This is a genomic window from Chitinophaga sp. CC14 (assembly GCF_048957795.1).
GTDB classification, from domain to species: Bacteria; Bacteroidota; Bacteroidia; order Chitinophagales; family Chitinophagaceae; genus Chitinophaga; species Chitinophaga ginsengisegetis.
The window spans coordinates 1268771-1326441 of sequence record NZ_JARBFY010000003.1 but is presented as its reverse complement, the minus strand read 5'-3'; the positions used below and the strand labels follow the sequence as shown (position 1 = coordinate 1326441).

The following is a 57671-nucleotide window of genomic DNA, read 5'->3' as shown; positions in this document are numbered from 1 at the left end:
ACAAAGAAGACGACATCCGCCTGATCAGGAACATCGGGGCAAAGTTTATAGGCCGCGCCATATACCGCTGGGGCGGTGAATCGGTACTCAACAACAAAGATTTTCTTAGTCGTGCCAAACAGCTGGTACAGGAAGTGCATAAAAATGATCCGGAAGTAATTTTCCAGGCTGCCCTGTTTGAGCAGATCAGTGAACAGGTAAACACGATTCCTGTTCCGGCGTGGGCATTCAAAGCATTGGGACTACCGGCGGAAGACCGGCATTTCCGGTACACCAGCATGCTCAACACAAAAGGTAAACTGGTAGATCACTGGAGTAAAGGCAACAGCGTACCGGACATTACGCGCGTGGAAACGCAGCTGTGGTTTATGTTCCTGGCGGGCACCTACATGGAAGTGGGCTGCGAAGCGTTGCACCTCGGACAAATTGCCCTGATAGGCATGGAAGATCCACAGCTGACAGAATGGGCCGCCTTCCTGGAAAAATTACGGATCTATGCAAAAGATCATACCCGCCATCACTGGGTATTGCTCGATGCACATACGCCATCGGGTGGTATGGTAGTCAATGGTAAAAGCTTACTGGACTTTAACTCGTTCCCGCTGCGGATAAAATCCGTGCCGGCGCATCCGCAGGAAGGTGTTTTAGAAGTAGGGTTTTCGGATGCCCTTTTCGGGAGAAGCAAAGGCGGTATTACACCCAGTGGCTGGAAAGCCGCGTCAATGCCTTACCTGGTGGAGTTGGATAATTTTGGTATCAGCGATCATCCGGGTGTGCCAGATACTGCTACCATTTATCCGTGGGGCTTTGATGAAATCAGCTGGTTTTATCAGCAACCGGAACAATACCGGAACAACTGGCTGCGATATGCGCACCAATGGGTAGCAGGTCATGACGCCAGTGGTCATTTGCAGATGCCAGTTACCCGTGTAGTTACTTTGGGCCGGAAAAAACCAAGACTGAAATACCGGGCCAATACCCGCTCTGCGCAATGTCCAGATGGGATGAACGATGAGGCAACGATCAAATCCATCTGGCAGGCGGCTGATGCCAGGAAGAAGTAGGGACTATCACCGGTTATCTTTCTTCCAAAAGATAACCGGTAACTCTTTTATTTCTGTTTCACCAGTTTCATCACTTCAAAGCCGGTTACAACAGCGGAAGATTCTACCTGGTTAAGATTTAGTGTCAGCAACAGCGTATCTGCACTCCAGGAAATTTTTCCACCCGCAGCCTGTACTTCAACGGTACCACCGCCATAGGAAGGGGTTTCCATTACACCCGCGCTGAAATAAATAGAATCTGCTCCTACCAGTTTATAGGGGTTGGAAGCATTATACGGATCCATCGCCATCTGGAAAGGCATTTGCAGATCAGTGATCAGCTCTCCGTTCATGTACAGCACATTCCTGATAACCGCATCAATAGAATAGCTCATGCCTGTTATCTTGAAAGTACTTCCATCAATTACCACTACGCCTTTGTTATTGAAGGTGGTATAGTCGCTGTAAACAATGGCTTTGGCGCCTGATTCCGATATGCTGCTAACGCTGTTTACCCGAACGCCTGCAAAGTTCCAGGTGCCTTCAATTTTATTATTGCCTGTTACAGGTGGTGTGGTGGGCGGTGGTGTGGTAGGGGTAACGTTATCCGGGCCGGCCATTTCAAGGCTTCCGCAGGCAACGAGTGTTGTGGCAAAAACTGCCAGCAGCATCAGGGATCTGTAGGTATTCATCTTCATAAGTTTAAAACACAGGGATAATGGGCGTAAAGTTACCATCAATTGACGAACGAGTTTCATCAATCTTTCATCAAATTATCATGAAACGGGTTGCCGCATTCTCATTTCTTCAAAGAAAGGGGTACGTCTTTCTTCCACGCATTTCGCTGCATACAGGTACAGTGCGGCGCTCCAGGTTTGCCACTCCTGCCCTTTTGCTGTACCATCCTGTGCTTTCAGCCATTCATTGAAACCGTAATCCACTGTTCCGCTGTTGGAAATAGTAATTATCCTGGTGAGTTCCAGCAGTTTCTCTTCTGCCAGCCGGTACTTCTTTGCGGCCACCAATGCAGCTACATAAAAGCCGCAGATGAAAGGCCAGATGCCACCGTTATGGTATTCTCCGGGGAGATTAAAAAAAGTGTAACGTTCGTGCCAGTCGTTGTCGCCCGGTTTCGTATAGGGGAAGAAGTTAGGCGGCAGTTCTACGGCCAGCTGGTTGTTTTTTATCAGCTCTGCACATTCATCTTCAATCCATGATACCATTTCCGCGGCCCTGGTGGGCGCTGCAATGCCGGAGAGTATAGCCAGGCTGTTGCCCAGCAGATCAAACCGTTCGCTGCTCAGCACTTTGTAGGACCACATGGCATAGTAGGGTTTGTGTTTCACTACCAATCCTTCGTGCACATGCCGGTGTTGTACGCCGCCGGTAATGGTGAATCTTCCCATTGCCTGCCGTACTTTCTCCGCGCGTTCATGATGCCCGAGAATACGGAGATAACTATACACGAGCGTGTTTACAAACAATCCATACCCGAGCACCCATTGTTCATCACGCCAATCGCTGGTAGGCTGTTGCGCCACCAGGTAACGGTCCGAGGGACTTTGATATTCCATCCACTGCAGCGATTTGTTAACCGCTTCTTCGAGGAACTGCTCATTTCCCGACAGCTTGCGATACATACCTGTCACGAGCAGGAAGAGCGGCGTGCTGTCGCTGGCGCCCAGGTCTTGTTTGTCGTGTACGAGAGAAGAAATATGTCCATGTGGGGTTTGATTTTTCGCCAGTGTTTCCAGTACTTTCCTGATGCTGTTGATCAGCACCTGGTTGCCGGTTACGCCCACGCCAAAAAACGACAGGAGAAGATCTCTTGTGTATGGCTCAGGGTATCCCCATCCCGCAGTGCGGGGAAGGCCGTGAAAGGGACCATTTACATTATGCAGCAAAACCTTCAGGGCGGCGTCCCTGGCTGCATTGATGGTTAACCAGGAGGAAGCTTCCATGTTTAACGGATATTAAGTTTTTCATGCATCAGCTGCACAAACTGCCTTGCTATAACCCGGTAATCAAAATTTGCTACTACTCTTTTCCTTGCAGCTTTTCCTAACTGTTCCCTGTAGGTGGCATCTGTCATTAACCGTTGCAAATGCCGCCTGATATCATTTATATCTGCGCGGTAGTCGACCGTACGGGGCGTGGAAAACACCACTTTGTGATCTGCTTCAAAACCCGACTCTTTGCCCAGCACTACTTCGTTCACCACAATTTTTTCTGCCACACCGGCCAGCAGTGCAGTTTCTCCGTCTACCAGCGTATCCAGCATTCCCATTGCGCGGATACCGATTACCGGTTTTTCGCAGGCGCCTGCTTCTACCTGCGGCATTCCGAAACCCTCCAGCCGCGAAGGGGCCACATAAATATCGCAGGCATTGATGAGATAAGGCATCTCCTCTCTTGATACAATGCTGGTGATATATTGTACCCTGCCGTTCAGCCCGAGTTCTTCCGCCAGCTCCTGGTCCGCTTTGTTTTGTATGCTGGTGCGCGGCTGCGGCCATACTTTGCAGATATATTTCCAGTTGTCCGGCACTTCGCCGCTTAACTGCGACAACGCCTGCATCACTTCCCTGGCGCCTTTTGAGCAGGCGTCACCACCTATGGTGAGGAGCATCAGCTCATCTGGCGCTACACCCATTGACTCCCGTATGGCTTTCACCCGCGGATGATCTTTTGGCAGCGGCATAAACCTGTCGGTATTGCAGCCAACCGGCAGCACGGCTATTTTATCACCGTTGATGCCATCGCGTATATACATTTCCTTTACCCACTGCGAGGTAACGAGGATCAGCGGCAGCTCATTCAGCACTTCCTGGTAGTTGGCGATATATCCATCGGCCACCAGCCAGGGAACCGGCTGCACACCAAACCGCTGCGGATGCAGGACCAGCTGGGGGCAATATCCCCAATAGCCCACGCCCACCACCACATCCGGCTTAAACGAACTGTAATACCATTCCTTTTCCAGCGGTGAGTCGTAATGTACCGCCAGCGCATTTACACCTATTTCCAGCAAACCGTGGTACAATAAATTTCCTTGTGTTGCCAGTCCCCCGGGAGCCGGCGGATAATCAAATAACAAAAGTACTTTCATAATTCAAACGGTAAACTGTTGAGCCACTGATGGGCTTCCCCGCTGTTATTAAAACACCAGAACGATTCCGCCAAAGGCGTGGTGGCTGCTTCCCAGCTATCGACCTTAAATCCATACGTTTGCGTGATCACCTCATATTTCCGTTGCCAGATATCTTTATCCAGCACATGATAAATAGTTGCTTCAGGAATAGCTTCCGGGAAATAGGACTTTAATCCATCTTCATAAGCAAAGGCCCAGAGCTCATCGGCGGTGATCCGGCCTTGTTGCCATAGCCGGATCACCGCGCCGCTTACTTCTTCGTGGCGGAGATGCCGGGTATATTCCCCGCGCGGGTGATGGGTGATAACCAGATCGTAATGCTGTACCGGCAGCAGGGCAAGCACCTGGTTTTCCACCACCTCTTCCGGAAGTGGCGTTTGTTCCGGGCCATCGTCCATATCTCCCATCACACCCTGTGCCCCGTACAATTGTAGTGCCTTAAAAAATTTAGGGGCCCTGTCTGTGTCACCGGCGCGGCACAGGCTGATGATAGTCCAGTTCCACTGCGGATGAAACAGGATAGTACCTCCGGCCCACAGCGTTTCATCATCGGGATGGGCTACAATAACGGCAACGGACTTTCTTTTTGTTACTTGAGGGTTTTCTTCGTTCATATTCATAACATTTAACGGGCAGGTTAAGAGGGTTCTTAAAGTTAACAAATCCAAAGCAGCTACCCATCACTAAAAATTATCCATTCCGGAGAATATTTATCATCTTACATAAAACTTTTACGGAAACATCATGAAAAAACTGGTAGCATTATCCGCTTTCATAGCGATGAGTATGGGATTAAAAGCACAAACTATGCAATGGTATAACACTCCTCAGAAATGGTCCGCAGATCATAACAAGATAAACGTGACCGTTGACCCCGGTACCGACTACTGGCAGGTAACGCACTACGGCTTCATCCGCGATAATGGCCCTTTCTATTTCCAGGAACAAGAAGGCGATTTTACTGCTACAGTAAAAATCACCGGTCATTATAAAGAGCTGTTCCATCAGGCTGGTCTGATGATCCGCAAGGATGCCAAAAACTGGATTAAAACCGGTATCGAATATGTAGACGGCGTACAAAACGTAAGCGCCGTAGTAACCCGTGAAGTATCCGACTGGTCCGTAGTTCCGCGTCACGACAGCCCCAAAAGCATGTGGCTGAAATTACTGCGTAAAGGAGATTATGTACAGATTGAATATTCTTTTGATAATAAGAAATTTGATATGCTGCGACTGGCGTATTTTCCTCCCGGCGGTAAAGTGCAGATAGGACCTGTGGCCGCAGCACCGGGGAAGTTGCCGTTTGATGTGATGTTTGAAGAGTTTAAAGTGGTGGCGGAGAAGTGATTTTTTTGAGATGCGGCCGCTGAGGGCGGCCGTTATTTTATTTTGTCTATTAAGTCCTGTAGTACTTTTGTTACCTGGTGATCATTCCATTTTCCCTCTTCCAGATACTTTGTAGCTATTTCAATAAATCTGCGCCGGTCCGGCCATTGGGAGAGATGTTTCTTATCCATCTTCATAAAATTAAACTGGTGCAGTGGTTCGTCGGCGTCAGAAGTAAAGATCCCGAAGGAGATATAACTACGCGTATCCGTTATCGTTTCACCGGTGATATTGCAGGGAGTGCAGGGAAGTTAAAATCCTCTCCCAGCAGGGGCTGGCAAGACAAATGAGGACTTCTTATACTGTCGTTGGTAAATATGAACGTGATGAGATCCTCCCTTCTATTGAAGTCGCTAAAACCTTAGCCCGACTCCTGGACACAACCGTGGGTTACTTACTGGGCGAAGCCGCCAACAGTAATACGTTTAAAGATCCTGTTATGTTGCAGCGACTTAATGAGATCAGCTCATTACCTGAAGAAGATAAACATTGCATTTTATATACTATCGATAGCCTTCTTTGTTCTGTTCAGTATATTCAAAATAAAATTATCCTAAATTACCTACCAATACTGGTCATCTTAAATTTATCTTTAGGCAATCTAATTTCCAGTCTATCCCCTGTACTAATTGTATTATCACTTTTATTAGCCTCAATAATACAGTCTGTAGCTATACGTAAACACAAACAGTCATATTCATCTATACTTTCCACCAATGCAACGATAAGAGTGCCGTTATCTTCACAATAAAAACCTGCTTTCTTATTTGTACCAATCTTTGTATTCTCGTTCGTATTAAGATCGGACAATATATCAAATTCAACACTATGAGTGCTTCCTGACTCTAATTGCGGGCTAGAGGTATATGCAATACCTTCTCCATGATTACTATTAAACGAAACATATGGATACTCCACTTTAGTAATAACTACATTCATTGCTTTATTTTTATATTTATTTTTGTACTCTTCTAAGAACGTTTTCAACTCTATCAGGATACCAAGTCTCTTCATGAAAATGCTGCAACCCTGAACTATTTGGAGTTCCTTCGTGATCACCAAATCTAATACTTCTTCTACCATCAACAGACCAAATCCTATCCGGATCAACCAATCCATCTCTTGGGTCAATATTCGTTTGATTAGGACCTAAAAATTCATTCCATCTGGCCAACACACCCTTCTGTTTAATTGCAATCCCTGACTTCGTCTCAATTTCCGGACGGTCATAAAACCGACAGCTGGTGCTTGTTGTTGTGATGAGTTTTGTTGTTGCTGTTGTTGCCCACTTGCCGAATTTGCAAAAACAGTAGTCGCAATTTTAACCTCAACACTCGTTACTGATTTAAGAGCAACACCTCCACTGCCAGACAGAGCACCTTTAGGTGAAAAGCCTCCACCACCTTCCATAGGCAGCAATGGCGCATTCTGAGTAAAATCGCTAGCTTTTTGGAAATAAGCAGCTTGGTCAGCATTTAAGTTATAATCCCCAGGTGATTTAGAATATATTCCAAATGTCAACTGCTTTAGCGCACCATTAGTAGACCCCCAAAAAGACCAATAAGCATTTCCAGCACCAACTTTTGCATCAGATTTTATTTCGCTCCAACTTTTCAGGTGTGCATTAGCCAAACCATGCATCGTTATGTCAAAAGATTCTGCTGCATTATCAGGGTGTGCCCTACCTGTCCACCACATAAAATTAACATAGGCGCTTTTTAGCCCCTTATACCAACCTGGCGGATCTTCTGGCTTATTTCCCAATACATCACTAAAAAGTATCGGACTATTATAAAATACCGAATAATCACTGACCCCGGTAGTTGGCTTGGGATCTAAATTCCATCTCCTGCCTATCCTCGGATCATATTCCCAGAACTGAGCGGTATAACTATTCCCCTCTCCCTTAATCTCATCCGATTTCTCTTGCCCATTAAACCCATAACGATATACCTCCCCGCACTCCATCTTCCTTCCCTCCAACCGCATCCAAAACGGCGCATAATCAAAGAACTACTATAAGTATATCTTTCTATTCATCTATTTTTTTCAGCTGAAAGAAAAAATATAGGGGTGTAAAATGCAGATAACGTCCTCGTAGATAGATGATGCGTTAATACTAGTAACACCTATGTTCTTTATTGCCTACCCGGACGGAAGCATGATCGTAAGATACTGATGCCCATCTTCGTATAATTTCCCTATAGCGTATCCATCGGTTTGAGGTGACTACCTCTAACGAATACACACATAATCAGATCATTTTATAAGAGCGACGCTGCCTCTCGTCTCCCTCTTTCCCGTGGCCGACGGGGGTGAGAAAACTGACGGTCGCAAAAGGATAACCTCTGCAATCGAACTCTCCCACCTTCAAACTTTTCACAGCCTAAGCGGGGATAAAGTGAGCATTTTTTATCCCTGGATTGTAAGATACGAGACTAAAGGAATAGTCTATCTACTTAAAAAGATTAACACAATAATTGTAAACAAAAAAATTGCATTCTTTCAACTTATATCAAAACTTCTACATTACTAGATATAAATTGTATACCTAAATCTTTTTTATCCATGAAAAGGTTTCTAAACCTGGAAGTAACGTACAAATCCGTTCCAATTTCAGGAAATCCGAATAAATCATACTTTTCCAATAGCTCCCTTCTTACCGCAAGTCTGACGGGAGTAAACAAAGAAACTCCTCTCCTATAGGCATTATTTCTTTTCTCTAAATAATCATTGTAACTATTAACATTTATCGGTTCCCCCTTTGTTGTGAAATTATTCTCACAAAATAATGATTTATCAAATTGTAGGAATTCGTTAAAATCATGCTTAAATAGATTCAGAATATAATTTTTTTCCTCCGCTGGCCCCTTAATTTTTACACCGTTCACTGATCCCGTTGGTAGGTTCAATTGTTCAAAAGCACCTTCTAGACATCTGTCATATAAAATCCCCATGTGATGCTATGATCAATAACGTAAAGTTCAAAGCTATTCAATAAACAGGATCTATCCTACATCGTACTTATGATAGCTGTCTTTATCAGAGATGGCAAAATTCAACAAACGTATACTCATTAATAAACAAGGATGGCCAAAATGCTTGACCATCCTTGCCGATTCTACTTCAACAACGCATTATTTAAAATTAATTCCTCAATATTCTGAGAATTATATTTTTTCAGGGTCGAAACAATCTTTCCATCTCTTACCCAATATGTTTCACCCCAACCATCAGAACGTAATTCATTTTTATCAAAATAACGTAGCGAATCTGGATTATCTATATCAAAAAAATATAGAGGTATGCTAATAGCGCCTAAAGACTGTATTAAATTTCTCAATTGCACGATAGCGTGGCTCCAATTAGCGTACAAAAATATTATCCCTTTTTCAATAGATACTATGTCATCTGAATAATTATTTATTCTAACATCGGGATGCTTGGCTAGTAGTAATTCTAATTCTGAGCTCATTTACTTCATTTTATATTGAACCGTTTTCTGAACAAATTCATCTGCCGTACCAGGTAACATTGTCTGAGATTTCTCTGACACCAACTGAGCTTTGTCCTTTAAAAAATTGGATAATTTTGAGAAAAACGGACTATCAGCAGCAGAGTAAGTAACTGTTGTACCTGAACGAGACAACCTGCCTATTTCAGACAATTCTTGCTCAAATAAAGGTGAATTATTTATTATTATTTGCTCAGCAGAACCATTTGCAAACGTTGATGACAATGCCCTACCATTTGCAAATCTAGGATTAACAGCTATATCAGCAAATCCCGCTGCCTCACCTTCACCATAAATATTTACCCTAAGTCTACTTCCGCCCTTCATGTTTCCTAATCCTCCAGCTGGCAATGCTGCATTCTCTGGCCCTATTGCGGCATTATACTTAGCCACAGTAATACCCAACATATCCGCCAAAGATCTATGTCCCTTACCGCTCGAAAGGTCTTCCAAAGAGTTGTAGAACGTTCTTACATCAAAATCCTTCCATTCTTGCGGCTGATCCATATTAAGACCACCATTCTTATCTATCGGTTCTCTATACGTAGTATGTACAGTATATGATTGCCGCTGATTTACTTGGGTTTGATAAACAGGTGTAGGCGTATCATAAAATAAACCATGAACAAATTTATACCCAACGAAAACACGCTCTTTAATATCCTCTTTACCTAAATAATGAAGAGACATGTTACCATCCTTATCTTTTATATAAGTAAAATGATATTCCTCTGCACCATCCAGATCTATAGCTTGTATGGGCGTATTTCCGGCGAACTGATATGGTGTATAATGGGGATACTGTTTTGATAATGGATCTGTAGAAAGGAATTTCCCTATACGCGGATCATAAATACGCATTCCATAATCAATCTGATTCCCCTCTCCCTTCACCTCATTATCATGTTCCTTCCCATTAAACCCATACCTATACCTCCCCGCATCAAACCCTCTGCCATCCAATCCCATTCCAAACGGCGCATAATCCTGCGCACTCGCCACATCAGCCTCATAGTGATCCACGATATTTCCATCCACAGATACCGCTTTCTTGGCATCCGTAACGGTCGCCAACACATTCCCCAGATGATTGCTTAACTCAAAGAACTTATTACCTCTCGTAAAGGTAGCAAAAGTACCGAAACCTAATCCCTGCAATCTAACCAAATCAGGCGTTTCTTCATTCTGCACCTGTATGGCCTGGTTGTTTATACCCAATCTGCTGCTGCCATATAAATGCGTCTCCGTTTGACTAAGTAAGCTGCTATTAATAGCAGGATCGCCGCTTACATACACGCTCATTACGTTGCCACTGGCATCACGGATGTAGCGCGTCTCTATTCCTTTGGCAATCTTACTGATGCGATTTCCAGCCACATCATAAGTATAAACAATAGTCGAATCGTCTTTCTTCTTTATCTGCTTGATCTTACCATATACATTCCATTCTATATCAATTCCAGCCTGTTCGTCATGTACCAGATTACCGATGTTATCATATAAATAGTTATTATCTGTCTGACTATCTATGTCATTAGGGTAATTTGTTGCTGATATGCTGTCGCTGATATCTTTTAATTGATTTCTGCCTGGCAAATAGTGGTACCGTAAACTATCCATCAACAACGGCTTACCCGCCCAGGTCTGATTACCATTGCGGTTATATGCCAGTATATTTCCATTCGGGTCATAGCTGATAGTTTCTCCGAAGTCCTGCACGGCAATCGGCGCCCATGTGTTGGTGGCCGCATTCAGATTATGCGAGGCCTTCATGTCAACCAATCTGTTCAATGCATCATAAGAATAAGCATACATTAGCGGAGTACCCACTTTGGGTATGTTTACACTCATGGCGCCAATATTCCCATTATACAACGGCTTCAATATGCCTCCTGCAGAAGCAAACGGATGAACATTGGTATTAGCCGGTTTATAATCTTCATCACCGGAATAATGCAAGGCAAATCCAAAGGCATCCCTGGCAGTAATACCACCTGCGACTCCGTCTTTACCTATATCAAATGTACTGGTAGCAGTTGTGCTGTTAACTCCTTTGAGCCATCCCTGCAGCGTATAGGCATAGTCCAGCCCTTGCACCTGTTGCTGTCCGAGTACAGTTCTTGCCAGCGGACCGTGCTTATAGTACTGATAGTAAGCATCATTCTCCCAATAAATACTGTCTTTGCTGGTTTCTACATTCGTAAGCCTGTTTTCTGCGTCATAATTATACCGATGATAGAAGGCATCACGCTGTCCGGGTTGATAACTAACCGTATTCACCTTGCCACTGATTAGGTCGTATGTATAAGCAATCTTCTTAAACCTGTTTCCCTCGTTTGGCGCGGCTGCATTGTACTCCTGCAATAACGTACGTACGTTACCGTGAATATCATAACTATAGTACGATGCTGAAGTTTGGCTACCCGGAATGGTATCAGCTATATTATTATAAACGGCACTCCACGCTACCCGGTTACGAAGATTTTTCGCTTCCCAGATATTTCCTTCGGGGAAGATGTATGGAAGATCATATCTCGTTCTGGTAATCTGTTGCCGGCTGCCTCCTGCTGTATTAAACCATTGTGACAAAGTCAAGGCATCACGGCTGATTTCCTGTGTCATACCTGTACTACTGGAAATTTCTCCCACTTCGGTAATACGTCCCAGGTAATCGTAAAGCGTATAGCTGTATGCGTTATTAAGTAATTGTTTGGCATTCTGCGAAACGGCCAGTCTACCTAAACGATCATACCAGAAATGACTGGTTCCTCCATCCGGAGAGTTCTGCGCTACCACCTGGTTCAATGTATTATAACGGTAGTTAGTCGCCATAGTATGCGCGGGCACCAGCTGTTGTCCGGCTGCCCTTGCAGCGGCTACACGGTTCGTCCACTCACGCGAACGATCCTTTACTACACCGGCAGGAGGTATTGTTTTCACTAAATTTCCCGCCTGATCGTAATAATATAAAGTATAATGGTATTCAATACTGGAATGCGTTACTGCAAATTGTTCCAGGTTAATAGCCGTTAAAGATGACCGGAGATATGTTTTATCAAAATCATTGACTAACGAATCCCTGTAAACATTATACAGCTCACGGCCCTTTGCATCTGCGAAAATAGAGCTATCGGAACAGTTATTTATTTCAGGCAGAGCAACCTCCGGGAATGCAGCCGTAGTGTTGCCGCACAACAATGGACCATCATAAAAACAGCTATCAATACCGGTACAATTTTCTGTGGTAAATGCAGGCGTACACACCTTTTCTCCCACTACTACGGTGCTGATGTTATTGGTGCCAAGTGTAATAATACTCTGAGTTGCCAGTGCTCTCCTGATGGAGGTGCCTGTAATATCTATGGTAGCCAGGGTTTCAGCAATATCGCTACACCCTGTTTTGCCTTGCGCATTTGCCAGCATGAGCATGGCCCTGTTGTTATGCAATCCCGCTCCGGCATAACCACCATCCCGTGTTTGCACTAAACGAATTAAGCGTTCACTGGCAGTAATATTCACGCGGCTCGCCCATTGGGTGTTGTTAACAGCATCCAGCTTATACCAGTAAGCATCGGCTGTAGACTGGGAAGCAATTACACCGCCGTCCGCAGTACCGGATACAATCCAGGAAACAGATGCAGCCTGCGGATCTACGGACGCAGGACTTACCATTTTCTTCGCAGCCACAATTTCACCTTCCGCATTAAGATCCATTAATACACCATTCACTACGGTATTAGTGGCGTCCTTCAGATTGGCAATAGCCACCTTATAACCTGTAGGGGTTACTAAGATGTTGTTGCTTATATTTCCCCTTCCTTCCAGGTCGTATTGGCCGGTAGTCAGGATATTACCTGTTTGCTTGTCTATTTTCAGGAATACCGCGTCAAAGGTAGTGCCCTGTCCTATGGAAGAAGCTGCTACTAACGCATTATCCTTTTCAGCTAAAGTAATAACATCGCGGTTCACGGCTGAACCGGTTTGCTTCATCCAGGTAAGTTCACCTGTGGCGGTAAGCATCCCTGTTACCCAATCCGTATTAACGCCGGCAGTAACGCGCAGGCCTGAAAAGGCAAAGCTCCCATCAGCAGTGGCAATGATATCATTTCCACGTCCCCCATTCGTTGGGCCGAAGTCAATAACTTTATTCCAGCTTAGATTACCTGCACTGTCCAGTTTCACAATGAGTATGGCGCCGGCATCATAACAGTAAGAATAGGTAGTTCCAATAGCAATATAGCCACCATCATTGGCAGGCACCAGCTTTGTAAAGATATCATCGGCCACATCCCCAAAAGTTTTAGCCCATAACAGATCGCCCTTCTTATTGGTTTTGATTACATAGCCATCCTTTGCTCCGTTGCTACAACCAGTAGTATAACCGGCCATGATATAACCATCATCTGTGGTGGTGTGGATATCGGAAATCAAATCTGTACCTCCGTTCGAATAGATATTGATCAGTCGTTTGCTATCCGCATTGCCCTGCACACAAACAGTATGACCGGCTCCAGACGGACTCTTGCTGCAACTGTCTATAAACTTCAAATAGTCATGTGCCAGGTAACTGTACCCCAGCCTGTTATTCATATACGAAGCAAATAAACTGTTCCTCGCATCCTGTACAGAATCGTTTTCACTTAATGCCGGTAACGCCGTTGGATATGCGAGCTTATAGGCCGCCAGCAAACTATCGGTAACGCGGCATGGTACACAGGCCGGTGCTGCATTACAATCCAGTAATGCTGGAATATTAATAGGTTTTTGGAGATAGTTACAGCCTGCCGTAGCATTGGTACAGGCATCGATCAACGCATTCAGATCAGCCTGGGTTATTTTCACGCCACGCGTCCGTTGCAGATATGCCGACAAATCAATATCGGCAGGTTGTTTCAACAGGGCATATTCATCCCTTAAAGATATAAGTCTGTCACACTGGCAATCTGCAGGTTTTGTAAAACTGGCAGTATTACCCTGCGCTCCCTGTTTACCGTAGTAAGCGGGTTGGGTGATCAGTTCTGCATTACAAACGTATGGATTTCTTCCCGGTTGGTGATGTGCATTATAATCCGCAATCACTTCTTCAAAGTTATTGAACTGTCCGGGTACAGGCGTCTTCCGGGAACGCGCGCCATATGGATGTTCCTGGTCTGCGCCACCTTTACACACCGCTACCAGTTTATCGGTAATTTCATAAAGCGCCGCCGAATCATAATTGCAGGGTGCTAACTGTTGCATCCATATTTTCACATAGGCTTTACAGTTATCCGTATACATCTGCTCCATTGCACTGGCTACGGCAGCTTTATCTCCATCCGAATTTGCACCGTTACCAGGCAACCCGCCCATTTGTACCATATCAGCACCGGATGTAAAACGTGGATCCTTTCCTATACTCATGAGATAAGAACTTCTCATACTGGAAGCCTCATTCAGCAGTTCATTGACCGCATCATTCCTGATCTGCTTATATAAATTACGGAACGAACGCCAGGCCATGTCCAGATCGCCCTGACACATAGTAGCTTCGTTAAAACTGGCCGAAACTGAAGCATAATTGTTCGCACACGCCGATGTTTTATCGATGCACATAACAGAGATGGTGGCCAGGCTCCATAGCGAATAACCTTTACTTCGGTAGTTCTCCAAAGCAGTATTCAACAGGCTCCACTTCTTGGTAGACAGCGGGTCTCTGTTCCCTGCACCTGCAAACCGGCTCTGTGTACCAATAGGGTCCAGGTAACCCTTTTGCTTCGCCGCGAAGTAAGTTTCAGTTGCCTCAAAATCCTTACCCCACAGCTGCACATCTTTCAAATTCTGATAGACCTGTAATTTAGCATACTCCGGATGAAGTGGCAATAACGCGTTTGCCCAGGATGGCCTGAATGAATTGATAAAATCTATTGGTGCCAGGTTCTGTGGTAACACATTCTGCTTCTTCACAGGGTCCATCACAGAATCTATCACGCCCTGTTCATTATAATACTTAATATCACTTCTGGAATAAGGGGCTGGTGCATTATCCGCACCCTGTTTGAAAATCGAATACTGGTTACCGGCATCATCTATATTAGCATACTGACCAGAGGAGGGCGTCATATCCAGCAACATAGCAGTGAGAATGTCGTCTCCGTCGGTATGCAAACTATCACAGCTGCCACATGCGGGAGAACAGGTGTTCTTTTGTGCTTCCCTTAGCTGTTCTTCAACTAACTTTTCTATTGTAGTGCAGACATTTGATTTCAGGAAAATACTGTCACGATAATAATCCATCGCCTGCTTACTGATTTCCAACGTCTTTGTAATCTCATAAGATCCTTTGTAAAGCATCCTGCTGAAGGCTACTTTGATGGTATCCGGCAACTCCGGTTGATGCCCTGCGGTAATAGCAGCAGGATCATAATTTCTGAAAACAACTTCTACCGGCTGTCCACCCAAACGCTGATTCCGGACATCATCTGTAATACGGATACGCAAGTCATACAAACCAGTGTAATAGGTGATTTCATTGTCGCATCCTGTTTTTTTTAATACAGGCGGCGCCAGCAGATAGTTAAAACTGCAAAGACTGCTATCTTCCGTAATCAGTAATGAGTACTGGCTATTAATACTTCTTTCATTAATTGTATTCTTATCTGCACCTGAAAGAGAATCTGTTACCATTAATGCTACCTTCGATGGAAGATCCGCCAGGTTCTTGTTTTCTGTTTCTCCGGCCAATGCGGTAGCAATAGTACGGCCATGCATATCCACATAGCTCACAGAAACCTGACCGTTTGGATCAACAACCGCATTCTTAAAATAATGCGTGCTGATCCCTACTTCAGTGCCAAACAACGCATCCAGTTCCTCCTGTACAGGACTGTTATAATAATACCTGGTTTCATGTTTACTTCCCAGCCTGTAGGTGGGTCCTACCCCACCTTGACGACTGATCCGGCCTGTATTGTCACCAGTATATTCCGTTTCGGTAAAAGCCCTTCCTTCCGCATCTGGTATATATTGCTGGATACCTTTATCAACATCAGGGGTAGACGGAGAATAATACTTATTGGTACCGGAAGTGGTACTCATAGGCTTAGCACTGGCAGTTGTCAGCTCTTCAGGTGTTGCAATGTAGTCGTAATTGTCTTTATCATATTCCGGACCATTCAATGGTAAATTGAGACCGGGTGTATACTTCATTACTTTATCGAGCGTAGGAGCCGGTAAAACCTGTATAACCGGACGTCCCTGATAATCATAATACGACTCGGTTACAATGGTGTTATGGGTGATGTTATCTTTGGTGACAGTTTGACGACCACGCAAACTACCATCAAAATACTGCACGACCACTTTCCGTTTTCCTTCTTCAGCAAAAGATACGGTCGACTGCCAGTTTAAACTACGCTGGTGTCCATCAAAACTATATTCTCCCAATCCACTGGCAAAATCAGAGCTCCATGCTGTTTCTATACGGTTATCATCATTCTTCTCCTGCACCGCCCGCACCCGGAAATATAATGCCCCCACCTTATCGTACATCAAAGGAATAGTATAGCTATTTCCCGAAATAGTGACCCGTGTGGAGTTATTGACAAAAATATGTTGTGCATCCGGCGCCACTCCGCCATTGGTTTCAATAGCGCTGGAATCCAGGTAAGCCCATTCAAGATCGTATACATCCGCACCGGCAACAGCAGGCCAGTTAACTGCCAGCTCATCCGCAGAATCCCTGTCCGCAGGCTCTGCAAAGGAAATCAAAGTGATGGCGTCCGCTGTACAGGATAATTTGTATACTGGCCGTATTTCCATTTCATTCTCCAGCATCAAGGCTGCCGAAACATCCTTACCGGCATTGGTGGTGATACTCAATATTTTTGCAGTCGCCTGATGCGCATTATTAAAAACAAAACTATTCCTCAACGTATAGGTATGCGCAGTATCATAATTGATATTGAGCGTTACAGTAGTAGAGTCTGATGTAAGATCAGGTTTAACATAGTAAATACGAACCTCTGCTGATGCAGTGAATGGTACTCCAAGGTAAAGATTGGAGTACTCATTCAACTTAAATGTAATCACATTCCTTAAAAAATAAGGCGTATCCAGTTTAGCCCTGGTCACAGGATCAAAGTAAATACTATCCTTCAATGTGATGGAAGAATCCTTTACCAGCTGCCCCTTACCGCCGTCCAGCGTTTTCCGCAGCAGGATACTTCTGCCACTCTGAGCGTGAACATTATTTATCAGCAACAGGAGCAACAACAACCAACAGCACCGGGTGATTACTTTCAGCAAAATAGGTTTCATATATTCTAATAGGTTCGGGAATGCTTTTTTAATAAATTGTTCAATACAGTTGTTACTCTGTCGCGTCCTTCAGCAAGGCATTCCTGCTTTCTTTAATTGTTTTAATCCCCCTTTCCGTTTCCTTCTTCACACGGATCAACGTACCATCATCATCATACTCATAGAAAGTGGCATAATTATTCTCATCCAGTTCTCCCATTAAACGGAGGTTGACGGGATCATACGCATATGATTTCATATTGGCGTTATAAGGATGCACCCGGATATCATCGAAATAGGCGGTAACACCACCTGTGGTAGCAATCACCATACTAAATGCAGTAGAGCCTGCCGGCACCTCAATTACTTCTTCATACCGTTGCCATCCTTCAATGATGGCCCCCCTGGGTTTTGCTTCCACTGTCACACGATTTGGCCCACCTACAAACAGCGTAACATTAACGTTTGTATAGGTGCTGCAATGGCATTCCTGCGCCTGCTTAACCCAGGCACTGAAGACGACCTTTTTCCCAGCCAGCGGAGAAAACACAGGCAAGAGAATATCCCGGTTTACCCGTACACTCTGTAAAGCAGGATCAGTAGAACAATTATTCAATCCCATCTTAAAGTCCGGAGAAAGCGCTACCCTGTCTGTATCAGAAACGATGGCCGCCAGGGAAATACTATCTCCCGGCTGCACTCTTAAACTATACCTGCCCGTATGACTTTGCAGCGTATCCATCCTGTTCCGGTACATCGCAAAACTAAAATGACGGTCTACCGGACAATTACCATCGGCACAGTCGTTGTTGCCAAAACTATAATCTTCAAATCCATCATAACCGGCCTCCCGGAAATGGCTATTCTGCACCACTGCAACCGGCACCGCGTTGTCGTAACCATATATCGCTGCATTATAGCGGCCCAACGGATCTTTATTTTCCAACTCAAATCCTTTCTTATTGAAAATGGTACTTTCGGCGTTCCATACCCATGCAGGATTATTTGTTTGAGGTACCCATCCTTTTGTTTGTTTTTGCCAGAAAGAGAGGAAATCATTGAATGCACCATCTTTACGGATATTGGTTCCTTGTGCCGGAGATGATTCTGCCCGGGCACTGTAGTAGGTGTAAGATCTTACCGGATGCCAGTTACCCAGCAATCCGTGCAAATATGGATTTACGCTGGTATCTGTAACAGCACTGTAGCATTTAATAATATAAGGCGCTACACGCAGATTGAGATCCCCTTGAATAGGTGCACCGCAGAGATCTGAGCTGATCGTTACATGATAGTTACCTACATGGGTAGAGTCTACATTATATATAACCGGGTTTTGCGAATAAGAGAAAATACTTCCCTGGGGATTGGTCCAGGTATAGGTTTTAGCTGTTGTTGGCAGGTTTACGGCAGAAAAATATACGGTGTCACCAACGCAGAACAGTGGCTTATCTGTGGTGATAGCCTGGAAGTTGGCAAAGTCAAGGATTTTAATTCCTCTTACAATAAAACGTCTGCAGGAGTCTGTTACCTGGATATCGTAGTTCTTATTCTTTACCAGGGAATAATTAGCGTTGGAGGTAAAGCTTCCGGTTGTATTCACATCCAGGTAAGGACCAGTATTTCCATATCCCTCTTCAGCCAGCTTATAGGTAAATGCACTTCCCCTGCTGTATCCATTGATTGCTTTCACACGGATACTACCAGAGTTGGCAGGAGCACCGGGGCACACCCAGCCCAATGAGGATGGGTCCAGGTCCAGCGGTTGCTGCGCATAAAAAAGTGTTTTAGCATTTCTGCCATTTCCACCGGAGGCCGGCGTAGAAAAATCTTCCGGATTGAAAACCCCTACAATTATCTTATAGGCTCCTCCGTTAGGCAATACCATACTTACCCCGGTACCAATATTACCTGAATTATAAGAAAAATCAGGTGAATTACTGATAACTCTATAAGTCATTCCAGTTCTTACAACACCGTTTACACTAACCGTTCCGCTGGGAGTAATTCTCAAGCCTTCACAGGTTTCTTCTGCTGTATAGTTCCAATCATACCTGTACACATTTTCTTCACCCACGTGCAAAAACAACGTATCTGAACCACAATCATCGTCTACAACAAAAACATAGTCGCCCATAGCGAATTTACGACTCGCATCTTCGGCAGGATTCTCCATAAAAACACTTCTGTAATTATCATATGGTACAACTAATTCTGTAGCATATTCAACAGGACTTATAAGCCGTACATGTGTATTTTTACGAAAACCATCTCCTTCTGAAATCAGCTGAAAACCAATAGCGCCATCGTTTCCGCGTTCACCGGCCGAAGAATAGATCTGAACGCTGAGACGTTTACTCGTATCCGCCATGAGCCGCACCAATGCATCCGACAGCTGAACGCTATCCTCGTTAAATGCGCGCACAGTGTAGTTACCAAATGGCAGATTTGTAAAACTCCCACTTGCATATTGACTGCTCGGTATAGATTTCGTCCATATTTGTCCGGACTCATTCTGAACAGTCAGGTACATTGGAAAGCAAAAGTAATAATACGGGATATAATACTCAATGTTACCTGAAACGTTACAATTACGTGAAACTCCCAGGTATGGGTACGGCTTAAAAAAAGTGGCTTCTCTCGTCATCTGCTGGCCGCATGTCGATTTCACCGTTATAACGATGACCTTATCATATAGGCTATCTATAGTAACCCCCTCCGGTAATGTATAAAAAATGAGGTCCTGCGTAGCTGTATAATAGGGAGTGGCCGGATAATTTCCAATCTTATAACTTATTGATATGGGTGAATTACTATTCAGGAATTCCGATTCTCTGTCGTACATGCGCAGCGCAGGTAACACTACCTGGTTACAACGTATTTCAGCACTATTGAAGTAAAAGTCGTAGGTATCAAAACTGATTGATGTAATACGTCCTTGTTTAACCCCACCACTGCCACAATTATCTCCGGCAGAGATTTCATAATTACCTGCCGGCAAACTGTCTATAACAACAAAGCTGGTATCAGTAGTAAAACTAAGAGGCCCGGTATAACCTGCAGGAGCGCTCACTATCACAACAGTATACGGCCTGATCCCATTCTGGATATCTACCCTCATCTTTCCCGACTTACAGCTGCCAAAAGCACGGCCTGCTTCGGAAAGATAAAAAGCTGGTTCTACATAGCTTCCTCCCACTGTTACTTCCGATGTTTTCAATACCGGGGTACTGCCGCACAATCCTGTCACAGTTAATCTATAAGTACCGGGTCTTATATGTTCAAGCACATTGGAAGTACTTTGTGTAATATTGGTTCCTCCGGCTGTAATGGCCTCCAGCTGGTATAACAGGCTATCCAGGCTACCGGCATTAGTTAATGTCACTGTAATCTTTCCATTGTCCTTACAGGTAGCATTTACTATTGCAGCTGATATGCTCCAGTTATCGCATTGTGCAAATGTTGTCAGCACACTACTCAACAATAAAACAATGACTATCAATAACTGCTTATATCTCCCTTGAGATAACTCCAATTTCTTCATACCTGAAAAAAATATGCGTATAGTTCCGGACATCAGATCATTTCTTTTTTTCATAGTAACAGGTATAAACCAGTTTTACAGGTAGTTTTGATTGCTTATCTACATAATTGCCCGGTGGCATATTAATTGTCAATACAATACCATTCAGGATATGATACTCCCATGAGGGGCCTTCCGTTACCGGTTTATTATCTGGCTTTAATCCCTGTGATCTGAAATAGATCAACTGATCATTTCCCCTGACAGTATACTTGCCCGCTTCAACACCATAGCTGTGTATAATGGTGCAATCTTCCATACGGAAGGATATAGATAGCGGAACAAAACCGCGCACCATTGCTATTGAGTCCTTAGAGACTATTGTCCTGCTGTCCAGCAGTCTTCCGCCATCCTGTGCATATAGTTTGGTAGCGACCTTCGTTATCACCCATTCTCCCACTAACTCCCTGGCGGCAGGCGAAGTTTGTTGTGCCGATAGCTGTATTGTAAAAAAAAGCCCGATCCATAATAAGATAATCCGTATATACATTACCGTGATTTTATAATTAATAAACACATTCCTTCACCTGCTTCATCGCATCTTCTACCTGCCAGTTCTGCTTGTATTCCACCATTGAGGCATTAATAATATCCCGGCTTTTGTCAATCACCAGTTGATAATTATTCCCCGTTTTCACCAACGGGTTCTTCATCATTGTTACACCACCAATAGTGGTACTGATATTTTTACGTCCGGAAGTAATCACTTTCAGCGAAACATCTTCTCCTGTGAAGGGAACACCTTCTCTCGTCATGAAATAAATATCCGGAGCATTGCCGTTTAAGGCATTGGCATCCACTGCCCATATCCTGCTGTTACTCGGAAAATAGGCCAGTCCTCTTTTATCGCTTCCACAAGCATCTCCATAAATACGGTTACGGGAGTAGATCATTATTTCATCACCAGATGCAAAAAGCTGTTGTTGTTCTGCCGCAGGCAAACCAGAAACAATTTTTCCATTCTTTATATCCAATCCTTTCAATTCGGTATTGATGTTTTTATAAGCGCCTGACATTCCATCGTATGCCCATGCTGCCGGGTACTTGAAGTCATAAATGGAATCACCAAATTCATTCTGTGTGGCAGTAAGCAATACATTCCCGGTTTCACTATCATATAGCAGATTACGCGTTATCACCTTGCTGCCTTTATCAATCACTTCCACCCGGTCGACAATACCATGACGGGTAATGACTTTGGTAGCGGCAGCAGATTTAAAGATATTCTCTTCATTTTGAGGAAGTGGAAACCCTGTAGGGATATAGAAATAATAAGGGAATATTACAAAACCATCTGAGTTGATATTCAGATTATCACTATGCGTACGGAAGGTTTGCTGACGCATATCCATCATCAGTTCAATATTCTTTCCTATCAGGGCGGTAGTGTCAATTTCACCTTTTGCATTGATTGTAGTAACCGTATTGGAAAGATGTTTAATTTCCAATGAATCATTGTCGACACGATAATAGTAAGTGGTAGCAGCAATCGGATCTTTTCCGCCTTCGGCAAAAGTAGACCGCGACCTTAATTTACCATGCATGTCATTAAGTTCTATTTTAAAACCCTGACTGATGGCCAGGTGATACCTTGCATTAATTTTCAGCAAACTTGCCAGTGTAGGCTTAAACCGGAATTTGGAAATATTATCAATTTCTGAACTCTCTACAATAGTGGGGAACTCATAACTCGTATAAAAACAGGTTTCTTCCCTTCCGTTTGCCGAGCGGGTATTTTTTGTATTAACAGACCTGGTGGTTACTTTAGCATATCCTACACTGGCGCCAGGAAAGAAACCTTCTCCCAGGGGAGTTTCCACATAGCTGGTAAATACCGGGGCCAGGAATGCGGCCTGTTCTCTATAGATGGCCGGTGTATGCCAGGGATTTTCATCGCCCCCTAAAACTGGTTCATAGGTAGCCACCCCACTGCTAATTTCTTCCTCTCTACCATTTATCTTCTTTACAGTAGTATACTTAAACTCCGTTCCATAAATTGATTCTTTCTGCTTCGTCATTTTATTCCAGTGGTCATAGATCAACAATCGCTTCACCCTTAACCCACCTCCATATTTTTTATAGTATGGATCATTCAACCTCGCAAACGAACGGTTAAGATCCACTTGCTGAGCCCATCCCTGCTTACGTGCATTCTTGTCAAAACTCACCAGGTTTTGCAATGGTCCCTTAGCAAGATTGGCAATCATTTTAACAGCCTCAGCTATCTCCAGCGTTTCACCTGTATTTGAACCGGGGAAGGCCTTTGAAGGAAGATTCAACCGCAGGAAATGTACTGCCGCCTGGGCCAGCGGGCTAAAGTCACCACCTTCTTCTCCTTCCTTACTGATAGCCCGGAGCTTTACATAAATTGTATTCCCGTTAATAAACCCGTAATCATTTGTATCAATGAAGCCATAACATGGCACATACTCATTTCCGCTTCCAAAGTCATCCGATGGCATTTTTACGTTCATCTTAAAAAACAAGGTATCATGTAACCCAGTCAGATAATTATTGAATACTTCCTGTTTGGTAGTAACTGCTTTTGGCACATTAAACGCTACATAAAGATTATCGTGTTTCCAGGTTAGCCCATGCTCATATAAATGATTGTTCAGATCCTGCAGCTGTGTTGGTTTTCTTTCGGAAAATCCGGCAATACTAATCATCCTTGCAGCGCGGCGGTTTTGTACAAAAGCATAATCATCTCCTTCATATACTACCTTAATCCGTCCGCCTGATGGCAATGTGATAGAATCCAGCGTCCACGCACCTGCATTGGCGGCAGCTATAGTGCTGTCCTGTATCGCATAAGGATACTCCGGGTTAGTCATTGGTTTACCATTGACGTCGATAGGATTCTGGGAAGCCGCTTTATAATTCCCCCACCTGTCAAATGATTTACTATTATAGCCAGGGTTGTTGGTATTATAGTTAAACACATAAGCATTCTGTTGCGCTCTCTTAATGTTTGTTTTACTTTCATTACCATTATAAGAGAACCATACCTTTTTCAGCGTAAGCTTGCCCGCATTACTTTCAGGTGCATTTACACCCGGGCACAGTTCATAACTGTATTCAAAATGCACTGTTTTTACCGGTTTGGGCTTGCTTTTCTTATTCAGGTAGTCTGCTTTTACATAGAGGTTAATTTCCTTTAATCTTTTTGCCTGGTGCGTGTTAAGGATCTTTACGCCATGTTCGTCAATGGGTAAAAGATCTTCCCTGTCTTCCAGGGTAAATGTAGCCACCATGTTCTTTGACTCAATTGAGTTCAGATACCACAATTCCTTTTCACCATATACATAGCTTCCTTTGTCGTCGCGGGTTTCTGTAAGGAAACCTTCATTATAAGTAGCATTTTTTGTATACGGGGTACGCCATTTATATGGATTAGCATTGCTGGCAGTTCTGGTATAGTTGAATTTTACTGCGTTGCCCGCATCATCATCTGAAATGCCATCGCCGGTTATATCCACATAATCAGGAGACACTATTCCTGTAAGCAGGAAGGAGTGCGCATAGGCAGGAGTTTCCTCTGATGTAAAATAATGATCGTTCCCATTCTGATTAGTAACGTCATCATCGCGGGTTGGATCGTTCGGGTTTGAATTATAAGATACGGTCCCTTCTTCTCTGTTACCATTCTCGTGCTTTACAGAAAAGGTTACTTCCTTTTGCCGGAGGTTATATACCGGTAACCCATATACGTATTTTTTACCATCGTCATTCAATACATCGATCTCGGAAATGTGATGAGCTTGCCGGATACTATCTACCCTTTCTTCCTTTGTCAGCTTTCCCGGTAAAATGGTATAGCTGTAATTCTTATCCGTAGTATATATATCATTCGCAGTGATTGCCTTGTTTCCATAATAAGCATTCAGGTGAATTCTTCCATCACCACCTGCATTGTAGTACTCCACCATCAGGTCGTACATATTATCTTTCTCCAGATTCACCTGGAACCCACCATCAAAGGGAACCCCGCTTCTCTTCCAATCCCAATCATACTGATCAGTGCTGAATTTTACGCCATTTATATATACTCTTATACCGTCATCTACATTGAATCTAAAGTCATACGGCGCAGTTGCCGGTGCCTTTAACCGGCCATACCAGCGGCAGGAGAAATCAACTTTATTCGGTAATCCTGAACGATAGGTGAGTCCCTTCACACCAACACCAGCATCATCGAAATCTATAAAACCATCGATAATTGTTGTCTTCTCATCTTCAAAATTCTGCCCTTTATAACTCTTTCTGTAGAACCCGTGTTTTTCTTCAGGCGCAGAAGAATAGGTGTCGTTACAATTGCCGAATACATACTGGTTCTCTCCGTAATTTTCAATCAACTTTGTAAGCCCTACTTTACTGGCTTCGTCTGCAGTAAGATAAGAAATCACCTGGGTACGCTTGTCGCGCTCCCTGCTGGAAGCATTGATATTATTAAAGGACAGTTCGCCGATGTATTTACCGCCCCGGTATCTCCATAAGGCTTCAGTAGTAGAAATCGCTGGCGTATTGTTACCTGTTAACTGGGGAAATACAATGTCATCTCCTCCCAGTTTTTCATAATAAGCTTTCGGGTTAATACTGGTTTCCCCCGGATTTTTAAAATACACTGCTTCGTACTGCTTCTCTGATTTGGTAAAGGCAATTTGCTTTGCCAAAGGATTATTCTCCTGCCAGGGGGAATTTATAGTATAGGAACGCGTCATAGAAAGATCTACTCCGCCATGCAGTGCATTACCTAATCCGAGTTCTCCTCCGAGGCTTTGGGATTTGTCCCGTGTACGCATATAGTGATCATATACATACCCGATATCATTGCGATAAGCACGGAACATACCACCTGATCCTTCCCCTGAAATAGAGAATACATCACTGGTATAGGAAGGAATGGCAATATTCTTAATCCCTTCTTTGATTGGCATCTCACGTTCCCGGTTGTAGTCCATTAAGGCATTATCATGTAAGGAGCCTTCATAGAAATGGAGATACCCATAAGCAGGCAATCTCATCACTCTATCTGCCGGCGCTATGTACTGACGCGATTGATAACCGGTGGCAAAAGCATTAGGGTGAAACCCGTTGATCTCTCCCCCGATAGCAAACTTACCGGTAAACATCACGCTGGTATATGGGATGCTCATTGCGGGCGTAGAGCTTGGATACGCATAAGAAATGTAACTGGAAAAATTCAGCACACTGGCAGATCTTCCATAAGTGGTCGTTTTCGTTACTTCCTCACCTGCTGCATTCTTTTCTTTCACCTCTTTCTCATATTGCCGGTATTTATTCAGTCCACCTGAAAACTGCAACGCCTTCATACCACTCCTGGTATTATAAGTGAGAGAACTGGAGATATTTCCGCCATATACGGTATGGTCCTTTGTAGCCTCCTGTTGCAGGGCAATACTCAGCCCCGGGCTTATCGACAATCCCTCCTGCTGGGTATTCATACCCAATCCCAAACCTGCTGTCAGCGTTCCTCCTGTCTTATTACTGGCACTTAAACTGGGGTTAAGGCTTATTTCCATTCCCCAGCCGCGGTAAGTATTCAAGTAAGCGCCTATAGATGCGCTTGCGGAGAGAGAAAGCGCGTCCTTCACCCCTTTAAGATCCCATCCAAACATTTCCGCTCCAATACCCAGCGATCCTCCGGTTGTTTTATTCTCTTTTATTGTTACCGTTTTTGTCACAGAATCCAATCCGTTGAAATCATCCGGCAATCCACGTACATTCCTCGTGATGGTGCCCGGGTTAATATTCCACCCTAACCCCGTCCAGCTGGCTTCCTGGTCCATAGAAATACCGCTGCTGTAACCCAGTGCAATAGGATATCCTCCCACATCCATTAAAGGAATATTATAAGAGAAATCACCGGAGAAGAGGTCCACCATATTATCACTGTTCACAGAATGGAAGGCTTCCGTTTCCGGCTGGGTAGGACCGCCGATTCCTTTTCGAGGTGCGGCAGGCACAGCTGCAGGGGCTTTCACCGGCATCCGTGCAGCCACTGGCGAAGGTATGTTTGATGTATATACTTCTTCCGGCGCTGCGCGATACACACTTCTCCCCTTCCCTAACGCATATGCAGGAACGATCGTTTCAAAATAAATTAACGCCAACATCACACACGCGATCGTTTTCTTCCCCTTTGCTGTAAAAGCCAGTATCATTTCAACGTAATTTTATAGATCCAACTATTAGTCTTCTTTCGTGTAAATAAATTTCATCTGCCAGTATTCCTGCCGGGAGTTCAGCAACCGGAACAGGTACATCTGGCCGGGCTGTAACCCTCTCCGTTTCTCCAGGGAAATATCCAGTTGGTTACTACCCCGCTTAACAGCTAATGTTCCCGTATACACAGCGTTGTTACTGCTCAGTGAAATCAGTTCATAGGTTACCGTACTATCAGCTGTTTCATTATTATAGCCCAACTGCAGCTGCCGGCCACCGTGCATCACAGACCCGTCAAGTTCTTTACGCAACTGTACATAGGCATTAACATTCATCCCATTATTCTGGCCGTTGTTTTTTACCCGGAATGTCCATACTTCTGTTTGCGCTGCGAATAAATTGCCATTGCGCGCAATTACCGACCAGGCATAGGTATGGGCGGTATCCAGCTGCACGCCGCCGGAAGGATAATTCACAAAAATGTTCTTCAGCCGCGGTACTCTCAGCACGGGGATATTTTGCTGAATGGCTTCTTCGGCCGATTGGTTCCCGTGTACTTCCGTCAGGATCATTTCATAATTAAGGTCGCTGAACATGTTCAGCGGAGCTGGTGGCAACCAGGTAAACTGAGGTAAAAACGTAACCAATTCACTCTGATTAGCCGGACTGTTCAATAGTGGCGGGCTTACCGGCTCCACCGTAAATGGCACACATTCTTCTCCCGGCTGAAATCCTGATTTATCACCTTCTACCACCAGGCTGTAACACGCCAGATAGTTACCCGCAGCCAGAAAGCCATTTACACTACGGTCTGTTACGGGTGAAAAATATTCATATTGTACCGGCATAAAGTCTGCAGTCTGGAATTGCCGTGCACCTTTGTTCATAACAACCGTGCGGGTAATACCTGTAAGCACCGGCTGATTGGTACGCACGTCAGTTAACCGCATAGTGATCCTTATGTTAACGGTGGCGTTGGAGGCAGATACCAGCGCAATATTCCACAGCTGTGCCTTCAACACAACTCCTGCAGGAGGCAGTTGTACGGTCATACTAACCTGTGCGCCTGCACGAAAGCAGCACAACATCATTAGCAGGAATAGGGATCTCTTCATATTAAATACTTAAAATATTCTGGTATAGGTAAGCCGCCCCGTTTTATTGGGAACAAGCTGCTTATTCACGCCGGGAACAAATCCCTTATCTCCCATCACAGTAATGTCTCCAATTTTAGGAATACTTACCCTCGCATTGGCCGCATAACCGGTTTGACGTATTTCAAATTTTGTCTGGTAATTATATTTCAGTCCGCCTCCTAACTCCAGCCACTGCAATATCCTGTACTGCACATTGCCGTCTGCTCCATATACTGCATAATCAGTAGTGGTAGCGGACGACAGTCCACCGTTCAGCGTTAGCCTGCCTAAGAAAACCGTTTGATTCAGCAACAAATTGGTGCTGTTGAAATACACAAAATTGCTGTCAGTTTGATGATTATAAAACCGTGTACCGGAAAACATAGTATTCATATTAATTCCCCTGTACTGGTAGAAATAACTGGCGGTACCCACCAGGGTGTAAAAAAGATTCTCCATGTACCTGTCTTCTCCCAATTTCATCAGTTGCGAGGATGGGAAGTAGCCTACAGACAATACCGGCCATTTCTTACGCCGGAAATTGGCCTGGATGCTTTTAAAAACCGTATTACTCCGGTAGCTCGAATTCTCGAAAACACTGGTATACACATTCTGTCTGACAGAACCAATAAGGGTGAGCTGCTGTTTAAAAAACGGCTGCGTTACCTGCACCATCCAGGCATCCTGTGCAGAGCCCGTTGCGTATAAACTAAACGATTGGAAATTTGCCCCCATCCGTTTATACATTCCATTGATGCGCGTGGCCGTATACGGTATATAGGAAAAGGAGCTTACAGCATAGGCTTCATTACTATGATCACTGAATCCAAGCATGCTACTGGCTAATCCCCGGTGATCTGCACTCCGCATGTAATAAGGCTGCGATGACTTGGCAACTTCTCCCACCAGGTAATTATTCCTGTCCAACTGCCATCTTCCTTCCAGCGATAATCCCATTATCTTAAAATCTGGCGCCTCAATATTCCCGCCGGCTGGTGGAATAGTGTTAAAGTTGTAGACCTGCTTCTTACCTGTATAAAAAGAAAGGATGACATGGTTTCCCTCTTTCATGCCCGCGCCTACCCTTACCATGTTCAGATACTGTCTTGTGCGGTTTTCATTTACTATAAAATCACGGAAGCGATAATCAACTGCACCGGTGGCAAACGCAACATACCAGGAAGGATTGAGCTCTACCTGTACACCCATGATACTGATGTTCTTTGCCGTGAGCTCAGAGTAATCTATCATTGTGCGGCCAAGTCCAACCGACCTCACTGCCAGCAAGGCTTTATAGCCTTTGGGAAGTATTGAGTCCGGCAGGTTCAACGATTCCAGATTGTCTGTCAGTTCCTTATTGGTACGGCTATATTGTAAAGCATCCATCAATGAACCTTTGCGGGCGCCATATGTTTTTTCCTTTTGCTGGTATAGTCGCTCATTAGCGGATAAGGCCAGCTCCAGGGAGTCGAGCAACGCTTTTTTTGTATCATATTCTTTCCGGAAACGGAATAAAAGGCTGTCTTTCTGCGTTAGTTTCTTTACCGGTAACTCGGATGGCATATCCAAAGCAGGACGTTTGGTAAGATTCGCCAGCTGCGTCAGGGAATCGTTCAACCGTTGCTGGTATTCCCGTTCCTTTATAGCTACCAATCTTTCAAGTTGCACCGGAGAGTTAAACCATGCTTTCAGTTTATTAATTTCATTCCAGTCGTAATCCAGTTGTTGCTTCAACTTTTCCAGCGCTACTTTTTGTTTCAGCTTACCGGCATCCCACCCCCTTGCTTTTGCAATCAGCATATTCTTAAAATCCCGGTTGGTGTACTGGAAGTTGATGCCCGTAATATTCCGGAACAGGTAGGAATTTCCTTTGCTGGTACTGAATGACAAATGCAGCGGGTATTGGTCTTTTACTGTAATATCCAGGGTTGTTTGCACCGTATGCTGGTAAATATCCTTTTCGAGATATGGCGTATCGCTGTACGACTGATAATACCCGTCGTAGGTAATATTACCATGTATGGTCAGTAAGGGTTTTCGTGTAGCCATTACCGGAACTGAATCAATGTGCTTTCTCCGGATCGTCTGGAAATGGGTATCTCCCGGAGGAGAGGCATACAATACTACCAGCACAGGCAATTTCATCTTACATCCGGAATGAATATAGTAAAAGCTGGTATCTGATGCTCTACCGTTGTTACCGGGTAAATGCACCTGTGCATCACTCTCATAGGAATAAATAAGGGATACCAATAATAATATCAGGGATATACTTCTCAAACGTAAATTATCTGTCGGTATAGGTTAACATAATTAGGTATAATTTTCAAGAATAATATTAACAATAGCAAAAATATAAATATATTCAACATTTAAAGATAATCCGGATGCTTTTTTAAAGAAATTTTAGTTCAATATATACCACGCCACCCCACTACTTTGCAGCTGCACCGTTTTATTATAAGTATTAACCTGAACAGCCGCCGGACTTCCATCTATCAGTTCGCCACTCTGGGCTTGTATCGTCACAGCCAAAGTATTATCTGAAATTTTCTTGATGTTGTATAATCTTCCTTTATGACCGGCTGCAGCAGGCAGCGTTACGGTCATTGCCGCCGTATTACTGATAAGTACCGTGAAATCATTTGCTCCCAGCGTAATCGCAGTAGTAGCATTGCGTACGGGCATGATGCCTGTTCCGGGAGCTTTCAGCTTTACGATGCCATTGGCATCTGTTGTAAGGATACTATCTCCGGTAGCATTATTTTTAGCGCCGGCAATGCGTACATTGCCGTTAACATCAAGCAAAGCAACGGGTGATATGGTACCTATACCCACACTACCGTTGGGGACTATACGTAACCGCTCCGTGTAAGCGATGGGACCAGTGCGTTGACCTATTACTACATTCGACTGATAAGTGTTTCCCGGCACGGAAACAATACCCATATAAACCGACTGGTAAAGATGCTCTTTATTAACCACCTGGAAAGATATGCCGGCATAGGTACTATCCTTATGAGACATATTGTACAGGCCGGCCATTGTACCCAGCGGATAATTTAACTGCTTATTGGCAGGGTCATAGATCGCGGAGACTGAATCTGATACACTGAGCCGGAAACCCGTTGATGTTGAATTGATACTGACAGAGCCATCCGTCTTCATCCCTTCTTTCAGCGTTACAATCCCTGTAGATCTCTCAATCGTCATCACATTCCCCACAAATGCACCGGTATCGCTATACCTGGCCAGCCGGAAATCAGACCCCTGATTACCGGTTCCGGTTTCCGGATTATAAAGGAACGTAGCCCAGCGGGAAATACTCCCCTCCGGTTTCAACATTACAGTGTGGGGTGAATTGACCCTGTTATTGGTCATAAAGGCCCCTGCCCTGCCGGTTCCATCTATCCAGAAATTAGATAACAACTGTGCCGCAGCACTCTGCTGGCGAATATACAAAGGATCTGAGAGCGGTCGGATAAGCCTCCCTAAAGCAATGGTATCCTGCCCTTCTATGGCGAGAGAAGTATCATTTACCTGTTTTAACCGCAGCCTGCGGAACTCTGTTCTCCCAAGCCCCTTGTTATAAAGGAATCCGGCTGTTTTTTGTGTACGGTTCTCCAGTATCAGTTCAGCGGTATCACAAGTGTTATAGATCCTTACACTGTCGGCCCGTATCTGGTAAACCACCTGGGCAAAACAACTACTTACAGAGAAAAACAATAGCAATGAAAACAAAACAAACTTCATAGGAACAGCTTTCCGGGTTATAAAGGCATAGGATTTTACACGAACGCAAATGTATGTTTTTAAAGATATATTTACTATTCTTCAAAAAAAAGAATACCCTATACAATTTGTAGGATAATAAAATATCTTTGACCTGCCAGGGTAAACCGCCCATCAACAGATAAACACATGAACATGAAAATCTTTTCTGCAAACTATCTTAAAAAAACCTGGGGGTTATTACTCCTGTTCACTGCCAACAGCTATGCACAGCAACAACGTCCCAACATTATCTTCATCTTCTCAGACGACCATGCCTACCAGGCTATCAGCGCTTATGGCAGCAAACTGGTACAAACGCCAAATATCGACCGGATCGCCGCTCAGGGCGCTATTTTCAAAAATGCCCTGGTCACCAATTCTATTTGTGGCCCCAGCAGGGCTACCCTGCTCACCGGCAAGTATAGTCACATTAACGGCTATACGCTGAATGAGAAAAAGTTTGACGTGGAACAACAGCTGTTCCCTGCCCTGCTGCAGCAAAACGGCTACCAGACAGCCTGGATCGGTAAATGGCATTTAGGCAACCTGCCAAAGGGATTCGACTACTGGCGTATCCTCAACAGCCAGGGCCAATACTATAATCCTGATATCATTGGCCCCAACGATACTACCCGCATACAAGGCTACGTTACCAATATCATCACCGATCTCTCTGTTAACTGGATCAACAAACGCGATACGTCCAAACCCTTCTTCCTGGTAGTAGGCGAAAAAGCCACACACCGGGAATGGCTGCCGGATATCCAGGACCTCGGCGCATACGACGACAAAACATTTCCCCTCCCCGCTACATTCAAAGATGACTACAAAAACCGCCTGGCCGCACAAAACCAGGACATGACCATCGATAAAACCATGCGCCTGAAAGAAGACCTGAAAGTGCATGCCGATTACGGAAAAGGTATCTATGGCCGGTTCACACCGGAACAGAAAAAAGCTTTTATCGATTACTATGAAAATAAGATCAGCAAAGAATTTGATGAACAAAAACTAACCGGCGATGCATTGGTGGAATGGAAATACCAACGCTACCTGAAAGATTACCTGGCCACGGCAAGATCGCTCGACAGGAACATCGGTCAGCTGCTGGACTACCTCGATAAATCAGGACTCTCAAAAAATACAGTAGTTGTATATGCCTCCGATCAGGGCTTTTATATGGGAGAACATGGCTGGTTCGATAAACGCTTTATTTACGAAGAATCACTACGCACTCCTTTCGTGATCAAATACCCCGGCGTAATAAAACCCGGCACTTCCATCAATCAGCTGATGCTGAACATCGACTGGGCTCCCACTTTCCTCAACATCGCCGGCGTAAAAGTGCCTGCCGATATACAAGGCACCTCCTTTTTACCCCTGCTGAAAGCAGATGCCAAAAATGTTCCCTGGAGAAAAGAAGCCTATTACCACTATTACGAATTCCCCCAGCCCCACCACGTATATCCGCACTTCGGTATCCGTACGGAACAATACACGCTGGTGCGCTTCTACGGGGAGTCCAACAGCTGGGAACTGTACGACCTGAAGCAGGACCCGCACCAGGTGAACAATATTTATGGCCGGAAAGGCACGGAGCAACTCACCGCCACCCTGAAAGAGCACCTGAAACAACTCATGGTTCAATATAAAGACACGGAGGCGTTGAAAATCCTCTCGCAGCAATAATCGCTGATAGCCGCCCCAGGCCCGGGCGGCTATCAAATCTTTTGACAATTAAGCCAAAAGGGCTATTTTTGAGCCCTGATTGCAGTTTTTACTGGTGATCTGCAGGCTTGAATGTGCGACTGAAAAATATTCTTTAAGTTATTGATAAAAAGAAAATTAAAAACTTAAGGAACCGCATCAGCAACGATGCGGTTTTTTTTATGCACCGTCTAATCATTATACGATTATTGTTAAAATATGAAGACATACTTCCGACTCTTATCATTTGCTAAACCTATTAATAAATTTGCGATCCCCTATATCATCTGTGTCCTGTTGTCTGTAATATTCAGCACGCTGAACCTTGCATTGCTGGCGCCTTTGCTGGAAACGCTGTTTAACAAGGATCTCAATCAGAAAATAGCACCCATGCCGGATAGCTATTTTGATATTTTCGCGGTGTTTAAACATTACACCACTACTATTGCCAGCGAATACGGCAAAATTAAAAGCCTCGAGTTTGTTTGCGCCTGTATTGCCGCCTCTGTATTACTGGGAAACCTGTTCCGCTATTTCGCTGACCGTACTATGGAAAGCTTACGCATACAAACCTTGCTGAACCTGCGTAAAACAGTATTCAACAATGTAATGAACCTGCACCTGGGTTATTTTAGTAATGAAAGAAAGGGAGATATCATTTCCAAAATTGCGTCCGACGTACAAGTGGTACAATATACGGTGACCGGCACCCTGCAGGTGTTATTTAAAGAACCGGCCCAATTGATCTCTTTTCTCGTCATCCTCTTTCTCATCTCCTATAAATTAACGCTGGTTTCCATGCTGGTGATTCCCGTGGCAGGCTTTATTATATCAAGAATTGTAAAAAGACTGAAAGAACAGGCTACCGCTTCGCATCAAACCTACGGCATGATGATCAGTTACCTCGATGAAGCGCTGAATGGCATCAGGATCGTTAAGGCATTTAATGCCGTTGGGTTTATTACCAACCGCTTTGATGAACAAAACCGCAAGTATTCCAAAATATCCCGCTCTATGGCTAAAAGACAGCAACTGGCTTCGCCCGTTTCTGAAACTTTAGGAGTTTTAATGGTGGCTGGTATCGTGTTTTACGGCGGTTCCCTTATTATCAATAACCAGGGGAATATGGACGGATCTACCTTTGTGGTGTATATCGCCCTCTTCTCCCAGATTATGCGCCCGGCAAAAGCTATTTCCACTGCGTTCAGCAATATCCATTCAGGAGTTGCGGCGGGCGACAGGGTACTGGAACTCATCGATCAGCAATCGGCCATCACCAACGCACCGGATGCCGTTACATTAAACGGCTTTACAGATGAGATCCGTTTTGATGGTGTTTCTTTCGCCTACGGCGAGAAGAAAGTACTGAATAACATTCACCTCAGCATACCCAAAGGCTCCACTGTGGCGCTGGTAGGCCCTTCCGGCGGCGGAAAGTCCACATTAATGGACCTGATCCCCCGCTTTATGGATCCCCAGTCCGGCAGCGTCCTGATAGATGGTAAAAACCTGAAGTCCGTTACGATGGAATCTTTACGCGCACTCATGGGTGTGGTAAACCAGGAGTCCATCCTCTTCAATGATACCATCTTCAACAATATTGCTTTTGCCAAACCTAACGCCACCATTGAAGAAGTGGAGGCAGCAGCCAGGATTGCCAATGCACACGATTTTATCAGCAAAACTGAAAATGGCTACGATACCAACATCGGCGATAAAGGGTCCAAGCTCTCCGGCGGACAACGGCAGCGTATCTGCATTGCCCGTGCCGTACTTTCCAATCCGCCACTGATGCTATTGGATGAGGCTACATCTGCCCTGGATACAGAATCAGAAAAAATGGTGCAGGACGCACTGAATAACCTGATGAAAAACCGCACCTCCCTGGTGATCGCTCACCGCCTGAGTACCATTCAGAATGCAGATCTTATTATAGTGCTGGATAATGGTCAGGTGGCCGAACAGGGCACCCACCAGGAACTGCTCAGCAACAACGGCATTTATAAACGGCTCATCGAAATGCAGACGTTTAGTAACTAAATAAAAAAGGCCACCGTCTGGTGGCCTTTTTTATTAAATATCTTTTTATTGAATTACTCCGTTGTTAAGTGGTGTCTGTAACCGTTGGAACAATAGGCGATACCATGATTTAAGGTATCCAGGTAAACCCTGTAGTTGATATTTTCGTGTACACGGGAATTAAAAGGATGATGCAGGTGATAACATACCGCTTTTAATTTTACCTTCTTCTGATAAAGTCCTGAATTAATAAAACGCGCCGCCAGTTCAATATCTTCATGTCCCCATCCTTTCAGCTCATTATTATATCCATTCACTTTCAGAAAATCTGCTCTCCAGAATGCGCAATTACAACCAATCCAGTTCCGGGAACGCTGACTCTTTTTAATCAGCAAAGGAGCCAGGAAAGGAATGCGAAGCGAGTTGATCCGGTTTCGTACATTTTTGCTGAAAGATGACACCCGCTCAAATTGCCCGTTGTTCAGGTACTTCCGGGTAATCTCCTCCTGTAACAACACCCGGCTGCCGCGGATAAAATACCCCTTTTCCGCTTCCGTGATATGGTCTCTGATGAAAAGCTCATGCATCACAATGTCGCCATCAATCTGGATGATATAGTCAGAAGAGGTACCGGTAATCGCCTGGTTAATGATAATAGTTTTGCGGAAACCCTCATCCGGATGCCAGAAATGCTTCACCGGAATGTTGGTTTTTCGTCTGAATGCCTCTACAACATCCCTGGTAGCCTCTCCGGAGCCATCATCAGCTATAATGACTTCGTCAGGGAGGACGGTTTGTACCAGTACACTATCCAGCACAAGCTTCAATGCTTCCGGCCAATTGTATGTAGTAACAAGCAAGGCCACCGACACTCTTTCACCCATATTAGTTAGATATAAAATTAATGTTTAAAAAGCTCATATTGTTAAGCTTCCCTGGTATAACGCCATTTTATCCCTAATTATTTTACGCCATTCCTTTCGTTGTGTACACAGTATTTTTCTCGTTATATACGCATATAATCAAGAAAAGTGTAGGTCCATTTCCATTAATAATCGGCCAGTTATACTTTAAGTTAGCTTTGTAATTATAATAACGATCTAAGGCTTCAATAAGTTACATGTTGCTACCGTACTTTCAATAAAATTATGCCAATCTGGTTTTTATAGGAACTTATCATGATTTTTTTTTCTGGATATTAGTTTACAAACTACAAAAACATAATAATTTTATGCAATTTATAATTTAATTGCCAGAACAACATAATATTTTTTTTAACGATACATTCTCTCCTGTCCTGCATCTATTTTCTTCACTAACTCCTGTCTTACCACCGGTGGCACCCTGTCCAGCAACTTATACCGGGTGGCCTTTTCTATTTCTTCTATTGAAGTCAGGTAAGCGCTCCACCTGGCATTAACATCATTTTTATTGGGTGTATTCACCGCAATAATACGGGTGTTCTTATTAATACGCTGCAAATCATTATTGCCCTCTGGTAAAACCACCAGGATCTTCCAGATATGGTCCGGCACGGTAATTTTACGGCCATCTATTGTTTTTGCCAGTCCCTTGCTGCCGGTTCCTCCGCTGCCATAGCTACCCATGATCACATATACCTCGTTTCCTTTCATCACCAGCTCCCTTGTGTATTCTTCCAGGTTTTTCCATAAATGCTGGTTATGGTTGGGGGCCTGCGGGATCATATTGGTCATCAGGAAGGTGGATTCATTGGCTGCCCGGCTGGCAGTCCGGTCGCCCGAAGGGCAATTATGCCCCCTGTCGAAACCACTGCCCATATAACTTGTTTGAGATACCTGGTACCAGCTTTCCGGAATGTCGGCATCGGGCCTGAAATCATTGGCCCTCGACATTTTGCCCAGGTCCCTGCGCGATACATGCCAGGCAACCCAGTTCGGCGTGCCCTTGTCGCGGTTATACGACAGCTTGTAATATTCTTTATCCATCAGGTAATTATTCGCCATCACCAGCGATGCACTGGCATCGCTGGGATTACCGAGTAACAGGTTGTCATCATCGCCACCTGCAGGTTTCTCCACCGGCTTAACGGGGGTTTCTTTTCCACCGGCCACCACCCGGAACACATCAAAATTGATCCGGCTGTTGCCGGCGTCTGTTTTACGGATATCAAACCGGATGGTGCCCGTACTCTTCGCGGTAAAGGTGGCTGTTTTAAGTACACCGGAACTAACACTAACGGGATCCCCCACACGAAAATAGCTTTGTCCCCGGTTTACCGATGCCCACAACTCCCAGGTCCCTTTTTTGTCTGCACCGTACCCGGCATACTTCAGTGTAACCGTTACCGTTCCTTTTACAGTAATATCGAATTTCATTCCGGCCATACCATTATCGCGGATACGCAATGCCTGCGCACCCGTTTTATGATCTTCCTCCAGGTTGCCGGTTACCGCATCTTTGAATTTCCAGGTACCGCTGGATAACTCCACGTCGCCGCTGTTATAATTTGTTTTGGAACCCGGCTCAAAATCTTCTGCCAGTAAAAATGTACTGGTGCGGGTAGTAGTATTTTTTTTGTGAGATGATTTCTTTGCAGAAGGTTTTTCTTTATCTCCGGTAATTTTCCGGGAACAGGTAGTCACTGCAAATGCAGCGATGATCAATATAACGATAACGGCTAAACTGTTGAATCCCTGCTGCTGCTTCTTTTTTTTCCTCTTCTTCTTTGGCATAGAATGGTAACGAACGCCCGCGAAGATAAAGAATAAAAAACAGAGAAGACCACCAGTCTTCCCTGTTTTTTAACAGCCCTTAATAAAAGAGTTGCGATAATACATTGGAAGCATCATTGGTTTTGGGTTTCAGGCCAAGCAACTTTGTATACTGGCTAAGCGTCAGCAATGTTTTCAGTTTAGAAAACAACCCGTTTTTCAATCCACCGAACTGCGACGTATAGCCACTGGGGTTAGATTGCTGCAAGGGGAGTATAGCCGCTTTCTTTTTCAGGAAACCTGTTACCAGGTCCTGTATCTTTGGTTGCTGTGCATCCGTTAATGATAATGCCGGTGTCAACTTACTCAATATACTGCCGGCAACACCTCCCGGATTGGATAAAGGATTCTGCACACTACCGGCCGTTTTCTTCGCCTGATCCAGGATGCTTTGCGCCTGCGCGTTACCAATGCCCAATAAACAAACACATGAAAAAGCAACAATGATTCTTTTCATAACTGACGGGATTAAGTGATGGTGAATGAAGTACTGACTCTTCTCTGATATAACACATAACTCCCGAAAACGTTTTGGCCGGTTCTTCACTGAGAACCGGCTTTCTTTTTAATTCCCTGTAGCGCCGCTGATCATATATTTCCATACGGCTATAAAATCTGTTCCCAGTGTAGATCCGTGCTTATCTTTCCGGTCCACATCCGTAACAAGGATGCTGTTCCTGGAATGAACCGGCATTCCCGGCTGCACCATCGTTGTATCGGTAACTGCGCGGTGGCTCACTGCACTTACATCCTGCACCTGGTACTGATAATTAAACGGATCTGCGGCATGCAGGAACGCATAATACCTGTTCACCGGTGTGCGGCCCCGCTCCTGCTGCCAATGCGCCGGCGCATTAAAATACTGCAGGTAATCCTGTGGCCCGGAAAACATCAGCACGCCACGCAAACGGAACTGCTTACCGAAATACGCTGCGTGCCCCGCTCCCTGTGAATGACCCGCTGCAATAATTTTATCCCAGCGCACCTGTCCGTTACGTACAAACTCACTCCAGCCGCGATCCTGCGCCGCCAGGTATACCAGTAGCTTTGTAAACCGGTTCACCAGGCTATTGGCGGAGTCCACTTCTACTTTATCACTCACCGGCGTACCAAACATGATCTCCTGGCGGAAATGATCAAAACAGGTGCTGTCTTCACTTTTGGAACATATCGTGGTGATCACCGTATTCACATAATCAGGGGTTACCACATAGTAGCCCATAGCGGCAAACGAACTATCGAACGTACGGAAGTCGGTCGCCCGCCCGCCGGTACCGGGAATCATCACGATCAACTGATGACGGTTGTTTCCCGCAGCGGGTTCTGCAGCAAGGTGCGGGCTATGTACGGTCTTTAATCCCTGCTGGGTGGCTGCCGGTTCTATGGTCCGGAACTTCACCTGCGCCTGGGTTACAGCGGAAAAAAGCAGCGCAGCGGTAATGAGTAAACGTGGTTTTGTTGGAAGCATGCGAAAAGTATAAATGAATTGATTTCAAGATACAAATTTTGACCTTCTTTAACAGTACGACTATACGTAAATCAGGATGAAAGGAAATTTATTGCGTAAATTAGTAGTATGATACCCTGGACGGAAATATTAATAAGATTATCGCTGGCAGCGGTTTTTGGCGGTATAATAGGTTTGGAAAGAGAACGGAAGGACTGGGCTGCCGGGTTAAGAACGCACATGATGGTGTCTGTAGGTGCGGCTTTAACCATGATGGTTTCCGCTTACGGATTTTCCGATATCCTGGGCCAGCCCAACATTGTACTGGACCCCTCCAGGGTGGCCGCACAGGTGATCAGTGGTATTGGATTTATCGGCGCGGGCACCATTCTTTTTTTGAAAGAAGGCGTGGTACGCGGGCTCACTACCGCAGCGGGCTTATGGACAGTGGCCGCTATTGGCCTCGCTACCGGCGGTGGTATGTATTTTGCCGCATTTATTGCTACGTCTATTGCCATCATCATCCTGTGGCTGCTGCAGCCGGTGGAAAAAAGATTCCTCAGCCGCTTTGAACAAAAAACAATCCGCATCATCACTTTCGAACGGAGTAAATCCATTGAGGTAACGGATCAACTATTTCAAAACACCGCCCTCAACATCACCTCCTGCAATATTGAACAAACGGATAGCTTCTTCTTTATCACTGTTCGCTTTAAAAGCATGGATAAAGCCATTGTAGGCAAACTAATCGCAGATATACAGGCAGATACCGGCGTAAAAGAAGTATCGTGGAACAACTGATCTTTCTTACCGGATCGATAAAAAGCCGGCCGTAAACACGGCCGGCCGGATCCATCAACCTATATAAATCAATACCGGAACGACTCCCAGCCGGAAATAGTGGTACGGTTACAGGTCATGGCCTGTGTACCGTTTTCACACGATACATATCGCCCGTTATTTCCGCGGAGTGCAATGCTGCCGTCTGTGTTTACCACCCAGTCAAATTTCTCCCAGTCGCCCACACTGGTACGGTTACACGTAATCGGGTTAACGCCGTTTTCTGATGAAACGTATTTACCCTGGCTTTTCAACGCCACCTTGCCACCGCCGGCATCTTCTACCGTAAACTGTTCCCAACCCTGTGCAGTAGCGCGGTTACAGGTCATAGCCTGTGTACCGTTTTCGCTGCTTACAAAGGCATTGTTAAATCCTTTGAGGGTAATGGTGCTGCCAATGGGTGCATTACCGCCGCTGTTGGAGATGGAGTATACCCTTACATAGTCAACATACATATTGGCGGGGAGTTTACTTTCATCGATGGTTTGTCCGGGGAAATCGCCACCCACAGCCATATTCAGGATGATAAAGAACTGGTTGTGGAATTCTTCTGTGCTGTTGATATTGTTCTGGATATTGGCTGTTGCAAACTGGTTACCATCCAGGTACCAGCGGATAGCGCTGGCATCCCACTCTACCGCATATACGTGGTAATCTGTAATAGTAGTACTGGAAGTGCCGCCATAGGAAACATGGCCGTTGGCATCCCAGTGAATGGTGCCATAAATAGTATTGCTGGTATTTACCTGCTCCATAATGTCTATTTCGCCGCATTTGGGCCAGCCTACGGAGCCTATGTTGTTGCCCAGCATCCAGAACGCAGGCCATAAGCCCTGTCCGGAGGCCAGTTTAATCCGCGCTTCAATACGCCCATATTGTGTGGTAAAATGCCCGGCGGTGTTCATGCGTGCGGATGTATAAGGCCAGCCGTTCACCGACTGCTTCCTCGCGGTGATCACCAGGTTGCCGTTGCTCACACTGGCATTGGACGACTGGTAATACTGCTTTTCATTATTAACACCCGGACCGGTTTCAAAAGACCATTTGGAAGTGTTGACGCTGGAACCGTCAAATTCGTCAGACCAGATCAGCGTGTAAGCTGCGGCCGCCGCCTGCACTACTTCCGCAGCAGGCCGGGCTTCCAAAGGTTGCAGATTATTGGTTGTTTTCGCCTCTTTTTTACAGGCAGTCATCATTACCATTAACAGGAAGGAACCTACGCTAATGGAGATCAGTTTTTCTTTCATGGAATGTACAATTAATAAAAAGGTGAACAAATAAGGCTAATGGATCAACGTGGAGCTAATTTTATCATGTGGAGTAAATATGCTGTTTGTAACCGGGCTAACAAAATTCAGGGCTACGTCAAAAGTACTTCGCGGTGATTGTCTTACCCAGGGGTAAAACAATCACCGCTGTCAATTGCGCTCTTACTTTCTTTCAAAGATCATCTCGCTAAACATGCCTCCGCCCCGCACAAATTCCACCCGGATCCGTTGCTCACCCTTTGCCAGGCGGATATTTTTCACTATCACCGGCTGATCATCGGATGGCACGGCGAGATCTGCTGCCAGCACTTTGCCGTTACTGCTGATGTTAAACCTGGCGCTATCAGTATCTGCTTTTATTTTTATGGTAAGGGTGTAGTTTCCTGCAGCGGCCACCCGGGTGGTATACTGCAACCATTCGCCGCTTTCAATATTAAATACCACGAACTCATTGTTTTCCTTTTTTATATCCACACCATCATTGCGGTAAGCATGGCCGCGGTTTCCCTGTGTATTTACACCGGGCGTGTAATGGTAACTCGCGGTATCGAGGTCGTTATAAGCGGAAAGATTTCGTCCCAGGTCATAGTCCACGGCGCGGATCACGGCCTTGTCTTTTATGATATGTTCCCTGAAAGGAATGGCCTTACCGGAAGCCACCTGGCGGAACATGGCATCTGTCACATCTTTATGATAAATATTATTTTCAATCCGGGTATTGCCGGCAAATTCCATCAGTGCGCGATAGGCTTCATCTGCCGCCGGTGCGGGTCCTTTGCCGTTCCAGTAATCCAGGAGCGCCTGGTAACCGGGTGTGATTTTTATTTCCAGCGGGTTGTTGATCCCGATCTTTTTCAGCTGCCACCATGCCCAGCCAATGTCATTGCTTTCCACCATGCTGATGGTATTGGTGAACCAGTTGTTGGAATTTTCCCCGGACTCGCCCAGCCACAGCGGGAGGTTGTATTGCTCCCGCAAATCCAGGAAATTCCGGATGGAAGCCGCATTGGTGAAGTTGCCGTATTTGTGAAAGCTGATCACCATATTACTATCCCAGGCGGGCAAAATACCTTTGTAATTATTCCCGAAACCATTTCCTTCTATAATGATGATATGTTTTTGATCTACTTCCCGGATGGCTTTGGTGATAGCCACCATCAGCTGTTTCAGGGGAATGTTCTTTGTTTCTTTGGTGCCTCTCTTATCTCCGGTGTCTTCAAATCCCCAGTTGGGTTCGTTGATAATATCGTAACCGCCTATCCAGGGCTCATTGGCGTAGCGCGCTGCCAGCTTGCGCCATAAGGCAATAGTTTTATTCCTGTTAGCTTCGCTTTCCCAGAGAGATGGCTTTTCAGGGTGTCTGTCGGAGATAGGCAAATCGTTCCCCTGCCCTCCGGGTGCGGCGTGCAGATCGAGGATCAGGTACATATGATTGGCCTTACACCAGTTCAGTAAGGAATCAGTAAGAGCAAAACCTTTTTCCAGCCAGGTATTTTGCCCGGCTACCGGTTCTTCCTCTGCCGGAATCGTGTACAGATCGAAGTGCATGGGCAGGCGAACGGAATTAAATCCCCATGCTGCCATTGAGTCAATATCCTTCCTGGTGGTATGACTGGTAAGCCATGCATCATAGAATGCCTGTGTTTTTTCCGGTCCTATCAGTTCCCGGATCTTTTCGCGGATCCTGTATTGCTGACCAATATTTCCCAGGCGGAACATATACCCTTCCTGCAGCATCCAGCCGCCGAGGCCCATTCCCCGGAGGATTACTTTCTCATTTTTTTCATTAACAATAACGGGCCCCCGGGTTTTCAGATATCCCTGCCCGTTAGCAGGCAGCACTGAGGCCAATAATAACGTGAGTGCTATAACGTGGAATTTTAGCATGTAAAATGTGTCTTTAAAAAGAAAAATAACGACAGCCAAGATCAGTATTTAAAAGGAAAAAATCATTTCCGGCACTACGTCATTTCTACTTCAGATGGGATTAAACCATTGATTGCTAATCTATCTTCATTACTTCTTACCTACATCAGCAAAAAAATTTTACATTTAGTAAAACGCTTTTTAGATGAAGCATTTGCTGTTGCTGGCCCTTTTATTCCACGGAAAAATATTATTAGCCCAGAATACGATCGGACTACCCGCTGTTGTAAATTTCAGCAAAGCCCAATACCAGGGAAATGGCCAAACCTGGGACATCGATATCGACCACAAAGGCATCCTGTATTTCGCCAACAACGAAGGGCTTCTTACCTTCAACGGCAACTACTGGAAGCTGTACCCTGTTCCCAACAATACCCGGCTGCGTGCCGTAAAGGTGGCGCCGGACGGGAAGATTTATGTAGGCGCACAGGACGACTTCGGGTATTATCTGCCCAATAAGAATGGTATCCTGGAATATACTTCTCTCAAAAAAAATATCCCCGCAGGACAAACAGAATTCGCGGATATCTGGAATATTGCCTTCCACAACAATGGCGTTTACTTCAAAAGCAACAATAAAATATTTGGCTGGCGTAACCGGCAGATGGAAGTATACAATGCCCCCGGGGAATGGAAAATAATGGGCAGTACTACCCACCATCTCTATGCACAGGACATCCAACAGGGATTACTGAAACTGGTCAACGGCCAATGGCAACCCGTTTGCGCCGGCGCCCAGGGCAAATCCCTCCTGATCACCGCTTTCCTCGAAGAAAAAAATGATACCCTGCTGGTAGCCACCCTCAAGGATGGCCTCTTCCGCATCGCGCATCAGCAGCTGATCCCACTGCAAACAGAAGCTGATACTGTTTTCAGGAGCAGCCGTATTTACTGTGCTATCCCCCTGGATAACGGGCAGCTGGCCGTGGGCACCTTCTCCAAAGGATGTTTTATAATCAACGCTGCCAATGGCAAAGTGATCCAGCAATTCAGCATGGACGAAGGCCTCCAGAACAATAATGTGCTCCGGCTATTTGCTGATCCCCGCCACAACATCTGGCTGGCGCTGGACAACGGCATCGATCAGCTCCGGTACAACACCGCTATTAAACAGATACTACCCGCCAAACATAATTCCCTCACCACTTACGCCGCAAAGGTGTTTAATCAGCACCTTTATATCGGTACCTCCGACGGGTTATACAGCACACCACTGGATATGGTTACAGACCTCAGCTATTCCAAAGGCAACTTCCAGCCCGTAGCCAACACCCGTGGCCAGGTATGGAACCTTTCTGCTATCGGCTCCCACCTGCTGATGGCCCACCAGGAAGGAACGTTTGAAATCACCGGCAACAAAGCCACCGCACTGCTGAAAGACCTGGGCTGCTGGGCATACCTGCCGCTCTCCAACAATATCCTCACCGGCTGCTACAATGGCCTGGCACTTATCCGCTACAACGGTTCGCAGGTGAATGTTAACCGGCACATCTCCGGTTTGTACGAATCCCTGCGCTTCCTGGCAGTAGACCCGCAGCAACGCATCTGGTCGTCACACCCCTACCGCGGCGTGTACCTGCTCACGCTCAAAAATGATACAGCCCTGAACTACCGGCTGTTCACGCAAAAAGACGGACTGCCTTCTACCTACAATAATTACGTTTTCCGTATTCAACAGCGAATGGTAGCCGCTACCATGAAAGGCATCTATGAATTTGATGAAGCCCGGCAACAATTCATTCCGTCAACGGGCGTATTTGCCCCGTTGAAAAACGTGGCAGTGCAATACCTTTCGGAAGACAGCAGCGGCAACATCTGGCTGGTGGCGGATAAAAAGCCGGGCGTATTGAACCCGCAACAGCAAACAATTACCTGGTTCCCCGAACTCACCGGGAAAATAGTAGGCGGCTTTGAATTCATTTATCCCTTTAACGAAGAGAATATCTTTTTTGGAGGCGACAAAGGCATTTATCATCTTAACTATAAAAAATATTCCCGTCATGATGCCGGCCTGTCGGTGCTACTGGGGCAAATAAAAGCCACCAGCCGGAAAGATACCCTGCTGTATGGCGGCTACCACACTGCCGGTCCGCAGCCACCAGTGGTACTGCCAAATGCGTTTAACAGTTTTCATTTTGAATACACCGTTCCTCCCGCGGAGCAGGGCAATCACATCACTTACAGCTATCAGCTGGCCGGCTTCGATAAACAACCCGGCGAATGGACGGCTAAAACAGAAAAGGAATACACCAATCTTCCTTACGGAGAATATATTTTTTCGGTGAAGGCGAAAGATAACCTCGGCAATATCTCTGCGGCCGCCAGTTATTCTTTTACCATTTTGCCCGCCTGGTATCAAACCTATATGGCGAAGGCGGTATATGTATTACTGCTCACCGGGCTGATCTGGTACCTGTACAGGCGTCAAAAGAAAAAATTTGCTGCACAGAAAGATAAACATCTGCAGGAACAGCAACATCTCATTTTTCAGCACCAGCTGGAACTGGAAAGAAATGAGAAACAGCTGATCCAGCTGCGCAATGAGAAACTGGAATCAGATGTGCAACATAAAAACAAAGAGCTGGCTACCGCTACCATGCACCTCGTACAGAAAGGCAAACTGATTTCCAATATCCGTGAAGAGCTGATGCAAAGCGTAAAGAAAACCAATGACCCGGAAGCGCTTCCTTCTTTCAAAAAAGTAATGCGGTTGTTTGAAGAAGCAGAAAATAACGAAGAAGACTGGGCACAGTTCTCCCAACATTTTGATGAAGTGCATAATAATTTCCTGCGTACCCTTAAAAAACAATACCCGGATTTAACTACTACCGATCTTAAACTTTGTGCTTACCTGCGCATTAATCTTACTACCAAAGAAATAGCCCAGTCGATGGGCATTTCCGTTCGAGGCGTGGAAACCAGCCGGTACCGGCTTCGCAAGAAACTAAACATACCCGGTGAAACAGGGCTCTACGATTTCCTCACCAATATTACGCAGGGGTAAATGCGGCTGCTTGTCTTCTCCGGGTAAAATCAGGAGAAGATAACATCCACATTACCGGAAGGGGCATATTTCTTCTTACTTTTGCAGGGACATTTTTAAAAGCCATATTATTTTGACCAACGAACTTTCGAAATCGAAATATTTCTTTCTTATTCTGATTCTCGGTACGCTCACAGCATTAGGACCCTTTTCGATCGACATGTATCTTCCCGGCTTTCCGGCTATAGGAAAGGATCTGGGAGTAGATCCTACCAGGGTGGCGTTGTCGCTTTCCAGTTTTTTTATTGGTATTTCAGCCGGACAACTGCTGTATGGTCCGCTGCTGGACCGGTTTGGCAGGAAGAAGCCGTTGTATATAGGACTCGTGCTGTATGTGATCTCTTCTATCGGTTGTATGTATGTATCATCTCTGAACGGGCTCATCATACTCCGCTTTATCCAGGCCATAGGCAGCTGTGCTGCGGCAGTAGCTTCCGTAGCAATGGTGCGTGACCTTTTCCCGGTAAAAGAGAATGCTAAAGTATTTGCGCTGCTGATGCTGGTAGTAGGTACATCCCCCATGATTGCACCTACTGTAGGCAGTTATGTAACCAGCGCCTTTAGCTGGCATGCAGTATTCCTCATATTAGGTATCATGGGTGCGCTGATCCTGATCGCCACCATCCTCTGGCTGCCGGAAAGTTATCAGCCGGATACGTCGATGTCGCTGAAGCCCGGTCCCATTATCAGCAATTTCCTGTCGGTGGTAAGCGAACCACAATTTTATACCTACACCTTTGCGGGCGCCGTTTCCTTTTCAGGACTGTTCGCTTATGTGTCGGCTTCACCGCAGGTGTTCATGGATATTTACAAGCTCAGTGACAAAGCGTATGGATGGATCTTTGCGGGCCTCTCTGTAGGACTGATAGGTTCCAGCCAGGTGAACAGCCAGTTGTTGAAACGGTTCAGCAGTCAGCAGATAGTACCGGTGGCGCTGGTTTGTCAAACTATCACCGGGCTTATTTTCATAGTATGCGCCTGGAATAACTTCTTATCATTACCCGGAATCATCGTGTTGTTGTTCATATACCTTTGCTGCCTGGGCTTTATCAATCCCAACACTTCTGCGTTGTCGCTGGCGCCGTTCAGTAAAAATGCGGGCAGTGCCTCTTCGCTGATGGGCGCTACGCAAATGGGAATAGGTGCGCTTGCCTCCACGGTAGTAAGCTTATACAATACACATACAGCCACACCGATGGCGATCACCATGTGCGGCACTTCGCTGCTGGCGTTGTTCATATTACTGGTATGCCGCCGGAATATTAAAACGGCTGTGGCAGCGGCGCCAGGCACCGCTACCATCGCGCATTAAACCAATACAGCGCCGCCATCTACCACCACTATCTGCCCGGTGCTGAATCCGTTCTGCATCAGATACAAATACGTTTGTGCAATGTCTTCCGGCTGGCCCACACGGCCCGCCAGGAGCACGCCTGCTGCCTGTTGATACATGGCTTCACGGTCGGCCTCAGGCATTCCTTCCCAGAGAGCTGTTTTCACAATACCAGGAGATACAGCATTTACCCGGATAGGCGCCAGTTCTACGGCCAGCATACGGGTAAAACCCTCCATAGCGCCACAGATGCAGGCACCGGCGGCCCAACCCTTCTGCGGACGCAGGTTGGCGATACCGGTGGTCAATACCACAGATCCTCCCGGCAATATGTTCTTACTGCCATATTTTACCGCATTGAATGCGCCAAAGAAACGTAGTTGAAATGCTTCCTGCAACTCAGCAGCGGTAAGATCTTCCACCTGTCCGAATAGAAAAGAACCACCGGCTGTAAATACCAAATGATCAAAGGCGCCCGAAGTACGGAAGAAATCACGCACTGCTGCTTCATTCCCAAGATCCACCGAAAAGCCCTCCGCCGTTTCCGGTAGCGTAGTCAAGGCTTTCTTAACTTTTCCGGGGTTACTGGAAACAATGATCACCCTTGCTCCTGCCGCTACTGCCGCCTGTGCTGTTGCTAAACCGATGCCGGCCGAACCGCCTAATACCAATACTTTTTTTCCTGTCAGATCCGTATTCATAATTGCATTTTTTTATGAACACAAAATTCGGCAGCCGCTGGCAGGCGTCATTTAACAAATGGTAAAAAGCATCAAAGACGACCATTTTTCCGGATCCGGCTGAGTGACTGTTGCGTAATACCCAGGAAAGAAGCAATGGTACTCAATGGTACGCGGGAAACAATATCCGGTTCTTTTTGCAGGAAATACCGGTAACGCTCCGAGGCATCCAGCCCCAGGTATTCATTCCGGGCCAGGACCTTTTCCAGCAGGCCCTGTCGTGTAATCTGATCTATCAGGGATTTGAGGTAAGGGATTTTTTCGTATAGCCGCAACAGGTATTCCTTATGTAATACAATTACATCGGCATCACACACTGCCTCCAGTACATAAGGAGATGGCGTTTCTTCGAGATAGTTGCCTAGTATGGTGGCGCACCTATTTTCTTTCAGAAAAAATATGGTGATATCTTCACCTTCATCCGTGCGCTTCACCAGGCGTAATATACCTGCACAGATAAAGAACAGCTCCCGTGGTACCTTGCCTTCCGGCAGCAGCACAGTTCCTTCTTTCACCTGCTGTACGCACAAACCTGCAGATAACAGCTGCCAGTCGCCTTCAGACACCGGATGCAATTGTTTCAGGAAGCGGTAAAAAATATCCATGCCGGCCATAGCTATAAATTTCTTTACAATATTATATAGAGAATCTGAGAATACCTGCCGGGGCGGGTTATATTTGTTTTTTCCGGCACGCTCCCTGCTAAGTGAAGCCATGGAAAAACAATACGGAAATTAAAGGAAGTTGTACCTTTAACATCTCCCAAAAAAATATTCCAATGGCATATAATGAAAAACTCGCTGACCGCGTACGCGAAATTCTTTCTGCTTCCACCGATTATATCACCGAAAAGAAAATGTTTGGCGGTTTATGCTTCATGGTAAACGATAAAATGTGCGTGGGCGTACGACCCGATAAAATGATGGTAAGGATTGACCCTTCCAAATCAGACGAAGTAGTGGAATCCTCCGCTGGCGCTGAAGTAATGATTCATGGCGGTAAGGAGATGAAAGGATTTATTTTTGTCGATGAAAATGAACTCCACACAAAAAAACAATTACAATACTGGATTAAAATGGCATTAGAATTTAACGTAAATGCTAAGTCTTCCAGGAAAAAATAATCCCTTAATGCCGGTCCGGATTTGATTTGCTACATTTTTTTCTATCTTTAAAACCACTGTAGCAACATTAGGAACCTGATTTTTTAACCGGCATTATTCGATTACTTATGAACACATTTACGCTGATAACGGCTTTAGTTACCATTAGTGCATTAATTTCCTACATCAACAACCGATTCATCAAACTCCCGGGAACCATAGGCGTGATCGTGGTTTCGCTCCTGTTGTCATTACTGATTTCGCTGACAGGTAAAATTTTCCCCGGCGCATTTACTTTTATTAAAGATGTAACCAACGGCATTGATTTTACAGGCACCCTGCTGGACGTAATGTTAGGCTTCCTGCTTTTTGCCAGCGCATTACATTTCGATTTCAATAAGTTAAAAGCACAGCGGTATCCCGTACTGGTACTGAGTACCGTAGGAGTTATCGGCTCTACCTTTATATTCGGATTCCTGCTGTACTGGACCACAACACTGCTCCACATTGATATTCCGCTGGTATATTGCCTCCTGTTTGGCGCACTCATTTCTCCTACCGATCCGGTAGCGGTATTGTCCATCTTGAAAAAATCAAAAGTCCCTCCTGCCCTTGAAACTATTATTGGCGGGGAGTCTTTGCTCAATGATGGTACCGGCATCCTGTTATTTGTGATCCTGAAAGAAGTAGCCGGACAGGCAGATAGCCATGTTTCACTGTCACATGCTGCGGCCTTGTTTTCACAGGAAGTATTCGGCGGTATCCTGCTGGGTGTTGTTTCCGCCATTGTGGCTTACAGAACCATGAAGCGTGTAGATGATTTCAATATCATTGTAATGGTGTCTCTATCGATGGTAATGGTGATTTCCGTAGTAGGCGCTATGCTGCACGTATCCATTCCACTGGCGGCGGTTTCCGCCGGTTTGATCTTGGGTAATACTTCCCTCGGTACAAAAAATGCGGAAGAAATTCAGCACTATTTTCATAACATATGGAGCCTCATCGATGAGCTGTTGAATACCATCCTGTTTGTGATGATCGGGTTGCAGATTGTGATCATGCCATTCCTGCAAAACTATTGGTTCACTGGTCTGATGGCCACTTTATTTGTACTGATCGCGCGGGCGCTGAGTATTACCATCCCGGCCATTGTATTAAAACGCTCCCTGAAAACGGATTATAAAAGCATTACTATATTGGTGTGGGCAGGACTACGTGGGGGCATCTCCGTTGCACTGGCACTGTCATTACCGGAATCACCCTACAAGGAAATTATCCTTTCAGCCAGTTACTTTGTGGTATTGTTCTCTATTATTGTACAGGGGCTCACGTTGAAGAAAGTGGTAGACCGTATGGTGGTATAGCGGATTTTTTGCAGCAGGGAAGCATTGAATACTTCCCTGCTGCTATTTATTACTTCACTTTAAATTCCTGCGACAGCAGGAAGCTCTCTGAACTCTTTCCTATATTGATTTTATACGTGCCTTTGTATAATTTCCAGGCATGTTGCTGTAAATCCCATTTCTGTAACTCTGCTGCCGGCAGCTCCAGTTCCACTATTTCTTCTCCGCCCTTGCTTACATGCACCCGTCTGAATGCCTTCAATTCCTTCACCGGCATACGTTCCACGTTTGGATAAGTGATATACGCCTGCACTACTTCATCGCCATCAAAAGCGCCGGTATTTTTAACGGCTACGGATACACGAATAATATCTTTGCTGCGGTACTCTTTTTCTGGTGCTTTATGCCAGGCATAGTCAAACTTCGTATAGCTGAGCCCGTAGCCAAAAGGATACGCTGCTTTACCTTTAAAATACCGGTAGGTGCGGTTTTTCATGCTATAGTCCTTGTAGTCCGGTAAGTCCTGCAGGGATTGATAAAAAGTAACCGGCAATCGCCCTGCGGGCGAATATTTTCCGAAGATGATATCCGCGAGGGCGTTACCGCCCTGTTCTCCCGGATACCAGGCCAGGATCACCGCATCTGCATAGGGCGCAATGGCCGACACATCTACCGCGCTGCCGGCTGTAATTACAGCGATAATAGGCTTCTTATGCGCTTCCCTTAATTTCTTCATGAACAGGATCTGTGAGCGGGGCAGGCTCAGTGTATTTTTATCGCCGCCGGAAGGGGAAAGAAATGCGTCTCCTTCTTCTCCTTCCAGTAAAGGCGTTAAGCCAATCACCGCTACCGTCACATCACAATTCTGCGAAGCCCAGATGCCACCAAAATGCAGGGTATCTGTAAAGTCGCACCCCTGGTCGTATTGCATGGCCATACCCGGACCGGCGGCTTTGGCCAGTCCTGCGGCGAAAGTAACCATATCGCCCGATACGCCGTGATAGTTACCCATCAGCGCTTCCAGCGATGCGGAGTTGGAACCCGTCACCAGCATGGAAGCATATTTATCGGCAGTTAAGGGTAATACGCCGTCGTTTTTCAGCAATACCATGCTTTCCCTGGCGGCTTCACGGGCCAGCCGGGCATGATAGCTGTTATTTACGCTATCGGCGCCATAGGCGCTGTAAGGACTTGCTGCCGGGGCATCCAGTAGTCCCAGCTTTATGCGGGTACGCAGGGTGGCGCTGAGGGCGCTGTCTACATTCGCGCTGGTCAGCCAGCCCTTATCAATGGCTTTCATCACATCATCCTGTAAAATATTGGCGCAATCGAGATTAACACCTGCTTTCACCGCTGCTGCCGCTACTTCCTCGCGGGTAGGAATGGCTTTATGACGCAGCCAGATATCATCCAGCGCCCAGCAATCGGTAACTACCTGTCCGCCGAATTTCCATTCATGCCGCAGGATGTCCTGCAACAGTGTATTGCCGGTGCAGCAAGGCTGACTGTTTACCCGGTTATACGCGCACATAATCGATTCTACTTTGCCATCCACCAGTTTCTTAAACGCATAGAGATAGGTTTCCCGCAGGTCTTTTTCATCGATGATGGCATTAAAGCTGTGCCGGTCGGCTTCCGGGCCGCTGTGCACGGCAAAGTGTTTGGCACAGGCAGCCGTTTTCAGCGCACCGGGAACATCCCCCTGTAAGCCCTGTACAAAAGCGCCCGCCATGGTAGCAGTGAGATAAGGATCTTCACCGTATGTTTCCTGGCCACGGCCCCAGCGGGGATCACGGAAGATATTGATGTTAGGAGTCCAGAAGTTAAGCCCCATATACTGCACATGCCGGTGCTGCTGCACGGCCAGGTTATATTTAGCACGGGCTTCCGTGGAAATGGTGTTGGCTACTTCCCTGGCCAGCGGCGCATTAAAGGTAGCCGACAGCCCTATCGCCTGCGGATATACGGTGGCTTCGCCACCTCGTGCAATACCATGCAACGCCTCATTCCACCAGTTATAGGCAGGGATCTGCAACCGGTCTATCGCCGGACTGTTATATCCCAGCAATGATATTTTTTCAGACAGGGTAAGGGTATGCAGCAGGTCGTTCACCCGGTCGTTCAGCGGTGCATCCGCCCGCCTGAACAACGCCGGCTGCTGCGCCGCTGCGTTTGACGTAAATAAAAGTATGAAAGCACCAAAAATGAAAAACTGTTTTCTCAACATGCTAAACCTGATTTTTTTCTATAAGATATTCCACCTCTGCGCAAGTTATCATATAAAAAACATAATCGTATGGCGGTATCCCACCTATGGTTTATTTTGTTTATTATCGTGAAGAAATTAATAAAATAGTATGACTAAATGGGAAAAGATCAGGGCCGATTACCCCGTATGTAACAACGCTGCTTATTTTTTTACCAACGGCGGCGGACCGGTAAGTACCCCTTTGGTGCAAAGGGCAACGGCGCTTTTCACAGAACTGGGTGAAAAAGGCCGCGGAGTGATGCCCGGCTGGGATCACCAGGCCAATGAAGTAAGGGCGCTCATTGGTGAAATGATCCGCGCAAAGGCCAGTGAAATTGCGTTCATCACCAATACCTCGCAGGCTATGATCCTCCTGTACGGGATGTTTCCCAAACACTATGAAATCATCACCATGCGGGATGAATTTCCCAGCAGCTTTGTAGGCTGGATGCACAACGGTCATACCCTGCATTTCGTAGATAGCGATGACCATAACCAGATCTCCGTTGCAGACATCGCCGCTAAAATCACCCCGGCCACCCGTATCCTGATCACCAGCCACGTGATGTTCAGAACCGGCTTCCGGCAAAACCTGAAAGCCATTGGCGAACTATGCAAACAACATCGGCTCATCCATATAGTAGATGCCACACAATCCTTTGGCGTAAACGACATTGATGTGCAGGAATGTAATATCGATGTCCTCATCTTCCACGCATACAAATGGGTCACTGCCGGCTATGGTACCGGCGCGATGTATGTGTCGCAGAAAATACTGGATCAATACCCGCCACAGGTGATGAGCTGGTATAATGTGGATTATGAAACGGCCGATTTCCAGTCGGTGAAGGACTATACGAACTTCACACCTAAAAAAGATGCCACGGTATTTGAGCCCGGCACACCGCCGTTTGTAAATATACTTTTATTGGGAGAGGCACTAAAATATCTTCATCGTACGGGCATTCCCGATATAGAGACATATGTCGGGGAGCTAATTACCTACCTGGCGGAAAAGGCGGCTGCACAAGGTATCCGGGTGTTGTCAAACTATCCGCCGGAGCATCTTTCTGCCATACAACTGCTGGAAATTACACCTGCACAAAATGAGAAAATTGAAAAGAATAATATCCAGGCGAGATATAAAAATAACAGACTAACGGTAGCCTTAAACTTCTATAACAACAAGGCTGATATTGATAAATTATTTTCGGCGCTCGCCGAAGCATAAAAAATAGCGGAGGGAAATCCCTCCGCTAAAAATATTAAAAGTCGAAATTGTCCGGGTCTGGTCCTACCCTTTCTCCACGATCCAGCGCATCTATCTTCAACACATCTTCTTTACTGATCTCAAAATTGAACAACTGCGCGTTGGAAATCACCCTGTCCCGGCGAATGCTTTTAGGAATAGTCACCACATCTTTCTGCAGGTCCCATCTTAATACTAATTGTGCTACTGACACTTTATATTTCTCCGCAAGTTCTTTCAGCAATGGCACGTCAAACGCCTTACCCTGCATCAGCGGGCTCCAGGCTTCAAACTGTACGTTGTTTTTCTGACAGAAATCCAGCAGGGAAGGCTGTACCAGGTAAGGATGGAATTCCAGCTGGTCCACCATAGGAAGCACCTTCGCGCTCTGGAACAGGTCTTCCAGGTGATGTTGCAGGAAATTGCTGACGCCAATAGCTTTTACGCGGCCATCTGCATACAATTGCTCCATTGCGCGCCAGGTTTCTTTATATTTACCCTTTACCGGCCAGTGAACCAGGTACAGGTCAAGATAGTCTGTTTTCAATTTCTCCAGGGAGGTATCAAAAGCTTTCAGGGTGCTGTCGTAGCCCTGATCCGCATTCCATACTTTCGTAGTCAGGAAAATATCCTTTCTGTCGGTCGCATTTTTTTCAATGGCAATACCCACTCCTTCTTCATTACCATAAATAGCAGCGGTATCTATATGCCGGTAACCGGCATCCAGTGCGTAAGTCACTGAATCGATCACTTCCTGTCCTTCTTTTGTTTTAAAAACACCTAATCCGAAATAAGGCATCTGTACACCATTCGACAATTGCACAGTACCGTTAATGTCAGTAATATTCATATAATGGAGATTTTATTTTACTGTTTGAAACGCCAGGGAGGCCGGTTTGTTCAAACGGACGTATAATATAACACACAACACCAGCCCGGTAAATGCGAGCGCGGCGCCTACATATTCCGGTGAAGTATAACTATAACCAGCTGCAAGGGGCAGTCCGCCCAGGAAAGCGCCCAGCGCATTCCCGATATTGGCGCTGGCCTGCATAGACGAAGAGGCCAGCATTTCCGCGCCTTTGGCGGTATTGATCATCAGCATCTGCATGGGTGCTATCACGGCAAAGGCAATGCTGCCGGTGACAAAGGTCATGATAATGGCAGGAACTTTATAGTGACTTACCAGGCTTACTATGAGCAGCGACAGGATCATGGCCAGCAACAAAAAACCGGTAGTCACGATCGGTGAAAAACGGTCGGCCAGCCGGCCTCCCATAAAATTACCCACTGCCATGCCCACGCCGGCAATGATCATGATAATAGTGATCATATTGCTCTCAAAACCGGCCACCTCCGTCATCAATGGAGCGATATAACTGATCCAGGCGAAAAGTCCGCCGGTACCAATCGCAGATACCCCGATGATGAGCCACATATCCATCTTTTTGAAAATACCCAGGCTTTCCAGGAAGCTGCTGTTATTGGTAACCAGGATCACGGGCATCCACAACTTCACGCTGCCCGCTGCCATCAGGGATACTACCCCCACTAGAAGAAAGGAAATACGCCAGCTGTAATTATGCCCGATGTACGTTCCCAGCGGCACACCAATGATATTGGCAATCGTTAGCCCTGCAAACATCACGGATACGGCGCTGGCTTCCTTTCCCGGCTCTGCCAAACGGCTGGCCACTACCGCGCCCATGCCAAAGAAAGCGCCATGCGGCAGCCCGGCAAACAAACGGGCTACTACCAGCCACTCATACCCCGGCGCAATGGCAAATAAACTGTTGAACAGTCCAAACGCCAGCATCAGCCCTATCAATACCTTTTTCGGAGGAAAATTACCTGCCAGCGCTACCATCAGCGGAGCGCCTATTACTACACCCAGTGCGTAAGCCGAGATCAGGTGCCCGGCAACAGGAATAGTGATATCAAGCGAGTTGGCCACATCCGGCAAAACACCCATCATCATAAATTCCGTCATCCCTATACTAAAGCCTCCCATCGTGAGACTATATAAACTTAATTTTTTCATCAGATTTTTGTGCGCTTATCGATTTGCAGACGCAAAATTACGACGGAACAAAATGGAGACACCAGTATATATAGGAGATATTTTTGTACAAATAGAAGAAAAAGGACCTGTGGACATCCTTCCTTCAGATTAGTTTATTAAATAAAAACAACCTATCTTTGCGGTGCAATTTAAAAAGTATATGAACAACTATCTCACATATCAGGCATGCAGTTACGCAACTACCGTTATCAGAGCGGTAATTGCAAGTACCCGCATTGTCTTAATTCAAGACAGGGAGGCAAATCCATCCCGGATATGAGAGGTTAATATATAACTCCTGAAATCTTTTTCAAGGGCCTCTTCATCCGAAGAGGCCTTTTTATTTGCTTCCCCCCAATATCTCCAACAGTTTCTTTAGCAAACAATTAATCACAATGAACACCAACAGGAAATTTATTATTAAAGCATCAATGTCATTTACACGGCGCGTCCGGTAATGCAGACTTCCTGTTGCATAAAGCAAAGGCCGCTCATTACCAGATGAGGGGCCTTTTTTAATTCCTTTTTTAAATAAGAATATATG

At 45.6% G+C, this 57671-nt stretch carries 38 protein-coding genes and 1 pseudogene (2 of these 39 running past the window's edge); 12 read left to right on the top strand and 27 right to left on the bottom strand.

Translation table 11 applies throughout. The annotated features are described in order from the left end of the window. Positions 1-1064: the 3' portion of a hypothetical protein gene (locus tag PV783_RS15415; RefSeq protein ID WP_420988622.1), read on the top strand. The gene continues 202 nt to the left of window position 1, outside the view; only the last 1064 of its 1266 coding nucleotides appear in the window; its start codon lies beyond the left edge, outside the window; the stop codon is at positions 1062-1064. A gap of 47 nt (positions 1065-1111) precedes the next feature. Here the strand turns inward: PV783_RS15415 and PV783_RS15410 are convergent, their stop codons facing one another. The 4 genes from PV783_RS15410 to PV783_RS15395 all read right to left on the bottom strand — a co-directional run bounded on the left by PV783_RS15410 (position 1112) and on the right by PV783_RS15395 (position 4808). After that, positions 1112-1735: a hypothetical protein gene (locus tag PV783_RS15410; protein WP_111578724.1), complete on the bottom strand. Its 624-nt coding sequence runs from the start codon at positions 1733-1735 to the stop codon at positions 1112-1114. A gap of 84 nt (positions 1736-1819) precedes the next feature. Next, a complete protein-coding gene (locus PV783_RS15405; protein ID WP_420988621.1) occupies positions 1820-3004 on the bottom strand; it encodes a glycoside hydrolase 100 family protein in 1185 nt (394 codons plus the stop codon). 2 nt (positions 3005-3006) lie between these two features. Next, positions 3007-4152: a glycosyltransferase family 4 protein gene (locus PV783_RS15400; RefSeq protein WP_420988620.1), complete on the bottom strand. Its 1146-nt coding sequence runs from the start codon at positions 4150-4152 to the stop codon at positions 3007-3009. After that, positions 4149-4808 carry a hypothetical protein gene (locus tag PV783_RS15395; RefSeq protein WP_420988619.1) on the bottom strand — a complete coding sequence of 220 codons (660 nt, stop codon included), beginning with the start codon at positions 4806-4808 and terminating at the stop codon, positions 4149-4151. Before PV783_RS15395 ends, PV783_RS15400 begins: the two co-directional genes overlap by 4 nt. 130 nt (positions 4809-4938) lie before the next feature. Between PV783_RS15395 and PV783_RS15390 the strand changes: the two genes are divergently transcribed. Next, complete coding sequence (locus tag PV783_RS15390) at positions 4939-5541, top strand: DUF1349 domain-containing protein (RefSeq protein WP_420988618.1); 603 nt, start codon at positions 4939-4941, stop codon at positions 5539-5541. Between the two features lie 32 nt (positions 5542-5573). Here PV783_RS15390 and PV783_RS15385 read toward each other — a convergent pair whose 3' ends face one another. After that, the gene (locus PV783_RS15385) at positions 5574-5711 is read right to left on the bottom strand and encodes a hypothetical protein (RefSeq protein ID WP_420988617.1); all 138 of its coding nucleotides are present in this window, start codon (positions 5709-5711) and stop codon (positions 5574-5576) included. A 116-nt stretch (positions 5712-5827) separates the two neighbouring features. Here PV783_RS15385 and PV783_RS15380 point away from each other — a divergent pair. After that, positions 5828-5965: pseudogene (locus PV783_RS15380) on the top strand (helix-turn-helix domain-containing protein); the annotation flags it as partial. A gap of 173 nt (positions 5966-6138) precedes the next feature. Here PV783_RS15380 and PV783_RS15375 read toward each other — a convergent pair. From PV783_RS15375 to PV783_RS15325, 11 genes are all read right to left on the bottom strand, one after another. Next, the gene (locus tag PV783_RS15375) at positions 6139-6699 is read right to left on the bottom strand and encodes a hypothetical protein (RefSeq protein ID WP_420988616.1); all 561 of its coding nucleotides are present in this window, start codon (positions 6697-6699) and stop codon (positions 6139-6141) included. A 30-nt stretch (positions 6700-6729) separates the two neighbouring features. Then, a complete protein-coding gene (locus tag PV783_RS15370) occupies positions 6730-7569 on the bottom strand; it encodes a hypothetical protein (RefSeq protein ID WP_420988615.1) in 840 nt (279 codons plus the stop codon). A 521-nt stretch (positions 7570-8090) separates the two neighbouring features. Then, on the bottom strand, positions 8091-8537 hold the full coding sequence (locus PV783_RS15365; RefSeq protein WP_420988614.1) for a hypothetical protein: 447 nt from the start codon (positions 8535-8537) through the stop codon (positions 8091-8093). Positions 8538-8701: 164 nt separating this feature from the next. Further along, the gene (locus PV783_RS15360; RefSeq protein ID WP_420988613.1) at positions 8702-9055 is read right to left on the bottom strand and encodes a hypothetical protein; all 354 of its coding nucleotides are present in this window, start codon (positions 9053-9055) and stop codon (positions 8702-8704) included. Next, positions 9056-17389, bottom strand: a complete 8334-nt coding sequence (locus tag PV783_RS15355) for an RHS repeat-associated core domain-containing protein (RefSeq protein ID WP_420988612.1) — start codon at positions 17387-17389, stop codon at positions 9056-9058. Between the two features lie 52 nt (positions 17390-17441). Next, positions 17442-20840, bottom strand: a complete 3399-nt coding sequence (locus tag PV783_RS15350; protein ID WP_420988611.1) for a hypothetical protein — start codon at positions 20838-20840, stop codon at positions 17442-17444. 109 nt (positions 20841-20949) lie between these two features. Further along, positions 20950-21441: a hypothetical protein gene (locus tag PV783_RS15345; RefSeq protein WP_420988610.1), complete on the bottom strand. Its 492-nt coding sequence runs from the start codon at positions 21439-21441 to the stop codon at positions 20950-20952. A 16-nt stretch (positions 21442-21457) separates the two neighbouring features. Continuing rightward, a complete protein-coding gene (locus PV783_RS15340; protein WP_420988609.1) occupies positions 21458-27136 on the bottom strand; it encodes a PA14 domain-containing protein in 5679 nt (1892 codons plus the stop codon). Between the two features lie 27 nt (positions 27137-27163). Continuing rightward, entirely contained in the window at positions 27164-28252 is a 1089-nt protein-coding gene (locus PV783_RS15335) for a hypothetical protein (RefSeq protein WP_420988608.1), read from the bottom strand. Positions 28253-28261: 9 nt separating this feature from the next. Beyond that, a complete protein-coding gene (locus tag PV783_RS15330) occupies positions 28262-30553 on the bottom strand; it encodes a hypothetical protein (protein ID WP_420988607.1) in 2292 nt (763 codons plus the stop codon). A 126-nt stretch (positions 30554-30679) separates the two neighbouring features. Further along, on the bottom strand, positions 30680-32026 hold the full coding sequence (locus tag PV783_RS15325) for a hypothetical protein (protein WP_420988606.1): 1347 nt from the start codon (positions 32024-32026) through the stop codon (positions 30680-30682). Positions 32027-32200: 174 nt separating this feature from the next. Here PV783_RS15325 and PV783_RS15320 point away from each other — a divergent pair, with 174 nt between their 5' ends. Beyond that, entirely contained in the window at positions 32201-33736 is a 1536-nt protein-coding gene (locus PV783_RS15320; RefSeq protein WP_420988605.1) for a sulfatase, read from the top strand. A gap of 237 nt (positions 33737-33973) precedes the next feature. Further along, on the top strand, positions 33974-35794 hold the full coding sequence (locus PV783_RS15315) for an ABC transporter ATP-binding protein (protein WP_079468028.1): 1821 nt from the start codon (positions 33974-33976) through the stop codon (positions 35792-35794). Between the two features lie 53 nt (positions 35795-35847). Here PV783_RS15315 and PV783_RS15310 read toward each other — a convergent pair whose 3' ends face one another. The 4 genes from PV783_RS15310 to PV783_RS15295 form a co-directional block, all read right to left on the bottom strand. Next, positions 35848-36657, bottom strand: a complete 810-nt coding sequence (locus tag PV783_RS15310) for a glycosyltransferase family 2 protein (protein WP_143313482.1) — start codon at positions 36655-36657, stop codon at positions 35848-35850. Between the two features lie 390 nt (positions 36658-37047). Then, on the bottom strand, positions 37048-38487 hold the full coding sequence (locus PV783_RS15305) for a DNA/RNA non-specific endonuclease (RefSeq protein WP_420988604.1): 1440 nt from the start codon (positions 38485-38487) through the stop codon (positions 37048-37050). Positions 38488-38566: 79 nt separating this feature from the next. Next, the gene (locus PV783_RS15300; RefSeq protein ID WP_420988603.1) at positions 38567-38983 is read right to left on the bottom strand and encodes a hypothetical protein; all 417 of its coding nucleotides are present in this window, start codon (positions 38981-38983) and stop codon (positions 38567-38569) included. A 108-nt stretch (positions 38984-39091) separates the two neighbouring features. Continuing rightward, positions 39092-39994: a BPSS1187 family protein gene (locus PV783_RS15295; RefSeq protein WP_420988602.1), complete on the bottom strand. Its 903-nt coding sequence runs from the start codon at positions 39992-39994 to the stop codon at positions 39092-39094. A gap of 108 nt (positions 39995-40102) precedes the next feature. On the opposite strand from PV783_RS15295, the gene PV783_RS15290 reads away from it, so the two are divergent. Further along, a complete protein-coding gene (locus tag PV783_RS15290) occupies positions 40103-40774 on the top strand; it encodes an MgtC/SapB family protein (protein ID WP_111578732.1) in 672 nt (223 codons plus the stop codon). 68 nt (positions 40775-40842) lie between these two features. Here the strand turns inward: PV783_RS15290 and PV783_RS15285 are convergent, their stop codons facing one another. After that, complete coding sequence (locus PV783_RS15285) at positions 40843-42060, bottom strand: family 16 glycosylhydrolase (protein ID WP_420988601.1); 1218 nt, start codon at positions 42058-42060, stop codon at positions 40843-40845. 183 nt (positions 42061-42243) lie between these two features. Next, the gene (locus tag PV783_RS15280) at positions 42244-43968 is read right to left on the bottom strand and encodes a cellulase family glycosylhydrolase (RefSeq protein ID WP_420988600.1); all 1725 of its coding nucleotides are present in this window, start codon (positions 43966-43968) and stop codon (positions 42244-42246) included. A gap of 184 nt (positions 43969-44152) precedes the next feature. Here PV783_RS15280 and PV783_RS15275 point away from each other — a divergent pair, with 184 nt between their 5' ends. Both PV783_RS15275 and PV783_RS15270 read left to right on the top strand, forming a co-directional pair. Continuing rightward, positions 44153-47011 (top strand): triple tyrosine motif-containing protein, encoded by a 2859-nt coding sequence (locus PV783_RS15275; protein ID WP_420988599.1) that lies wholly within the window; start codon positions 44153-44155, stop codon positions 47009-47011. Positions 47012-47123: 112 nt separating this feature from the next. Beyond that, positions 47124-48362, top strand: coding sequence for a multidrug effflux MFS transporter (locus PV783_RS15270; RefSeq protein WP_420988598.1), 1239 nt, complete (start codon positions 47124-47126; stop codon positions 48360-48362). On the opposite strand, the gene PV783_RS15265 is transcribed toward PV783_RS15270, so the two are convergent. Continuing rightward, positions 48359-49084 carry an SDR family oxidoreductase gene (locus tag PV783_RS15265; RefSeq protein ID WP_420988597.1) on the bottom strand — a complete coding sequence of 242 codons (726 nt, stop codon included), beginning with the start codon at positions 49082-49084 and terminating at the stop codon, positions 48359-48361. The two genes, PV783_RS15270 and PV783_RS15265, sit on opposite strands and share 4 nt — an antisense overlap. Positions 49085-49155: 71 nt before the next feature. Beyond that, positions 49156-49839: a Crp/Fnr family transcriptional regulator gene (locus tag PV783_RS15260; RefSeq protein WP_420988596.1), complete on the bottom strand. Its 684-nt coding sequence runs from the start codon at positions 49837-49839 to the stop codon at positions 49156-49158. A gap of 62 nt (positions 49840-49901) precedes the next feature. Here PV783_RS15260 and PV783_RS15255 point away from each other — a divergent pair, with 62 nt between their 5' ends. Further along, positions 49902-50246: a TfoX/Sxy family protein gene (locus PV783_RS15255; RefSeq protein ID WP_420988595.1), complete on the top strand. Its 345-nt coding sequence runs from the start codon at positions 49902-49904 to the stop codon at positions 50244-50246. A 107-nt stretch (positions 50247-50353) separates the two neighbouring features. Beyond that, entirely contained in the window at positions 50354-51589 is a 1236-nt protein-coding gene (locus PV783_RS15250; protein WP_079468037.1) for a cation:proton antiporter, read from the top strand. 49 nt (positions 51590-51638) lie between these two features. On the opposite strand, the gene PV783_RS15245 is transcribed toward PV783_RS15250, so the two are convergent. After that, positions 51639-53795 carry a glycoside hydrolase family 3 N-terminal domain-containing protein gene (locus PV783_RS15245; protein ID WP_420988594.1) on the bottom strand — a complete coding sequence of 719 codons (2157 nt, stop codon included), beginning with the start codon at positions 53793-53795 and terminating at the stop codon, positions 51639-51641. A 130-nt stretch (positions 53796-53925) separates the two neighbouring features. On the opposite strand from PV783_RS15245, the gene PV783_RS15240 reads away from it, so the two are divergent. Continuing rightward, the gene (locus PV783_RS15240) at positions 53926-55047 is read left to right on the top strand and encodes an aminotransferase class V-fold PLP-dependent enzyme (protein ID WP_420988593.1); all 1122 of its coding nucleotides are present in this window, start codon (positions 53926-53928) and stop codon (positions 55045-55047) included. Positions 55048-55081: 34 nt separating this feature from the next. On the opposite strand, the gene PV783_RS15235 is transcribed toward PV783_RS15240, so the two are convergent. Both PV783_RS15235 and PV783_RS15230 read right to left on the bottom strand, forming a co-directional pair. Further along, complete coding sequence (locus PV783_RS15235) at positions 55082-55915, bottom strand: aldo/keto reductase (RefSeq protein ID WP_420988592.1); 834 nt, start codon at positions 55913-55915, stop codon at positions 55082-55084. Positions 55916-55927: 12 nt separating this feature from the next. Then, positions 55928-57106, bottom strand: a complete 1179-nt coding sequence (locus PV783_RS15230) for an MFS transporter (protein ID WP_420988591.1) — start codon at positions 57104-57106, stop codon at positions 55928-55930. A 562-nt stretch (positions 57107-57668) separates the two neighbouring features. On the opposite strand from PV783_RS15230, the gene fusA reads away from it, so the two are divergent. Beyond that, a protein-coding gene (gene fusA / locus PV783_RS15225) for an elongation factor G (protein WP_420988590.1) crosses the window boundary here: on the top strand, positions 57669-57671 show its 5' end (the start). 2073 nt of this gene lie beyond the right edge of the window; the window shows 3 of its 2076 coding nt (coding positions 1-3); it begins with the start codon at positions 57669-57671; its stop codon lies off the right edge, out of view.

Coding starts and splice junctions, on each gene's coding strand:
- PV783_RS15410 (WP_111578724.1), bottom strand. CDS start 1,735: ATGAATACCTACAGATCCCTGATGCTGCTGGCAGTTTTTGCCACAACA.
- PV783_RS15405 (WP_420988621.1), bottom strand. CDS start 3,004: ATGGAAGCTTCCTCCTGGTTAACCATCAATGCAGCCAGGGACGCCGCC.
- PV783_RS15400 (WP_420988620.1), bottom strand. CDS start 4,152: ATGAAAGTACTTTTGTTATTTGATTATCCGCCGGCTCCCGGGGGACTG.
- PV783_RS15395 (WP_420988619.1), bottom strand. CDS start 4,808: ATGAACGAAGAAAACCCTCAAGTAACAAAAAGAAAGTCCGTTGCCGTT.
- PV783_RS15390 (WP_420988618.1), top strand. CDS start 4,939: ATGAAAAAACTGGTAGCATTATCCGCTTTCATAGCGATGAGTATGGGA.
- PV783_RS15385 (WP_420988617.1), bottom strand. CDS start 5,711: ATGGATAAGAAACATCTCTCCCAATGGCCGGACCGGCGCAGATTTATT.
- PV783_RS15375 (WP_420988616.1), bottom strand. CDS start 6,699: ATGGATTGGTTGATCCGGATAGGATTTGGTCTGTTGATGGTAGAAGAA.
- PV783_RS15370 (WP_420988615.1), bottom strand. CDS start 7,569: ATGCGGTTGGAGGGAAGGAAGATGGAGTGCGGGGAGGTATATCGTTAT.
- PV783_RS15365 (WP_420988614.1), bottom strand. CDS start 8,537: ATGGGGATTTTATATGACAGATGTCTAGAAGGTGCTTTTGAACAATTG.
- PV783_RS15360 (WP_420988613.1), bottom strand. CDS start 9,055: ATGAGCTCAGAATTAGAATTACTACTAGCCAAGCATCCCGATGTTAGA.
- PV783_RS15355 (WP_420988612.1), bottom strand. CDS start 17,389: ATGAAACCTATTTTGCTGAAAGTAATCACCCGGTGCTGTTGGTTGTTG.
- PV783_RS15345 (WP_420988610.1), bottom strand. CDS start 21,441: ATGTATATACGGATTATCTTATTATGGATCGGGCTTTTTTTTACAATA.
- PV783_RS15340 (WP_420988609.1), bottom strand. CDS start 27,136: ATGATACTGGCTTTTACAGCAAAGGGGAAGAAAACGATCGCGTGTGTG.
- PV783_RS15335 (WP_420988608.1), bottom strand. CDS start 28,252: ATGAAGAGATCCCTATTCCTGCTAATGATGTTGTGCTGCTTTCGTGCA.
- PV783_RS15325 (WP_420988606.1), bottom strand. CDS start 32,026: ATGAAGTTTGTTTTGTTTTCATTGCTATTGTTTTTCTCTGTAAGTAGT.
- PV783_RS15320 (WP_420988605.1), top strand. CDS start 32,201: ATGAAAATCTTTTCTGCAAACTATCTTAAAAAAACCTGGGGGTTATTA.
- PV783_RS15315 (WP_079468028.1), top strand. CDS start 33,974: ATGAAGACATACTTCCGACTCTTATCATTTGCTAAACCTATTAATAAA.
- PV783_RS15310 (WP_143313482.1), bottom strand. CDS start 36,657: ATGGGTGAAAGAGTGTCGGTGGCCTTGCTTGTTACTACATACAATTGG.
- PV783_RS15305 (WP_420988604.1), bottom strand. CDS start 38,487: ATGCCAAAGAAGAAGAGGAAAAAAAAGAAGCAGCAGCAGGGATTCAAC.
- PV783_RS15300 (WP_420988603.1), bottom strand. CDS start 38,983: ATGAAAAGAATCATTGTTGCTTTTTCATGTGTTTGTTTATTGGGCATT.
- PV783_RS15295 (WP_420988602.1), bottom strand. CDS start 39,994: ATGCTTCCAACAAAACCACGTTTACTCATTACCGCTGCGCTGCTTTTT.
- PV783_RS15290 (WP_111578732.1), top strand. CDS start 40,103: ATGATACCCTGGACGGAAATATTAATAAGATTATCGCTGGCAGCGGTT.
- PV783_RS15285 (WP_420988601.1), bottom strand. CDS start 42,060: ATGAAAGAAAAACTGATCTCCATTAGCGTAGGTTCCTTCCTGTTAATG.
- PV783_RS15280 (WP_420988600.1), bottom strand. CDS start 43,968: ATGCTAAAATTCCACGTTATAGCACTCACGTTATTATTGGCCTCAGTG.
- PV783_RS15275 (WP_420988599.1), top strand. CDS start 44,153: ATGAAGCATTTGCTGTTGCTGGCCCTTTTATTCCACGGAAAAATATTA.
- PV783_RS15265 (WP_420988597.1), bottom strand. CDS start 49,084: ATGAATACGGATCTGACAGGAAAAAAAGTATTGGTATTAGGCGGTTCG.
- PV783_RS15260 (WP_420988596.1), bottom strand. CDS start 49,839: ATGGCTTCACTTAGCAGGGAGCGTGCCGGAAAAAACAAATATAACCCG.
- PV783_RS15255 (WP_420988595.1), top strand. CDS start 49,902: ATGGCATATAATGAAAAACTCGCTGACCGCGTACGCGAAATTCTTTCT.
- PV783_RS15250 (WP_079468037.1), top strand. CDS start 50,354: ATGAACACATTTACGCTGATAACGGCTTTAGTTACCATTAGTGCATTA.
- PV783_RS15245 (WP_420988594.1), bottom strand. CDS start 53,795: ATGTTGAGAAAACAGTTTTTCATTTTTGGTGCTTTCATACTTTTATTT.
- PV783_RS15240 (WP_420988593.1), top strand. CDS start 53,926: ATGACTAAATGGGAAAAGATCAGGGCCGATTACCCCGTATGTAACAAC.
- PV783_RS15235 (WP_420988592.1), bottom strand. CDS start 55,915: ATGAATATTACTGACATTAACGGTACTGTGCAATTGTCGAATGGTGTA.
- PV783_RS15230 (WP_420988591.1), bottom strand. CDS start 57,106: ATGAAAAAATTAAGTTTATATAGTCTCACGATGGGAGGCTTTAGTATA.